63 protein-coding genes, 1 pseudogene and 1 other annotated feature (1 of these 65 cut by a window edge) are annotated in these 56568 nt (G+C 36.4%); of the genes and pseudogenes, 44 read left to right on the top strand and 20 right to left on the bottom strand.

The window, feature by feature from the left end:
• The 9 genes from AC1Q8M_RS15680 to AC1Q8M_RS15720 all read left to right on the top strand — a co-directional run.
• Nucleotides 1-1626: DNA translocase FtsK (locus AC1Q8M_RS15680; RefSeq protein ID WP_492334163.1), on the top strand; the 1626-nt coding region annotated here is incomplete at its 5' end.
• Between the two features lie 61 nt (nt 1627-1687).
• Complete coding sequence (locus AC1Q8M_RS15685) at nt 1688-2806, top strand: nicotinate phosphoribosyltransferase (protein WP_016080041.1); 1119 nt, start codon at nt 1688-1690, stop codon at nt 2804-2806.
• 252 nt (nt 2807-3058) lie between these two features.
• Nucleotides 3059-4369 carry a UDP-N-acetylmuramate--L-alanine ligase gene (murC, locus tag AC1Q8M_RS15690; RefSeq protein WP_000219468.1) on the top strand — a complete coding sequence of 437 codons (1311 nt, stop codon included), beginning with the start codon at nt 3059-3061 and terminating at the stop codon, nt 4367-4369.
• A gap of 120 nt (nt 4370-4489) precedes the next feature.
• Entirely contained in the window at nt 4490-4903 is a 414-nt protein-coding gene (locus tag AC1Q8M_RS15695) for a MerR family transcriptional regulator (RefSeq protein ID WP_000276604.1), read from the top strand.
• A complete protein-coding gene (locus tag AC1Q8M_RS15700; protein WP_000792469.1) occupies nt 4893-5798 on the top strand; it encodes a DMT family transporter in 906 nt (301 codons plus the stop codon). Before AC1Q8M_RS15695 ends, AC1Q8M_RS15700 begins: the two co-directional genes overlap by 11 nt.
• A 57-nt stretch (nt 5799-5855) precedes the next feature.
• Nucleotides 5856-6404, top strand: a complete 549-nt coding sequence (locus tag AC1Q8M_RS15705; protein WP_492334164.1) for a GNAT family N-acetyltransferase — start codon at nt 5856-5858, stop codon at nt 6402-6404.
• The gene (locus tag AC1Q8M_RS15710; RefSeq protein WP_098366067.1) at nt 6401-6904 is read left to right on the top strand and encodes a GNAT family N-acetyltransferase; all 504 of its coding nucleotides are present in this window, start codon (nt 6401-6403) and stop codon (nt 6902-6904) included. Before AC1Q8M_RS15705 ends, AC1Q8M_RS15710 begins: the two co-directional genes overlap by 4 nt.
• 64 nt (nt 6905-6968) lie before the next feature.
• Nucleotides 6969-7373, top strand: coding sequence for a PH domain-containing protein (locus tag AC1Q8M_RS15715; RefSeq protein ID WP_098366066.1), 405 nt, complete (start codon nt 6969-6971; stop codon nt 7371-7373).
• Nucleotides 7370-7552 (top strand): hypothetical protein, encoded by a 183-nt coding sequence (locus tag AC1Q8M_RS15720; protein ID WP_023523191.1) that lies wholly within the window; start codon nt 7370-7372, stop codon nt 7550-7552. Before AC1Q8M_RS15715 ends, AC1Q8M_RS15720 begins: the two co-directional genes overlap by 4 nt.
• A gap of 48 nt (nt 7553-7600) precedes the next feature.
• On the opposite strand, the gene AC1Q8M_RS15725 is transcribed toward AC1Q8M_RS15720, so the two are convergent.
• A complete protein-coding gene (locus tag AC1Q8M_RS15725; RefSeq protein ID WP_000654729.1) occupies nt 7601-8716 on the bottom strand; it encodes an aminopeptidase in 1116 nt (371 codons plus the stop codon).
• Nucleotides 8717-8903: 187 nt separating this feature from the next.
• On the opposite strand from AC1Q8M_RS15725, the gene AC1Q8M_RS15730 reads away from it, so the two are divergent.
• The 7 genes and pseudogenes from AC1Q8M_RS15730 (at nt 8904) to ccpA (ending at nt 13484) form a co-directional block, all read left to right on the top strand.
• The gene (locus AC1Q8M_RS15730; RefSeq protein ID WP_492334165.1) at nt 8904-9416 is read left to right on the top strand and encodes a DUF948 domain-containing protein; all 513 of its coding nucleotides are present in this window, start codon (nt 8904-8906) and stop codon (nt 9414-9416) included.
• On the top strand, nt 9416-9742 hold the full coding sequence (gene ytxJ, locus AC1Q8M_RS15735; protein ID WP_001057469.1) for a bacillithiol system redox-active protein YtxJ: 327 nt from the start codon (nt 9416-9418) through the stop codon (nt 9740-9742). The genes AC1Q8M_RS15730 and ytxJ overlap by 1 nt, the downstream gene beginning before the upstream one ends.
• A 117-nt stretch (nt 9743-9859) precedes the next feature.
• Nucleotides 9860-10882, top strand: coding sequence for a CamS family sex pheromone protein (locus AC1Q8M_RS15740; protein WP_000738029.1), 1023 nt, complete (start codon nt 9860-9862; stop codon nt 10880-10882).
• Between the two features lie 165 nt (nt 10883-11047).
• Entirely contained in the window at nt 11048-11170 is a 123-nt protein-coding gene (locus AC1Q8M_RS15745; RefSeq protein WP_000168213.1) for a chorismate mutase, read from the top strand.
• A 3-nt stretch (nt 11171-11173) separates the two neighbouring features.
• Nucleotides 11174-11353 (top strand): 3-deoxy-7-phosphoheptulonate synthase, encoded by a 180-nt coding sequence (locus AC1Q8M_RS15750; RefSeq protein WP_098361442.1) that lies wholly within the window; start codon nt 11174-11176, stop codon nt 11351-11353.
• Nucleotides 11354-11374: 21 nt separating this feature from the next.
• Nucleotides 11375-12003, top strand: a pseudogene (locus AC1Q8M_RS15755) (bifunctional 3-deoxy-7-phosphoheptulonate synthase/chorismate mutase).
• 482 nt (nt 12004-12485) lie between these two features.
• A complete protein-coding gene (ccpA, locus tag AC1Q8M_RS15760) occupies nt 12486-13484 on the top strand; it encodes a catabolite control protein A (RefSeq protein WP_001103303.1) in 999 nt (332 codons plus the stop codon).
• 34 nt (nt 13485-13518) lie between these two features.
• On the opposite strand, the gene AC1Q8M_RS15765 is transcribed toward ccpA, so the two are convergent.
• Together AC1Q8M_RS15765 and AC1Q8M_RS15770 are read right to left on the bottom strand one after the other, a co-directional pair.
• Nucleotides 13519-13881, bottom strand: a complete 363-nt coding sequence (locus AC1Q8M_RS15765; RefSeq protein ID WP_003271799.1) for a DUF4288 domain-containing protein — start codon at nt 13879-13881, stop codon at nt 13519-13521.
• Between the two features lies 1 nt (nt 13882).
• Complete coding sequence (locus AC1Q8M_RS15770) at nt 13883-14119, bottom strand: DUF3949 domain-containing protein (protein WP_000637898.1); 237 nt, start codon at nt 14117-14119, stop codon at nt 13883-13885.
• 453 nt (nt 14120-14572) lie between these two features.
• Here AC1Q8M_RS15770 and AC1Q8M_RS15775 point away from each other — a divergent pair, with 453 nt between their 5' ends.
• Nucleotides 14573-14845, top strand: coding sequence for a DUF3917 domain-containing protein (locus AC1Q8M_RS15775; RefSeq protein WP_000636585.1), 273 nt, complete (start codon nt 14573-14575; stop codon nt 14843-14845).
• 48 nt (nt 14846-14893) lie between these two features.
• Here the strand turns inward: AC1Q8M_RS15775 and mscL are convergent, their stop codons facing one another.
• The 3 genes from mscL to AC1Q8M_RS15790 all read right to left on the bottom strand — a co-directional run bounded on the left by mscL (nt 14894) and on the right by AC1Q8M_RS15790 (nt 17107).
• On the bottom strand, nt 14894-15292 hold the full coding sequence (gene mscL / locus AC1Q8M_RS15780) for a large-conductance mechanosensitive channel protein MscL (RefSeq protein ID WP_000267003.1): 399 nt from the start codon (nt 15290-15292) through the stop codon (nt 14894-14896).
• Nucleotides 15293-15420: 128 nt separating this feature from the next.
• The gene (locus tag AC1Q8M_RS15785) at nt 15421-16347 is read right to left on the bottom strand and encodes a Gfo/Idh/MocA family protein (RefSeq protein WP_001039712.1); all 927 of its coding nucleotides are present in this window, start codon (nt 16345-16347) and stop codon (nt 15421-15423) included.
• A 79-nt stretch (nt 16348-16426) separates the two neighbouring features.
• Nucleotides 16427-17107: an ankyrin repeat domain-containing protein gene (locus tag AC1Q8M_RS15790; protein WP_098361443.1), complete on the bottom strand. Its 681-nt coding sequence runs from the start codon at nt 17105-17107 to the stop codon at nt 16427-16429.
• A 149-nt stretch (nt 17108-17256) separates the two neighbouring features.
• On the opposite strand from AC1Q8M_RS15790, the gene AC1Q8M_RS15795 reads away from it, so the two are divergent.
• The 3 genes from AC1Q8M_RS15795 to AC1Q8M_RS15805 all read left to right on the top strand — a co-directional run bounded on the left by AC1Q8M_RS15795 (nt 17257) and on the right by AC1Q8M_RS15805 (nt 19811).
• The gene (locus tag AC1Q8M_RS15795; protein ID WP_098855687.1) at nt 17257-18711 is read left to right on the top strand and encodes a HAMP domain-containing sensor histidine kinase; all 1455 of its coding nucleotides are present in this window, start codon (nt 17257-17259) and stop codon (nt 18709-18711) included.
• A gap of 1 nt (nt 18712) precedes the next feature.
• Nucleotides 18713-19402 (top strand): response regulator transcription factor, encoded by a 690-nt coding sequence (locus AC1Q8M_RS15800; RefSeq protein ID WP_001986686.1) that lies wholly within the window; start codon nt 18713-18715, stop codon nt 19400-19402.
• 121 nt (nt 19403-19523) lie between these two features.
• Nucleotides 19524-19811: a hypothetical protein gene (locus AC1Q8M_RS15805; protein ID WP_098855686.1), complete on the top strand. Its 288-nt coding sequence runs from the start codon at nt 19524-19526 to the stop codon at nt 19809-19811.
• Nucleotides 19812-19877: 66 nt separating this feature from the next.
• On the opposite strand, the gene AC1Q8M_RS15810 is transcribed toward AC1Q8M_RS15805, so the two are convergent.
• The 4 genes from AC1Q8M_RS15810 to acuA form a co-directional block, all read right to left on the bottom strand.
• A complete protein-coding gene (locus AC1Q8M_RS15810; RefSeq protein ID WP_140158987.1) occupies nt 19878-20753 on the bottom strand; it encodes an alpha/beta fold hydrolase in 876 nt (291 codons plus the stop codon).
• Nucleotides 20754-20874: 121 nt separating this feature from the next.
• Complete coding sequence (acuC, locus tag AC1Q8M_RS15815) at nt 20875-22041, bottom strand: acetoin utilization protein AcuC (RefSeq protein ID WP_082187973.1); 1167 nt, start codon at nt 22039-22041, stop codon at nt 20875-20877.
• On the bottom strand, nt 22038-22682 hold the full coding sequence (locus AC1Q8M_RS15820) for an acetoin utilization AcuB family protein (RefSeq protein ID WP_000634583.1): 645 nt from the start codon (nt 22680-22682) through the stop codon (nt 22038-22040). Before AC1Q8M_RS15820 ends, acuC begins: the two co-directional genes overlap by 4 nt.
• A 17-nt stretch (nt 22683-22699) precedes the next feature.
• Complete coding sequence (acuA, locus tag AC1Q8M_RS15825; protein ID WP_000581393.1) at nt 22700-23332, bottom strand: acetoin utilization protein acetyltransferase AcuA; 633 nt, start codon at nt 23330-23332, stop codon at nt 22700-22702.
• Nucleotides 23333-23508: 176 nt separating this feature from the next.
• On the opposite strand from acuA, the gene acsA reads away from it, so the two are divergent.
• The 4 genes from acsA to AC1Q8M_RS15845 all read left to right on the top strand — a co-directional run bounded on the left by acsA (nt 23509) and on the right by AC1Q8M_RS15845 (nt 27855).
• Nucleotides 23509-25227, top strand: a complete 1719-nt coding sequence (gene acsA, locus AC1Q8M_RS15830; protein WP_016512241.1) for an acetate--CoA ligase — start codon at nt 23509-23511, stop codon at nt 25225-25227.
• Nucleotides 25228-25307: 80 nt separating this feature from the next.
• Nucleotides 25308-25868, top strand: a complete 561-nt coding sequence (locus AC1Q8M_RS15835; RefSeq protein WP_098361445.1) for a maltose acetyltransferase domain-containing protein — start codon at nt 25308-25310, stop codon at nt 25866-25868.
• Between the two features lie 176 nt (nt 25869-26044).
• Nucleotides 26045-26272, top strand: a binding site (T-box leader).
• Between the two features lie 70 nt (nt 26273-26342).
• Nucleotides 26343-27599: a tyrosine--tRNA ligase gene (tyrS, locus tag AC1Q8M_RS15840; protein ID WP_000512081.1), complete on the top strand. Its 1257-nt coding sequence runs from the start codon at nt 26343-26345 to the stop codon at nt 27597-27599.
• A 127-nt stretch (nt 27600-27726) separates the two neighbouring features.
• Complete coding sequence (locus tag AC1Q8M_RS15845) at nt 27727-27855, top strand: hypothetical protein (protein ID WP_000050940.1); 129 nt, start codon at nt 27727-27729, stop codon at nt 27853-27855.
• An 87-nt stretch (nt 27856-27942) separates the two neighbouring features.
• Here AC1Q8M_RS15845 and AC1Q8M_RS15850 read toward each other — a convergent pair whose 3' ends face one another.
• Both AC1Q8M_RS15850 and rpsD read right to left on the bottom strand, forming a co-directional pair.
• Nucleotides 27943-29091: a type I restriction endonuclease gene (locus tag AC1Q8M_RS15850; protein WP_098684202.1), complete on the bottom strand. Its 1149-nt coding sequence runs from the start codon at nt 29089-29091 to the stop codon at nt 27943-27945.
• Nucleotides 29092-29303: 212 nt separating this feature from the next.
• Nucleotides 29304-29906 carry a 30S ribosomal protein S4 gene (gene rpsD / locus AC1Q8M_RS15855; RefSeq protein WP_000135315.1) on the bottom strand — a complete coding sequence of 201 codons (603 nt, stop codon included), beginning with the start codon at nt 29904-29906 and terminating at the stop codon, nt 29304-29306.
• Nucleotides 29907-30306: 400 nt separating this feature from the next.
• Here rpsD and megL point away from each other — a divergent pair, with 400 nt between their 5' ends.
• Complete coding sequence (gene megL / locus AC1Q8M_RS15860) at nt 30307-31482, top strand: methionine gamma-lyase (protein WP_000726576.1); 1176 nt, start codon at nt 30307-30309, stop codon at nt 31480-31482.
• A gap of 62 nt (nt 31483-31544) precedes the next feature.
• On the opposite strand, the gene AC1Q8M_RS15865 is transcribed toward megL, so the two are convergent.
• Nucleotides 31545-32024 (bottom strand): GAF domain-containing protein, encoded by a 480-nt coding sequence (locus AC1Q8M_RS15865; RefSeq protein ID WP_000494340.1) that lies wholly within the window; start codon nt 32022-32024, stop codon nt 31545-31547.
• Between the two features lie 147 nt (nt 32025-32171).
• On the opposite strand from AC1Q8M_RS15865, the gene refZ reads away from it, so the two are divergent.
• Complete coding sequence (refZ, locus tag AC1Q8M_RS15870; protein WP_000814914.1) at nt 32172-32810, top strand: forespore capture DNA-binding protein RefZ; 639 nt, start codon at nt 32172-32174, stop codon at nt 32808-32810.
• An 11-nt stretch (nt 32811-32821) separates the two neighbouring features.
• Here refZ and AC1Q8M_RS15875 read toward each other — a convergent pair whose 3' ends face one another.
• Nucleotides 32822-33766, bottom strand: a complete 945-nt coding sequence (locus AC1Q8M_RS15875; RefSeq protein ID WP_001036051.1) for a DMT family transporter — start codon at nt 33764-33766, stop codon at nt 32822-32824.
• 124 nt (nt 33767-33890) lie between these two features.
• Between AC1Q8M_RS15875 and AC1Q8M_RS15880 the strand changes: the two genes are divergently transcribed.
• The 8 genes from AC1Q8M_RS15880 to AC1Q8M_RS15915 all read left to right on the top strand — a co-directional run bounded on the left by AC1Q8M_RS15880 (nt 33891) and on the right by AC1Q8M_RS15915 (nt 43463).
• Nucleotides 33891-34730 carry a LysR family transcriptional regulator gene (locus AC1Q8M_RS15880; RefSeq protein ID WP_097913328.1) on the top strand — a complete coding sequence of 280 codons (840 nt, stop codon included), beginning with the start codon at nt 33891-33893 and terminating at the stop codon, nt 34728-34730.
• Between the two features lie 210 nt (nt 34731-34940).
• The gene (gene ezrA / locus AC1Q8M_RS15885) at nt 34941-36653 is read left to right on the top strand and encodes a septation ring formation regulator EzrA (protein ID WP_000377315.1); all 1713 of its coding nucleotides are present in this window, start codon (nt 34941-34943) and stop codon (nt 36651-36653) included.
• Nucleotides 36654-36883: 230 nt separating this feature from the next.
• Nucleotides 36884-38026 (top strand): cysteine desulfurase family protein, encoded by a 1143-nt coding sequence (locus AC1Q8M_RS15890; RefSeq protein WP_098855685.1) that lies wholly within the window; start codon nt 36884-36886, stop codon nt 38024-38026.
• A 6-nt stretch (nt 38027-38032) separates the two neighbouring features.
• Nucleotides 38033-39247, top strand: a complete 1215-nt coding sequence (gene thiI, locus AC1Q8M_RS15895; RefSeq protein WP_000989274.1) for a tRNA uracil 4-sulfurtransferase ThiI — start codon at nt 38033-38035, stop codon at nt 39245-39247.
• 80 nt (nt 39248-39327) lie between these two features.
• Nucleotides 39328-39525 (top strand): alpha/beta-type small acid-soluble spore protein, encoded by a 198-nt coding sequence (locus tag AC1Q8M_RS15900; RefSeq protein ID WP_000091640.1) that lies wholly within the window; start codon nt 39328-39330, stop codon nt 39523-39525.
• 173 nt (nt 39526-39698) lie between these two features.
• Nucleotides 39699-41285: an acyl-CoA synthetase MbcS gene (mbcS, locus tag AC1Q8M_RS15905; RefSeq protein WP_065229434.1), complete on the top strand. Its 1587-nt coding sequence runs from the start codon at nt 39699-39701 to the stop codon at nt 41283-41285.
• Nucleotides 41286-41387: 102 nt separating this feature from the next.
• Entirely contained in the window at nt 41388-41819 is a 432-nt protein-coding gene (locus tag AC1Q8M_RS15910) for a VOC family protein (protein WP_000600352.1), read from the top strand.
• A gap of 69 nt (nt 41820-41888) precedes the next feature.
• Nucleotides 41889-43463 carry an amidohydrolase gene (locus AC1Q8M_RS15915; protein ID WP_098361449.1) on the top strand — a complete coding sequence of 525 codons (1575 nt, stop codon included), beginning with the start codon at nt 41889-41891 and terminating at the stop codon, nt 43461-43463.
• 193 nt (nt 43464-43656) lie between these two features.
• On the opposite strand, the gene AC1Q8M_RS15920 is transcribed toward AC1Q8M_RS15915, so the two are convergent.
• Entirely contained in the window at nt 43657-44460 is an 804-nt protein-coding gene (locus AC1Q8M_RS15920) for an NAD kinase (protein ID WP_000785186.1), read from the bottom strand.
• A 205-nt stretch (nt 44461-44665) separates the two neighbouring features.
• Between AC1Q8M_RS15920 and AC1Q8M_RS15925 the strand changes: the two genes are divergently transcribed.
• The 5 genes from AC1Q8M_RS15925 to ackA all read left to right on the top strand — a co-directional run bounded on the left by AC1Q8M_RS15925 (nt 44666) and on the right by ackA (nt 49026).
• Entirely contained in the window at nt 44666-45304 is a 639-nt protein-coding gene (locus AC1Q8M_RS15925) for a DUF2953 domain-containing protein (RefSeq protein WP_002094156.1), read from the top strand.
• 12 nt (nt 45305-45316) lie between these two features.
• On the top strand, nt 45317-45712 hold the full coding sequence (ytfJ, locus tag AC1Q8M_RS15930) for a GerW family sporulation protein (RefSeq protein WP_000350007.1): 396 nt from the start codon (nt 45317-45319) through the stop codon (nt 45710-45712).
• 134 nt (nt 45713-45846) lie between these two features.
• Complete coding sequence (gene tpx / locus AC1Q8M_RS15935; RefSeq protein ID WP_000024527.1) at nt 45847-46347, top strand: thiol peroxidase; 501 nt, start codon at nt 45847-45849, stop codon at nt 46345-46347.
• 199 nt (nt 46348-46546) lie between these two features.
• Nucleotides 46547-47533 (top strand): class I SAM-dependent methyltransferase, encoded by a 987-nt coding sequence (locus tag AC1Q8M_RS15940; protein ID WP_000084363.1) that lies wholly within the window; start codon nt 46547-46549, stop codon nt 47531-47533.
• A 299-nt stretch (nt 47534-47832) separates the two neighbouring features.
• Complete coding sequence (ackA, locus tag AC1Q8M_RS15945) at nt 47833-49026, top strand: acetate kinase (RefSeq protein WP_000034575.1); 1194 nt, start codon at nt 47833-47835, stop codon at nt 49024-49026.
• A gap of 23 nt (nt 49027-49049) precedes the next feature.
• Here ackA and AC1Q8M_RS15950 read toward each other — a convergent pair whose 3' ends face one another.
• Together AC1Q8M_RS15950 and AC1Q8M_RS15955 are read right to left on the bottom strand one after the other, a co-directional pair.
• Nucleotides 49050-49484, bottom strand: a complete 435-nt coding sequence (locus AC1Q8M_RS15950; protein WP_016512247.1) for an NUDIX hydrolase — start codon at nt 49482-49484, stop codon at nt 49050-49052.
• A gap of 70 nt (nt 49485-49554) precedes the next feature.
• Nucleotides 49555-50190, bottom strand: a complete 636-nt coding sequence (locus AC1Q8M_RS15955; protein ID WP_001054296.1) for a DUF1796 family putative cysteine peptidase — start codon at nt 50188-50190, stop codon at nt 49555-49557.
• A 137-nt stretch (nt 50191-50327) separates the two neighbouring features.
• On the opposite strand from AC1Q8M_RS15955, the gene AC1Q8M_RS15960 reads away from it, so the two are divergent.
• On the top strand, nt 50328-51161 hold the full coding sequence (locus AC1Q8M_RS15960) for an EcsC family protein (protein ID WP_001256853.1): 834 nt from the start codon (nt 50328-50330) through the stop codon (nt 51159-51161).
• A gap of 33 nt (nt 51162-51194) precedes the next feature.
• Here the strand turns inward: AC1Q8M_RS15960 and AC1Q8M_RS15965 are convergent, their stop codons facing one another.
• A complete protein-coding gene (locus AC1Q8M_RS15965) occupies nt 51195-51857 on the bottom strand; it encodes a YitT family protein (RefSeq protein ID WP_001244515.1) in 663 nt (220 codons plus the stop codon).
• A gap of 854 nt (nt 51858-52711) precedes the next feature.
• On the opposite strand from AC1Q8M_RS15965, the gene AC1Q8M_RS15970 reads away from it, so the two are divergent.
• Complete coding sequence (locus AC1Q8M_RS15970) at nt 52712-52906, top strand: hypothetical protein (protein WP_000910278.1); 195 nt, start codon at nt 52712-52714, stop codon at nt 52904-52906.
• A 28-nt stretch (nt 52907-52934) separates the two neighbouring features.
• On the opposite strand, the gene AC1Q8M_RS15975 is transcribed toward AC1Q8M_RS15970, so the two are convergent.
• Nucleotides 52935-53252 (bottom strand): radical SAM protein, encoded by a 318-nt coding sequence (locus tag AC1Q8M_RS15975; RefSeq protein ID WP_065229431.1) that lies wholly within the window; start codon nt 53250-53252, stop codon nt 52935-52937.
• A 166-nt stretch (nt 53253-53418) separates the two neighbouring features.
• Between AC1Q8M_RS15975 and AC1Q8M_RS15980 the strand changes: the two genes are divergently transcribed.
• Both AC1Q8M_RS15980 and argH read left to right on the top strand, forming a co-directional pair.
• On the top strand, nt 53419-54624 hold the full coding sequence (locus AC1Q8M_RS15980) for an argininosuccinate synthase (protein ID WP_000412317.1): 1206 nt from the start codon (nt 53419-53421) through the stop codon (nt 54622-54624).
• On the top strand, nt 54621-56009 hold the full coding sequence (argH, locus tag AC1Q8M_RS15985) for an argininosuccinate lyase (RefSeq protein WP_065229430.1): 1389 nt from the start codon (nt 54621-54623) through the stop codon (nt 56007-56009). Before AC1Q8M_RS15980 ends, argH begins: the two co-directional genes overlap by 4 nt.
• A 73-nt stretch (nt 56010-56082) precedes the next feature.
• On the opposite strand, the gene AC1Q8M_RS15990 is transcribed toward argH, so the two are convergent.
• On the bottom strand, nt 56083-56262 hold the full coding sequence (locus AC1Q8M_RS15990; RefSeq protein ID WP_000342760.1) for a hypothetical protein: 180 nt from the start codon (nt 56260-56262) through the stop codon (nt 56083-56085).
• A gap of 95 nt (nt 56263-56357) precedes the next feature.
• Here AC1Q8M_RS15990 and AC1Q8M_RS15995 point away from each other — a divergent pair, with 95 nt between their 5' ends.
• Nucleotides 56358-56568: the 5' end (the start) of a hypothetical protein gene (locus tag AC1Q8M_RS15995; protein ID WP_098015315.1), read on the top strand. 485 nt of this gene lie beyond the right edge of the window; 211 of the gene's 696 nt are visible here — the first part of the coding sequence; it begins with the start codon at nt 56358-56360; its stop codon lies beyond the right edge, outside the window.

Here is a 56568-nt window from a genome sequence, read left to right on the forward strand (position 1 = left end):
CTGCAGCAAGTAGTAGCAGAACCACAAGTGGAAGAACAACCAATGCAGCAAGTAGTAGCAGAACCACAAGTGGAAGAACAACCAATGCAGCAAGTAGTGGTAGAGCAAGTACAAAAGCCAATTTCAAGTACGGAAGTAAAAGAGAAGGCATATGTTGTAAATCAAAGAGAGAACGATATGCGAAATGTATTGCACACACCACCGACATATACTGTTCCACCATTAGCGTTGTTGTCAATTCCACAGCAATCAACACTAGATAATACAGAGTGGTTAGATGAGCAAAAAGAATTATTAGATACAACGTTTAATAATTTTCATGTTGGAGCACATGTTATTAATGTATCGCAAGGGCCAGCAGTAACTCGTTTTGAAGTACAACCAGACCCAGGCGTGAAAGTAAATAAAATTACAAATTTAAGTGATGATATTAAGTTAAGTTTAGCTGCGAAAGATATTCGTATTGAAGCGCCGATTCCAGGAAAGAGTGCGATTGGAATTGAAGTTCCAAATAAAGAAAGTAAGCCGGTATTTCTTCGTGAGATTTTAAGAAGTCCTGTATTCACAAAGAGTGAATCGCCACTTACTGTTGCGCTTGGACTTGATATTTCAGGTGATCCAATTGTAACGGATATTCGGAAAATGCCGCACGGACTTATTGCGGGTGCAACGGGTTCAGGTAAAAGTGTGTGTATTAACGCGATTTTAACGAGTATTTTATATAAAGCGAAACCACATGAAGTAAAGTTAATGTTAATTGATCCGAAGATGGTTGAGCTTGCGCCATACAATTCTGTTCCGCATCTTGTAGCACCTGTTATTACGGATGTAAAAGCAGCGACAGCTGCGTTAAAGTGGGCAGTTGATGAAATGGAGCGTCGTTATGAATTGTTTGCTCATGCTGGTGCTCGTGATTTAACTCGCTATAATACAATTGTAAGCGAGCGAGATATTCCAGGTGAGACATTACCTTATATCGTTATCGTTATTGATGAGTTAGCCGATTTAATGATGGTAGCACCGGGTGATGTTGAGGAAGCGATTTGTCGTATTGCGCAAAAAGCACGTGCTTGTGGCATTCATTTATTAGTTGCGACGCAGCGTCCATCTGTAGATGTTATTACAGGTTTAATTAAATCAAATATTCCAACGCGTATTGCGTTTACTGTATCATCTCAAGTTGATTCACGTACGATTATCGATATTGGGGGCGCGGAAAAATTACTTGGCCGTGGTGATATGTTATTTTTAGGGAACGGCACATCTAAGCCAGTTCGTGTACAAGGTGTATATGTATCGGATGATGAGATTGAAAAAACAGTTGATCATGTGAGAAAGCAAATGAAGCCGAATTACTTATTTAAGCAAGAGGATTTATTAGCGAAAACAGAACAGGCTGAGTCGGAAGATGAGCTGTTCTTTGATGCATGTCAATTTGTTGTAGAACAAGGGGGAGCGTCCACATCTTCTGTACAGCGAAAATTCCGTATTGGTTATAATCGCGCAGCACGTCTCATTGAAGAGATGGAATCGCAAGGGATTATTTCTGAAGCGAGAGGAACTAAGCCGAGAGATGTCCTTATTTCTGAGGATGAATTTGCTGCTATGCAGGAAACGAATGTATAGTCCACGGTTTTGCTGTATACTAATAGAAAATGTTGGATAGTAAAGTAGGGAGTAAAGCGACATGAAAGAAATTGAATTAAAATTAAAAGGTGAAATAAATCGACTAACAAATAAAACATTTAAATTTGACGAACGCGTTGGGGAAGGTTGGTTCTCCGCCGTTTACTTTTTAAAAACTAGAGAAATTATTGAAGAATTTCGCCCGAAAAGTGTTGTAACGATGCAATTTTTCCAAAAAGAAAATGCAGTCCTTTGCGGAACGGATGAAGTGATTGCATTGCTGCAAACATTCGCTAAAAATCCTGAGGAACTTGAGATTCACTCTTTAAAAGATGGCGATAAAATTAGTCCATTTGAAACAGTGTTAACAATTCATGGTCCTTATGAGAATTTCGGATTTTTAGAAGGTGTAATTGATGGGATTTTAGCTCGTCGTACATCGGTTGCAACAAACGTATATAATGTTGTCCAAGCTGCACGTAGTGTAGATAAAGAAAAACCAGTTATTTTCATGGGAGATCGTGACGATCATTATACACAACAAGCTGGTGATGGTTATGCAGCATACATCGGAGGTATGAGCGCACAAGCGACGCATGCGATGAATGAATGGTGGGGCAGAAGTGGTATGGGGACAATGCCTCACGCATTAATTCAAATGTTTAATGGTGATGTTGTAGAAGCGGCAAAAGCATATCATAAGAAATTCCCAGAAGATGAATTAGTTGTACTCATTGATTACAATAATGATGTTATTACAGATGCACTTCGTGTAGCGCGTGAATTTGGATCAACATTAAAAGGTGTGCGTGTAGATACGTCTCGCACAATGATTGATCAATACTTTATTCGCCACCCAGAAGTACTTGGAACATTTGATCCACGTGGTGTAAACCCATCGCTTGTATTTGCACTTCGCAAGGCGCTTGATGAAGAAGGATTCCAGCATGTAGACATCGTTGTAACTGGTGGATTTGATGAAAAGCGTATTCGTGAATTTGAAGCTCAAAAGGTACCTGTTGACATATACGGGGTAGGAAGTAGCTTGTTAAAAATGAATATTGGCTTTACTGGTGATAATGTAGAGTTAAATGGGAAACCAGAAGCAAAAGCTGGTCGTAAATATCGTCCAAACCCGCGTTTAGAGCGTGTTCAATTAGAAAAAAGAGAAGATATGTAAAAGAGAGAAAAACTGATAGGTGATTGACCCTATCAGTTTTTCTGTTATCATAGTATAGCGGCTTCTTTTTTGCTATAATGGACTTGTTATGGACATATAAAGAAGTACGTACGAGTTTATCCTGATAAGTGAAGGGAAAGAATAACTTCACTACATCAAAAATGTATGATGATTACCAAAATAAGAAAAGATTCATATACTGTCTTATAGATAGGCCGTTGTATTAGTTCGAAATGTTGGAGGTTCTTTAAGATGACAGTTTACCATTTTGTAGGAATTAAAGGAACAGGAATGAGTTCATTAGCGCAAATTCTTCATGATATGAAGCATACTGTTCAAGGGTCTGATTATGAAAAGCGTTTCTTTACACAAACAGCGTTGGAAAAGCGTAGTATCTCGATCCTTCCTTTTGATAAGAATAATGTAGAAGAAGGACAAGTGATTATTGCAGGAAATGCATTTCCTGATACGCATGAAGAAATCGTAGCAGCAAAAGAATTAAACATCCCAGTCCATCGTTACCATCACTTCTTAGGTGACCTGATGAGCCAATACACAAGTGTTGCTGTAACTGGTGCACACGGAAAAACATCAACAACAGGTTTGTTAGCCCATGTAATGCAAGGTGCACACCCGACATCTTACCTTATTGGAGATGGAACAGGGCATGGGGTAGAAAATAGTAAGTATTTTGTATTTGAAGCTTGTGAGTATCGTCGTCATTTCTTGTCTTACAATCCAGACTATGCAATTATGACGAATATTGATTTTGATCATCCAGATTATTTTGCAGACATCAATGATGTATTCAGTGCATTCCAAGAGATGGCATTGCAAGTGAAAAAAGGCATTATTGCATGTGGAGATGATGAAGAACTTCAAAAAATTCAAGCGAAAGTACCTGTTATTTTCTATGGATTTGGAGAAGATAATGATTTCCAAGCACGTAACATTCAAAAGAGAACAGATGGCACGATATTCGATGTATTCGTTCGTAATACGTACTATGACACGTTCAAAATTACAGGATACGGCAACCATAGCGTATTAAATGCATTAGCAGTAATCGCGCTTTGTCATTATGAAAACGTTGATGTAGAAGCAGTAAAACATCAATTAACAACTTTTGAAGGCGTAAAACGTCGCTTTAATGAAAAGCCGATGGGAGAGCAAGTAATCATCGATGACTACGCACACCATCCGACAGAAATTAATGCAACGATTGAAGCTGCTCGTCAAAAACATCCAGAGCGTGAAATTGTCGCTGTATTCCAGCCACATACATTCTCACGTACAGAAAAGTTCTTAGATGAGTTCGCAGAAAGCCTAAGCAAAGCTGACCAAGTATACTTATGTGATATTTTCGGATCAGCACGTGAAAACAAAGGTGAATTAACAATCGAAGATCTGCAAAAGCGTATTGACGGTGCAGAATTAATTACAGATACAACAACGGATGTATTAAAGAAACATAAAAACGGCGTTCTAATTTTCATGGGCGCAGGTGACATCCAAAAATTCGAAGCGGCTTACGTAAAAGAAGTTCAAGTTGCAGAGAAATAATAGAAAAGACGCATAGCTTGGCTGTGCGTCTTTTTTGTTGTGTTCAACTTTTATTTATGTATTGACCTAGAGCTAACTCTAGGTTGTAAGATGAAAATGTAAAAACAAGGGGGAGAGAACATGTATAAAATCGGTGAAGTAGCAGAATTAACAGGGATGGGCATTCACACTTTGCGCTACTATGAGAAATTAGGTTTATTACCACCACCAACGCGATATAGCGGTATTCGTCAATATACAGAAGGCGATGTACGTTTATTAAAATTTTTATATTCATTAAAACAAACTGGGATGTCATTAGAAGAGATGGCTGAGTTTGCAAGTGATGGGTGCATTATAGAGGAAATTAGGCAGAAGAAAGAGGAAGTACCAGCGAAAGTAAAAAAGAGAATTTCCATTTTAACAACGCACTTGGAGCGATTAAAAGAACAGCAGGAACAATTGCAAAAAGTTGTTCAGCTAACGGAGGAGAAGTTAGAAATTTATTACGGTTTTCTAGAAGATAAGGACTTGGAGGCCGGCAATGAAAAATAAAGTATATACGCAGTTATTAGGTTTTGCGATATTTACTGGTGGGACATTTAATGCGTCGAAATATGCGGTGCAGTATTTCGACGTAATTCATATAGCAGCATGGCGTTTTGGGATTGCTGCATTTGTGATGTTATGTTTGTTAAAAATACGAAAAGATTTTGATTTGAAAGTATGGATGCAGAATAGGACCTATTATCTTTTGCTAGGTATTGTTGGTGTATTCGGCTTTAATTTCTTTTTCTTTTTAGGAATGAAATATACAGAAGCTGTTAATGGTGCACTTATTATGGCGACAAATCCTCTCGTTACGACGCTGTTAGCAAGTGTCATTTTACGAGAGAAAATTGTGAAGCGCCAAGCTATTGGAATGTTACTTGCACTAATTGGCGTTGTTTTTGTACTTACACAAGGTTCGTTTACAATACTACAACATTTATCATTTTCAAAAGGGGATTTTTATATTTTATTAGGGAATATTTGCTGGGCGTTATACGGCGTGCTAGGCAGACGGTTTATTAAAACTGGTAATCCAATACAAACGACGACATATACGATGACTATTGGTGCACTTGCCTTTATTATCATATCTTCTACACAAAAAAGTATAGTACCAGTTTTAGAAATTCCTTTGTTGGCATGGGGAGCAATTCTCTTTATGGCAATTGGAATGAGTGTGCTTGGTTACTTATGGTGGAATAATGGAATTGCTCAAATTGGTGCAGCAAGGACATCATTATTTTTTAATCTAGTGCCTGTTGTTACAATACTTATTTCTTTTATTGAAGGAGTCAATATAACATCTGCACAATCTGTAGGAATGATATTAGTTATTACGGGAGTATCGTATTCTTCTGGTTTTATACAAAGAAAATCAAAAGAAAGTGTTAATATTTAACTTTTTACACCTAAAAATGTTAGAATAATAAGAAAACTAAAAAGGGGACTAAAAAGCATGTTCACACTCCGAGTAGATGACGAAATCGAACTACAATTACTAGAAAAACATCATAAAGAGGAATTATATCAATTATTAGATCAAAACCGTAATCATTTACGAAAATGGCTCCCTTGGATAGATGGGACAAAATCTGCTGATGCTTATGATGAGATTTTTCCGATGTGGTTAAAGAAATTTGCAGAGGGAGACGGTTTTAAAAGTGGTATACGTTACAAAGGAAAGCTCGTTGGGATGGTAGGTATTCATCCAGTGAGCTGGGGGAAGAAAGCCGCGAGTCTTGGGTATTACCTTGCAGAAGATACTGGAGGAAAAGGCGTTATGACGCGTAGCGTGAAGGCTGTGCTTCAATATGCATTTGAGAATTTAAAATTAAATAAAATGGAAATCCGATGCGGTGTTGAAAATGTGAAAAGTCGCGCTATTCCAGAGCGTTTAGGGTTTAAGTTAGATGGTATTTTACGAGATGAAGAATGGTTATATGATCATTTCCATGATGTCGCTGTATATAGTTTATTAGCTTCAGAGTGGAAAGAAATTCGATGAACGAGAAAATTCGTATTGTTCCGTATGAAAGTACGTTTCAAGAGGAAGTAGTAGATCTTATCGTTCATATTCAGCAAAAAGAGTATAATGTTCCCATTACGAAAGAAGAGCAACCTGATTTACTTGAAATAGAAACATTCTATCAAAAGGATCACGGAAACTTTTGGGTAGCAATTTATGATGGTAAAGTAGTTGGAACAGTAGCTTTATTAGATATTGAGAATCATCAAGTAGCGCTAAGAAAAATGTTCGTACAAAAAGAGTTTCGCGGAAAAGAATGGGGCGCATCACATATGTTGCTTCAAACAGCAATTTCATGGGCTGAGGATAAAAAATTGAAAGATATTTACTTAGGAACAACAATAAAATTTTTAGCGGCACATCGTTTTTATGAAAAGAATGGTTTTCAAAGTGTGAGTATAGATCAGTTGCCGAAAAATTTTCCAGTGTTACAGGTAGATAAGAGATTTTATAGGTACATTGTGAAAAAGGTCATTTAGAAATGGCCTTTTTCTATGAACTAAAATGGAAATAGTGGTATAATTTGGATTAGGGGGTGTAGGTATGAACTTTCCAATTCAAAGAAGTAAGTCAGTAGTCATTTTTGTTTGTCTTACGTTAGCTTTTATGTGTATATATCCAATTGTCATGCTTTTCACTAATAAAGCGCATTGGATATCGGCGTTGATTGGGATGGGTTTATGCTTCATTGTAAATGTACCACTTGTTTGGGAAGTATTTATTAAAAAACATAAAGTAGAAAATGGCTTATTAAAGTACGGTGTTTTAAATGACGATATTGTATTGAAAGAGATAAGAATAATTCGTCAAGTTGGGAAATCGCTTGAAATTACGACGAATGCATATAAAGTACATATAATTGCGATGCCGCAAAATATGAATGAATTTTTGGCGCTTATCGAGAAAGAAAATCCACATGTGAAAATAGAAATGGTAGGTAAGAAATGAAATATGTAAAACCTTTGTTTTGTTTGGAAATTTTGCTTGTGTTTGCTATTTGCACTAGAGTATATATGAAATGGGATCTGCCCTTATATGAACCGATATTAATAGGTACTATCGCAGTGGCGCTTTTATATTATTTTCATTTTCAGCAAACAAAAAGTAAGAACAGTAGATCAATATAGGGTGAGGATAATAAAAAAACGCTCGGATATAATTCCGAGCGTTTTTTATTATTTTAAGTTCTCTGGGTTTAAAGCTTCTAATTCAGGTACAACGAAGCGTCCGTCTTTACGGATTAGTACGTCGTCGAAGTAAATTTCACCGCCACCGTATTCAGGGCGTTGGATGCATACTAAGTCCCAATGGATGTTTGAGTTGTTACCATTCCATGCATCGTCGTAAGCTTGTCCAGGAGTGAAGTGGAAGCTGCCATCGATTTTTTCATCGAATAGGATGTCTCCCATTGGATGTAAGATGTATGGGTTTACGCCGATTGCGAATTCACCAACGTAGCGTGCGCCTTCGTCTGTATCGAAGATTTTATTAATGCGTTCTGAATCGTTTGCAGTTGCTTCAACGATTTGGCCGTTCTCGAACTTAAGTTGTACATTTTCAAATGTATAACCGTTGTAAGGAGATGGTGTGTTGTAAGAAACTGTACCGTTAACAGAGTCACGAACTGGTGCAGAGTATACTTCACCATCTGGAATGTTTAAATGACCTGAGCATTTAATTGCTGGAATGTCTTTAATAGAGAATGTTAAGTCAGTTCCAGGACCAGTTAAACGAACTTTATCTGTTTTATTCATTAATGTAACAAGGCTATCCATCGCCTTATCCATTTTACCGTAGTCTAAATTACATACTTCAAAGTAGAAGTCTTCGAAAGCTTCTGTACTCATTTTAGCAAGCTGTGCCATAGAAGCATTTGGGTAGCGAAGAACAACCCAGCGTGTTTTTGGAACGCGAATGTCTCTATGAACTTTTTTGCCAACTGTTTGGCCATGAACTTTCATACGCTCACTTGGAACGTCAGCTTGTTCATTAATATTATCGCCAGAGCGAAGACCGATATAAGCGTCCATGTCTTTCATTACGCTTGCTTCATATGCAGCGATTTGTTCGAAATGTTCTTCAGTAGCACCCATTAATAAAGAGCGATCTACTTGATGATCTTTTAAAGAGACGAATGGGAAACCACCAGCTGCATATGCTTCTTTTACAAGTGCAGTTACAAGTTCTTTTTGTAAGCCAAAGTTTTCAATTAATACTTTTTCACCTTTTTGTAAGCGGATAGAGTAGTTAATTAAATTGTATGCTAACTTTTCAATACGTGGATCTTTCATGTGTAAAGCCTCCCTACTAATTATGTATCCTCTCCTATTGTAACCTACTTAGTGGAATTTGTTGAATGATTTATGTTACAGTTAACGAATAAGTATGAAAATTCTAATGATGAGATAGGGATTAGAATGAAACGGAAAATGATTGTATAATAGGGGAAAGTATGAAAAAGATAAAGGAAGTGATGAAATGCAAGTTCTTTTATATGTAAGTGCGGCTATTATCGCGGTTGCTTTCGCAGTATTAGTAGTGTATGTATGCAGAACGTTGTTATCGGTTCAGAAGACGTTAGAAAACGTTGCAAGCACGTTAGAAGGTTTAGAAAAACAAATGCAAGGAATTAGCGTAGAGACAGAGCAATTATTACATAAAACGAATGCGTTAGCTGATGATATTCAACAGAAGTCACAGTCATTAAATAAAGTGGTAGCGGGTGTAGATGGGATTGGAACGACAATCCAATCCTTAAATACGAAGCTTCGTAATGTATCAGACTCTGTAACGGACGAAATTGAAAATAACGCTGATAAAGTAGCGCAAGTTGTACAGTGGAGCAGTGCGGCGATTGAAGTATACAATCATTACCGTGCGTCGAGACAAGAGAAGAAGGTTGAAAAAGAAGAGCGTAAATTAGAAAGAATTGAGAAAAACGCTGAAAAGAAAGAGCAGCGCTCTAGATTTCGTATGAGAGGTGAATCGTGATGAATATGACAAAGCTTGAAACAATTGAAGAGCTTGAGGTCTTAGTAGAAAAGAATGAGCCGTATGTTCTTTTTAAACATAGTACGACATGCCCGATTAGTCACGGTGCATACACAGAATTTCAAGCGTATTGCAGTGAAGAAAGAGAAGTGCCAGCGTATTACTTATACGTACAAGATGCAAGAGATGTGTCAAATCGTGTTGCAGAACAATACAGTATTAGACATGAATCCCCGCAAGTATTATACATAAAAGATGGTATGGTAGTATGGAATACATCTCATTGGAATATTAAAAAAGATGCTTTAGAAGAGAATATAAAGTAAAAAGAAGCAAGCTAAAGGTGCTTGCTTCTTTTTTTTGTTTTTGTTGAAATATATTTAATGGTACACTATTAATAGTTCAAACTAAATAACTAGATTGTTGAAAGTAGGTTTTAAGTAATGAAGAAAATGGCATTATCCTTCGCAGTCGTAAGTTTATTACTGGGAGCTTGTAGTAACAATAGTAATACGATTAGTAAGAAGGATGAAGTTATACAAAAAGATACAAAAGAAAAAAGTATGATTCCGAGAACTGCTGTTTCTAAAGATTATTATAGAACTGTTATTCCTTTAAAAGAACAAAAGGTTATTAATACAGCTAATATAAAAACAAATTCTAAATTAGATTTAGCAGAGTATGAAAATGGTTTAATAAATATTGCAACGCAGCAATTTGATACAGAGAGCCACGTACTGCAATTAAATCAGTATATTCCAGAGAAACTAGTTGATGAACTAGTTGCGAAAGTAGAAGCGCCAGTTTTGACGAATATTATAGAACAAGACTATTTCGGAAAACAGAATTCAAATGAATTAAGTTTATCTGGTGTTATGATTGGCTTAGCTATGTCTTCAAGTGTATCGAATGAAGAAGCTATGTCTAAAGGGTCTGAAGTTGCTAAACAACTTATTGAAGCTATTAACAAAAATGATAAATATAACAAATCTCCAATTACGTTTGCTATCTTTAAGCAAGAAAGTACAAGTTCTTTAAAAAATGGTACGTATATTGCTAGTGCTACTGTTCAAAAGAATGATACGAACCTTGGAAATTGGAGTACAATTGATGAAAAGTCGTATTCATATCCTTCTGATGAATTTACACAAGCACATGGAGAAGATAATACAAAAATAACTAACTTTGCTAAGGAAATAAAAGGTTTTTCTACTGGAGATTTTATTCCAGTCAACGCAAAAGTTTCTTATAAGAAAGATCAAATGGATACATTAAATATGAATATTGTTATTAAATATAACGGTAAAACAGAATTAATGGCTCTTACCCAATTGGCTGCGCAAGGTATGTTGGACAAATTGCCTAAAGATGCGAAAGTACAATTACAGATCAAGTCCGAGAGTAAAATTGAGGCCGTTATTATAAAAGAGAAAAACAGTGATAAACCGTTTGTTTCCTTCTTGTAAAAAAGACAGTATGTAAACTGTCTTTTTTTTATTTTAAATGAAAATATACAATGTTTTTTGATGATAATTCATTGCTGTATATCGTGTGACAATCGTATATGTATCAACTATAATAAGTTATCTTAAAAAAGTAATATATAGGAATTTGAAAGATGTGGCTTTTTTATGGCATCACAACAATTAGGTCGTTTACGTTCTGAAATTGATCAACTTAATTTACAAATATTAGAGTTATTAAACGAAAGAGGTCGTCTCGTACAAGAAGTTGGTACTTTAAAAGAAGTATAAGGTGTGAAACGTTTTGCTCCTGTACGTGAAAGAAATATGCTGGATTTAATTGTAGAGAATAATAATGGTCCATTTGAAACTTCGACTTTACAACATATTTTCAAACAAATTTTTCAAGTTGGCTTAGAGTTACAAGAAGAGGATCATCGTAAAGCACTACTTGTGTCTTGTAAGAAAAAATAGAAGATACGATTGTTGAAATTAATGCGTGGTGGTGCTTTCAAGCCACATACTTCACCGTATGATTTTCAAGGTCTTGGATTAGCAGGATTACAAATTTTACGCCAAGTAGCAGATAAATATGATTTGGCTGTTATTAGTGAAATTTTAAATCCAAATGATATTGAGATGTCATTAGATTACGTTGATGTTATTCAAATTGGCACTCACAATATGCAAAACTTTGATTTGCTAAGGGCAGCTGGTGCTGTAAATAAACCAGTATTATTAAAACGTGGTCTATCAGCAACGATTGAAGAATTCATTAATGCGGCAGAATATATTATGGCAAAGAGAAATGGGAACATTATTTTATGTGAACGAGGTATTCGCACGTATGAAAGAGTGACGCGTAAGACGCTTGATATTTCCGCTGTACCGATTTTAAAGAAAGAAACACATTACCTGTTGTTGTCGATGTAACGCATTCTACAGGGCGACGTGACCTTCTCTTATCAACTGCAAAAGCAGCGATGGCAATTGGTGCAGACGCAATTATGGCTGAAGTACATCCAAATCCCGCTGTAGCTTTATCAGATGAGGCGCAGCAAATGAATATTCCGCAGTTCAATGATTTTATGAATGAATTAAAATCATTTGGAAGTAAATTATAAAAACTTTTAATGAGCTGTTCCAATAAGGCGTTTTGGGGCATCTGTATAGAGACTGTCATTGTCGATTTTTGTTGGTAAGTTGATATATTTAAAAAATCGCTGATATAATTAGAGTTGTGGTAGATATATTTGGAAAATCGCTGATATATTTCGAGTTACGGTTCATATATTCGAAAAATCGTCGATATAAATTTCATTTACTATCGTACCGCTTAAAATAAGATTTCTACTTAGGAAACATCTATTTTTTTACAAAAAATGCTCTTTTTTCATAAAAAATACGAAAATACGAGAAAAGAAGCGAATTTTTTCGAAACTTTTGCGGGAAAATATTGTATGAGCCTGCGTTTTTATCGTATCATTAGTAAAAGGAAGAACTCGGGACGATTGGTGGCATCTGCAAATAGAGTTGATGTCTTTTTTTCATTCAAGTAACCGATACATAAAAATAGATAACAAAAATAGAAGGAGTGTGCGATGAGATGAACGTAACAATCTATGATGTAGCGCGCGAAGCGAACGTTTCAATGGCTACCGTATCACGCGTTGTGAACGGTAACCCAAATGTAAAGCCTACAACAAGAAAGAAAGTATTAGAAGCAATTGATCGTTTAGGGTACCGCCCAAATGCGGTAGCACGTGGACTAGCAAGTAAGAAGACAACTACAGTAGGTGTTATTATTCCTGATATCTCAAATACGTTTTATGCAGAACTTGCACGTGGAATTGAAGATATCGCAACAATGTACAAATATAACATCATTTTAAGTAACTCTGACCAAAACAAAGAGAAAGAGTTCCATTTATTAAATACGATGCTTGGAAAGCAAGTGGACGGAATTGTTTTCATGGGTGAAGATATTACAGACATTCACATTGAAGAATTTAAAAAATCTCCAGTACCAATTGTATTAGCAGCGTCATTCGATGAGCAAAATGAAACGCCATCAGTAAATATTGATTATACACAAGCAGCTTACGATGCAATGAAGCACTTTATTGAGCAAGGACATAAGCGTATCGGTTTCGTCTCTGGTCCATTCATTGATAAAGCGGGAAGCGCGAAGAAGTTACAAGGTTATAAAAAAGCTTTAGAAGAAGAAGGTATTTCATATGATGAAAATCTTGTAATCGATGGAGATTACACATATGACTCAGGTATCGAAGCATTTGAAAAGCTTTGGAGCAATGATGAAAAGCCAACAGCAATCTTCGTATCGTCTGATGAAATGGCACTAGGTGTAATCCACGCAGCACAAGACGCTGGATTAAACGTACCAACTGACGTAGAAGTACTTGGTTTCGATAATACACGCCTTGCATTAATGGTTCGTCCGCAACTTTCAACAGTTGTACAACCGATGTATGATATCGGTGCAGTAGCAATGCGTCTATTAACAAAGTATATGAACAAAGAAAAAGTGGAAGATCACACTGTCATCTTACCTCACCGTATCCAATTTAGAGATTCAACGAAGTAAGTATAAAAAAGCTCACAGCGATTGCTGTGAGCTTTTATTCATATTCAGGATAATATTTTTCAATTACTGTATCTACGGTTTCATTTTTCTTAACGTGTAAAAATCTTGCGTACAATTCTTTTCCAGTTTCAAATGGGGTATCGTCTAATTCAAACACATGTAACACTTTTCGGAACGTCCATGTGATTTGCTCATCATACATATTATCGTATGTGTGCTCCGATTGTATAGCTATATTTTCACCTAGTTCATGAGCTTCTTCTAAACTGTTTGCTTTAACAAGAATAATACTTTCTTCAAAAAGTGTATCGTGATTCTCTTCATAATGCTCATCAATTTTCGTAGGATCAGGCTCACCAGCATGAACAGACTCAAACAATAATTTTACAGCGTACACATTATGCTGCATGTTTCACTTTATAAATAATACTTGCGACAAGCGAAGCAGGTATTGTAAATAAGTTACTTTGATAATGGTAATGCACTTGGGATTCTTCATAAGACATGTTGTCATATAGTTCGTTTTGTGAGACATTCATTTTTTTCTGTTTTTCTTTGAGCATTTTAATGTAGTTGTACTGTATTGGGACGAGAATGATGAAATAAGCTAATACGATTAGTGAAATCCAAATCATTATGAACACTCCCTTACAAAGAATATTTGTATATGGTAATTATATCAATTTATATGAAAAATATCCATATTTTCCTAGTGGTCAATTTCTTTTCAAAAATGCAAAAAGTTCTTCAGCGCTTCGTAAATTATGTTCAAGGCATGTTTGGGCAGTGCGTTTTAAAACTTTGTATTAACTGTTCTAATCTAGAAGGATCATATTGTTTCACATGGCCAGTAATAATGGTTTCATCTTTGTCTAAGTCAATTGTAATTTAATCGAATCGCTCTACTTGTTTAAAATATCCTACAATATCATCTTCCAATTGAAATTCTCCCTAGTTTATAGCTTATTTAGAAGATTTCTCTATAAATTGTATGATTCCTTGTTATATGTCACATAAGTGCAAATTTACCTATTATAGGGCAATGTCATGTATAATAGAAAGAAAAGGCTTGTGAGGGGGGAGAAGAGATGATCGTTCTTTGGATAATTACGCTTTGTATGACTGCTATTTTTGCATATATGACGTTAAAACAAAATGGCTTAAAGCGATTTGCTCCAGGAAGTATTCTTGCAGGAATTGCCCTTATCACGTATGTAATTTCTATTTTTATTGAAAGTGTATCAGTAGATATGAGCACAAGTTTAATGTTTATTGGTATTACACTATTTGCAGGTAGCATTATGGTACTTATGGTTGCTGGTATTATTTTATTTATTCATATGAATTCGGAAACGTTATAGCATATAGAAAAGGCATGTCCCGAGGGACATGCCTTTTTATCCGTTCAATTATGCTCTATCTTTAGAAGAGTTTTGCTGTTTTAGTAAGTCGCGAATTTCGCCAAGAAGTTCTTCTTCTTTTGTTGGTTCTGGAAGTTCTTCCTCTTTTTCTTCTTCTCTTTTAGATGTTAGTTTGTTGAAAACTTTAACAAACATAAAGATAGCAGCTGCAATAATTAAGAAATCAAAAATAGTTTGGATGAAGTTACCATACATAATAGATGATTTACCGAATGTAATTTTTAAATCTGTAAAGTCAACGCCACCTAATACCATACCAAGTAATGGTGTGATGATATCTTTTACTAAAGAACTAACGATTTTACCGAATGCAGCACCGATTACAACCCCGACAGCTAAATCGATTACATTACCTTTGAATGCGAATTTTTTAAACTCGTTCCACATGTGTTAATCCCATCCTTTCCACGATTCAATATGAAATTTATAATTCCTATCAACATATTCTATAGAAATTTACGAGAGAAATAAAGAGGAAATGGGAATGAAAGTAAATTCTGAAAAATGTATCCGTTTTACATTTTGTTTACATCATCTAGTAAAGATTGTAGCATTTGCTGCGTTTTTAATCCTTCTAATCCATCTACAACAGGCTTTGTATCGCCTTGTACACACTCAATAAAATGATGAACAGCATCTTCAAAACCACGTTGTTTTAACGTCGTATCCCATGATGGGGAACCACTTTGTGAAACTGAGTTTTCCTGTTCAATTTCAAATGTATTCATATTTTTTACGCGAATGATTTTCCCTGGCGTTACAAGTTCAATTTGTTCTAAATTTGTACCGGCATGGCGATGCATTGCAGTAGAAAGTAACAGTCCACTTGGAGTTGTATATGTATGATGTCCGTAAAGAAGTTCATTCTTTTCATTGATTTGCATCATATTGTGAACGACGTTAAGGTCATTATTAGCTAACCAGCGAGCTGTATCTACAATGTGTAAATAATCATCTAACATAGTGAAATCGTACGTATATGGCCCGACTTTATTTGTGCGATGCTTTTCAATTCGAATCCATGAAATATCATTAGCCTGTTCTTTGGCAGCGACATACATAGGAACGAATCTGCGATTAAATCCGACCATTAATTTTCGGTTGTATTTCTCGCTCAACTCGACTAGTTGCTCAGCTTGTTCCACTGTAGCTGCTAGCGGCTTATCAACATAAACGTCGATCCCTTTTTTCAGAAGTTCAGAAACGATTTCATAATGTGATGCAGTTGAACTATGCACGAAGATTGCATCGCATTCCGAAGCTAACATTTCAATAGAATGAAAGTCTTGAATCCGGTATTGCTGGCAAACTTGTTTTCTTTTCTCCTCGTTAGGTGTAAACGCCCCTACAAAGTTCCAATCTGTTTCTTTTGTAAGTGTTGGAAGATAGGCCTTTTGCGCAATACTTCCAAGTCCAATCATCCCAATTTTAGGTTTGTTCATTTTTAATCCCACCCTATTAATATTAATGTAACGGCTTAAATGTAGCATAGGGTGGGGGAGGAAGGCAAAAATTAGCTTTTTACTTACGGCCTTCTAACAAAATCTTCTCTATCTCTTCAAAGTGATAAGTGCGAGCATGCTCTAACGGGGTAACACCATCATGGTCTGGAATATTTACATCTGCACCGTGCTCAATAAGAAGGCGAATGACTTGTTGCTGTGTTTCGTTTCCGTTATTTAGTACGATGGCTTCCATTAAAGCTGTCCATCCGAGGTTATTTACATGATTTACATCAATATTTGTTCGAGTGAGGAGTTCTTTTATAACTTCAATATAGCCATGTTCTGAGGCTGGGATAAGAGCTGTTCCACCGTAACGATTTGTAATCGTAGGATCTGCACCAGCATCAATTGTTAATTTTAAAATGTCTAAGTAACCTTCCGCACCGGCGTATAGAAAGGGATTGTTTTTCATGTCATCTTGGATATTTACATCAGCACCAGATTCGATAAGCGCTTTTGCGGTTTTTACATCATTTTTGTATGTAGCAATCATAAGCGGAGTGCGTCCTTGATTATCCGTCGCATTTATATTTGCGCCTTGTTTTAGTAAAGATATAACAGTATTCGTTTCATTTTTTTCAGTAGCTGCTAGTAGTGCAGTCTCCATGTTTGTCATCTCCTTTTTTACTTCTTGTTCTTGCGAGCATCCTTGTAAAAAAATTACGCAACATATCATACTGAATGTTTTTTTGAACATGGAATTTCAACCTCCTAATTTCAACTGTAAAATAGGAACATTAAATTTTTATAAACTGACGCTAAAATTACTATAAAATCGCTTGAGTATTTGAACATATATTTTTATGCTTATGAATATGAAGGATGGGTAAAGTGAGGATGTAAATGATGTCTATTAAAACAAGGTTTTTATTTTCTTATATTGCTGTAATTCTCGTTTCTATTACGCTCATATTAGTCGCGGGATTTTTAATTGTTTTTTCGATAACAGGTGACTTGGAAGCAGTGAAAAATTTCTATAAAAGTTCTTACATTCAAAAGCCGCTTACGCCAGAAGAAGAGAATGCCTATCTTGAATTAAAATTAGCGGCAAAGCAACATCAATCTCAATTATTAGATGAATCGTTCGTTTCATCAATTGAAAAAGAAGGCGTGAAAATAATTGTAAGAAAGGGAGAAAACATTTCTTATGCTACAAAGGGTTTTGAAAGTTCGACTTTAACAGAAGCCCTTCCGAAATTTGAAGAAGCAAATATTAATAGTCGTGGTACAACGGAACTAGGTGATACATTTTATCGATATGTAAAATTTGATTTTTATTTTGCAGAGAAAGAAGAAGGGAGTATATTTGTACTAAAAAAGCAAAGTTCATTTGTAGACCTTACACAAAAATTATTTCCAATCTTATTCGTATCGCTTTTACTATTAGCTATTTTACTTATTGGGTTATTAAGTTATCTCGTTTCAAGAAGTGTAATAAAACCAATTTTTGTATTGAAAGGCGCAACAGAGAAAATTAAAGAAGGAAATTTAGATTTTCAAATGCCAGTTACATCGCACGATGAAATAGGTCAATTAAATCAAGGATTTGAGGAAATGAGGAAGAAGTTAAAAGAATCGATTGAAGTACAAACGCAGTATGAAGAAAATCGAAAAGAACTTATTTCAAACATATCGCATGATTTAAAAACACCGATTACATCTATTATCGGATATGTAGAGGGAATAAAGGACGGGGTAGCAAATACGCCAGAAAAAATGGATAAGTATTTAACGACAATTCACACGAAGGCAAAACATATGGACACACTCATTGATGAACTCTTTTTGTTTTCGAAGCTCGATTTGAATCGAGTTCCATTCCAATTTGAGACAGTTGAATTAAATACGTTTATGCAAGAATTAATAGAAGAGATGCAGATGGATTTAAGTGAAGAAGGTATAGAAGTTAACTTACAATTATATTCATCGCCATTATATGTAACGGCTGATTGCGAAAAGATAAATAGAGTTATATCAAATTTAATTCATAATAGTGTGAAGTACATGGATAAAGAAGAGAAGAAAATTACTGTAACAGTATCGAGTGATAACAATAAAGTTATTGTGAAAGTGATGGACAATGGATCAGGTATAGAATCTGATACGCTACCGTATATCTTTGAACGTTTTTATCGTGCGGAACAATCGCGAAATTCTAGCACAGGTGGAAGTGGACTTGGTTTAGCGATAGCGAAGCAAATTGTTGAAGAACATGGCGGGGAAATTTGGGCGGAAAGCGAGCTTGGTAAAGGCACAAGCATTTTCTTCTCATTGGAAAAAGTAGAGGAATGTGGTGAGTAAATTGAAAAGAATTTTACTAATAGAAGATGAAGTAAGTATTGCAGAATTACAGCGAGATTATTTAGAAATTAATGATTTCCAAGTTGATGTAGAGCATTCAGGAGAAATAGGTTTACAAACAGCCTTGCAAGAAGACTATGATTTAATTATTTTAGATATTATGCTTCCGAAAATGAACGGATTCGAAATTTGTAAACAAATACGTGCTGTAAAAGATATTCCGATTCTACTTGTTTCAGCAAAAAAAGAAGATATAGATAAAATTCGCGGACTCGGATTAGGAGCGGATGATTATATAACGAAACCGTTTAGCCCAAGTGAATTAGTCGCAAGAGTAAAAGCACATATTGCCCGTTATGAAAGATTATTAGGAAATGTAAGTAAGCAACGTGATACGTTATATATTCACGGAATTTCTATCGATCAACGAGCGAGAAAAGTTTTTATAAACAATGAAGAAGTGGCGTTTACAACGAAGGAATTTGATTTATTAACATTCTTTGTCACACATCCAAACCAAGTATTAAATAAAGAACAGTTATTTGAACGCATTTGGGGATTAGATTCCGCTGGTGATTTAGCCACGGTTGTCGTCCACATTAGAAAGCTACGTGAAAAAATTGAAAGAGACCCTGCCCACCCGCAATATATTGAAACCGTGTGGGGAGCTGGTTATCGCTTTAACGTGTAATGTACCTGCCGAGTAATTGGCAGGTTTTTTATATATTATCCAAATGAAAGGAAAAAATAGGTAATTCGTGTTAGGATATAAAGAGATACACATAGGAGAGCATGAGAGGGCGTGCTACATATTGGGGGATACATTAAAAGATAATAAATCAAACAAGACTTTAAGAATCGGGATTAATATTATACTTGTTTTATTATTAATAGGTGCAATACAAATGTTTTATGATGAAGATTCTACGAATGATCATTTCGGTTGGTTATTTATGATGGTCTTTTTTGCAATTAAAATAATTTCTAGTTTTATGATAAGTTTAAAAGAAGGAGATAAAAAGTCAGTATTTATTGATTTAGGTTTAGTGATTTTCTCTGTTCTTTTTTTGGTTGTTACTAGTGTGAAATATTTCTTTTGAAAAAGCTCATAGCCTTATAGAGGCTGTGAGCTTTTTGTTGGAAAATTAGCTTGCGACCTTAACATACTATTTTAGAGTTCCTTGTTGCAATGATTTATAAAATGTTTGAGTAGTAGAAGTAAACTGAGTAGCCTCTTCTAAAAAAGGATAATGGTTGCTGTTTTCAAATGGAATGAAGATAGAATTACGTATCCCATCATGCATCTTGATAGAATACTGAATTGGGCACTGTACATCATATCTTCCGCATATAATAAGTGTCTTTGTTTGGATGGAAGGTAAATACTCTCTTAAATCAAATGAAGGATATTCATTGACGAAAGCATTCATCCGGCTAACGGACATTGTTTTTTTAATTGGTTTACAAAAATAAGAGTTGTAGTTTTCTGGTTTATACAATGATAATTTTGTTCTCTTAGTAGATAGTTTTTTCCGTCCTTCACTTGTAAGGTGAGGGCTTTTTAAGTTTTCGATGAGCTCTTGCATATAATGAAATTGTGAATGTTCGGGATGATAAATGCAAAATGGTGTTTCGGTATAGTTACTTGCTGCAGCTCCTGCTACGACTAATGATTGTAAGGAATTTGTATATGTAATCGCATATAAAAGTCCAAGCATACCACCTGTTGAATGACCAGCGAAATGCCATGTTGGAAGTTGTAATGCTTCTCGTATTGCTTCTAAGTCGTGGATTGTTTCAATCATGCTTAATTCGTTTTCTGAATGGGCGGTTACAGAGCGACCAGTATCTCGTAAATTAATGAGAAATACACGATGCGTAGCAGTAAAAACATCCGCAAAGTAATCACCAGTTTCATTAAATTGTGAATAGTGATGTGTAATACAAAGTGATTCGCCATCTCCTTTTGTAAAGAGTTCAAATGTACCACGTTTCGTGTGGATCATTTGTCGTTTCCACATAATATCACTACCTTTTCTCATAAAAGTTGGGCCAGGCTGTTATGAAATGAAAATATATCAGCGATTATTAAAATATATTGACTTACCGACAGAAACCGACAATAAATAAAAGGAGGCTATTCAAAAACGAGCCTCCTTTTCGTTAGTATAAAGATTTTGTCATATTATTCCGAATAATTTCAAGGGATTTCGCTACAGTTAATGCGTTTTTTTCTTCAATTTCTGGTTTACGGGGGATAGGTTTATACATGTTGTCTGGATCTTCCCATGTGAGGGGAAGTTCTGTTTCTGCTTGTCCTTTCCAAGCTTCAATCCATTCTGGAGGGAGATAACCTGAGATGTTTTGGATGTTGTTCATTTCGAGCCAAATGAGCGCCCAAGCTCTTGGAACGACGCGCCAATGGTCATAGCCGCCACCACCGACAGCGATCCAGCGACCGTCGCAATATTCATTAGCAATTTCACGAGCGAGTTTCGGTATTTCGCGGTAAATATTCATGGTCGCACAAAGGTGTGTAAGTGGGTCATAATAATGTGCGTCAGCACCATTTTGCGTTAAAATAATATCCGGTTTAAAGTACGCTGCAACTTCTTTTACAACAGTTCGATATGATTCTAAGAACGATTCATCTTCTGTAAAAGCATCGAGTGGAACGTTAAAAGAATAACTATAACCATTACCTTGTCCACGTTCGTTTACAGCGCCAGTTCCAGGGAATAAATAGCGACCAGTTTCATGTAATGAAATGGTGCATACGTTAGGGTCATCATAAAATGACCACTGTACACCATCACCGTGATGAGCGTCTGTATCAATATATAGGACGCGTAAACCGTATTTCTTTTGAATATATTTCATTGCGATAGAACTGTCGTTATAAATACAAAAGCCAGATGCTTTGCCGCGAAAGCCGTGATGTAGGCCGCCACCTAAATTGAGAGCGTGTTTTACTTTCCCAGAAAGAACAGCATCGACAGCTGTTAATGTACCGCCAACGAGCAATGCGCTTGCTTCGTGCATATTTGGGAACATCGGTGTATCTTCTGTTCCGAGTCCGTAGGTCATTGCAATTGATTTTTCTAACTTTCCTTCTCCAGCACGTTTTACCGCATTTATGTACTCCTCTGTATGAACGTAGGCAATCTCTTCATCTGTAGCCATCCGTGGTGAGATGATTTGGGAAGAAGAGATGAAACCGCCCTTTTGTAATAAATCATACGTAAGTGTGACGCGCAGTTGGTTAAAAGGATGATCAGGGCTAAATGAATAGCCCCGAAAGTCATCCGAATAAATAAACGCGCTACTCATGCTTGCATCCCCATGATGTTTGGCCATAATACGCGGTAGCCTTCTGCTTCAAGTGCATCAATCACTTTTAGAGGATTCATCGTTTGAATGCGGAAAACAAGTACTTTATCATTCTCATCTTTTGCTGGATAGACGAGAACGCTCACGATATTTATTTGTAAATCACTAAAAATAGCAACGACTTTTCCAAGAATACCAGGTTCGTTTTTTACTTGAATTTCAATTTGTGAACTCGGTTGATGTGCCCCTGTTAATTTCACTAACGTGTGCAGTACTGTAGATTCTGAGATGATACCAACTAACTTACCAGCCTTTGTAACAGGAAGGCAGCCAATTTTATTTTCAAAAAATAAAGTAGCAATTTCCTCAACGAAATCGAGAGGGTGGCAAGTCATTACAGGATGTTTCATAATAAGTTCAAGCGGTTGCTGTAGCATATCGAGTGAAACTTGTTCATCTAGAATAGACGGACTTGCATCTCTTACATCCCGATCAGAAATAATGCCTACGACGTGATTATTTTGATCGACAATTGGAATGTGCCGAATGCCTTTCGTGCGAATCGTTCGGATTGCTGTTTCGATTGTATCGTTTGGATGTAGTGTAACTACATTTTGATTCATAATTTCTTCTACAATCATTCCAGTTGCCCCCTTTATTAATACATAAAACGATTGTGAAAACGTAGACGATCAAAAGCTTGAATAGAATCCGTATCAACGCGTTTACCGATGCGGACCATTAAACAGTTGGCGGGATGTGAACAAATTTCAGGATCGTCTGTAGCCATCCATTGTAACCCGCCGGCATTCATCATCTTTTCCATTACTTTTCGGTATTCCCACACATTCAATCCTGTTTGTTTCAAATCCCAGTGCCAATAATATTCAGTCGTCAATATAATGTAATCTTCCATATAATCGTCCATCATAGAAACCTCTAGTAAGTTCTTTCCGACAGAACTCCCGCGGAAGGCTGGGACTACTTCAATTGCCCCGAGCTCAATTAAGTTTTCCATTTTTCCTTCTGACCATCGTTCAAGTGGATCAGGATATAAATATGTAACATATCCAACAATCATTTGGTCATGTCTAGCAATAATGAGTCGAGCTTCTGGTAATTTAGAAATTTCGACAATTGCTTTATATTGCTGTTCAGCAGGACGAAACGCAACTAAATCTGGATGAAATTCATACATTTCGAGATTATGTGTAGAGACAGGGCCTTCAATAATTAAAGTGCCTTTCGCTGTTTTTAAGTTTCTAGCATTGTATATTTTTTTATGAATCAATGTATTGCTCACCACCTTGAGGGTTTGTGAATCTATTAATATCGTACTTTATAATATATGCGATGTGAATCGAATTTTGTCATTAAAAATTTGTCTAAAAATCAACAAATATACTGAAAATTTTAAATAATATCATTATAATAGATAATAGAATACATAGGAGGGGGATGTAAAGTATGAAAGTAGAAACGCTTCCTGTCATTAAAGGAGAAAATAATTTGCCGAATTATGATGAGGCATACGCGAATTTTAACTGGGAAGAGGTTAATAAAAACTTTACTTGGAATGAAACAGGCCGAGTAAATATGGCGTATGAGGCAATTGATAAGCATGCGAAATCCAATCGAAAGAATAAAGTAGCCCTTTATTATCAAGATGGATCGCGAAAAGAGAAATATACATTTAAGGAAATGAAGGATTTTTCTAATAAAGCAGGAAACGTCCTGAAAAATTATGGCGATGTAGAAAAAGGCGATCGCGTTTTTATTTTTATGCCACGTTCTCCAGAGTTATATTTCGCACTTTTAGGTGCAGTGAAATTAGGAGCAATTGTTGGACCGCTATTTGAAGCATTTATGGAAGGCGCAGTTCGCGATCGTTTAGAAGATAGCGAAGCAAAGGTGTTAATTACAACGCCTGAATTGTTAGAGCGCGTACCATTAAATGATTTACCTGCTTTAAAAACAGTTTTCCTTGTTGGGGATAATGTAGAAGAAGGCGGTAAAACGGTAGCGTTCAATCCTTTATTTGAACAAGCTTCAAAAGAATTACATATCGAATGGTTAGGCCGTGAAGACGGTTTAATTCTTCACTATACGTCTGGTTCTACTGGTAAGCCAAAAGGTGTGCTTCATGCGCAAAACGCAATGGTTCAGCACTATCAAACGGCGAAATGGGTATTAGATTTAAAAGAAGATGACGTGTATTGGTGCACAGCTGACCCAGGCTGGGTAACGGGAACTGCTTACGGCATTTTCGCACCGTGGTTAGTCGGAGCATCAAATGTTATTTTAGGTGGACGCTTTAGTCCAGAAGCTTGGTATGAAGCACTGCAAGATTACGGTGTGACGGTTTGGTACAGCGCACCAACAGCGTTCCGTATGTTAATGGGAGCTGGACAAGACGCAATTAAAAAATATGACTTATCACAAGTTCGTCACGTATTAAGCGTTGGTGAACCGTTAAATCCAGAAGTAATTCGCTGGGGTATGAATGCATTTGGACTTCGTATTCATGATACGTGGTGGATGACAGAAACAGGTGGACAAGTTATTTGTAACTACCCTTGTATGGAAATCCGTCCAGGTTCAATGGGTAAACCAATTCCAGGTGTAAAAGCAGCGATTGTTGATAATGAAGGAAATGAAGTGCCTCCATACACAATGGGTAACTTAGCGATTGCGAAAGGTTGGCCATCTATGATGCGTGCAATCTGGAATAACCAGCAAAAGTATGAATCTTATTTCATGCCGGGAGATTGGTACGTATCAGGTGACTCTGCATATATGGATGAAGATGGATACTTCTGGTTCCAAGGACGTATTGATGATGTAATTATGACGTCAGGTGAGCGCGTTGGTCCGTTTGAAGTAGAAAGTAAATTAATCGAGCATGCTGCTGTTGCAGAAGCAGGTGTAATTGGTATTCCTGATCCAGTGCGCGGCGAAATTATTAAAGCATTTATCGCACTTCGAGCAGGATACGAACCATCTGATGAATTAAAAGAAGAAATTCGTCAATTTGTAAAGAAAGGTCTAGCAGCTCATGCGGCGCCACGACAAATTGAATTTAGAGATAAATTACCGAAAACGAGAAGTGGTAAAATTATGCGCCGCGTATTAAAAGCGTGGGAATTAAACTTACCAACAGGTGACTTATCAACGATGGAAGATTAAGAGAGAAAGGTCTGAACGAAAAATGTTCAGACCTTTTTTATGTTATTATTAACTTATATATATAAGTTAAAGGGGGGAGTATGATGAAAACAGAAAAAGAAAAGATGATACTAGGAGAAATGTACATACCGGCTGATCCAGTTTTAGTACAAGAAAGAGAGCAAGCACGTATATTAACGAGAAAATTAAATGATACGCCAGAAGAGCAATTAAAAGAGCGTAGCGAAATCGTAAAAGAATTATTTGGAACGACTGGAGATAACATTCATCTTGAATCTTCTTTTAGATGTGATTACGGCTATAACATTCATGTCGGTGAAAATTTTTACGCGAACTTTGACTGTACGATTTTAGACGTATGCCCGGTAACAATCGGAGTGAACTGTATGTTAGCTCCAGGTGTTCACATTTATACAGCAACGCACCCGCTTGATCCAGTAGAGCGTATAAGCGGATCAGAATACGGAAAACCAGTTACAATTGGCGATAACGTATGGATTGGCGGAAAAGCAATTATTAATCCAGGTGTAACAATTGGAGACAATGCGGTGATCGCATCTGGTGCTGTCGTAACGAAAGATGTGCCTAATAATGTAGTAGTTGGCGGGAATCCCGCAAAGATTATAAAAAAATTAAAATAATATTTGAACGAAGTGTCTTCCTCGTCTGTATACATTTATGAAAGAATAGATGAGGGAGGCTTTTATATGTCTAATAAATTACTTCTTGCGACGTTGTAAAGGATTGACAAGAAGAGAAACCGGACCTCTATTTGACACGCCTATATAAATGATGGTATAAAGAAAAGTATATGAATAATTGAGCGTGGAAAGGGAGAAGTAGTGATCATTTCCCTGTTTTAGAGAGCTGATGGTCGGTGGAAATCAGCACATAGATGATCGCGAATTACGCCCCTAGAGCATCTTTTTTCGATTGAATTGTATTCAAAAGGGAAAAGACGGTGCTAAGCCGTTATGTAAATAAGGTGGTAGGCTTTTTGGCCTGCAACTAGGGTGGTAACGCGATAATCAAAATCGTCCCTTATTTGAAGGGGCGATTTTTTTATGTTTTCAACCTTCACGCCAGTAATGAACTTAAAGGAGAGTATGTAGGATATGGGTATTTTACAAGATCTTGAATTTCGCGGTCTAATTAATCAGCAAACAGATGCTGAGGGCCTTGAGCAATTATTAGAAAAAGAAAGCGTTAAATTATACTGTGGTTTCGATCCGACAGCAGATAGCTTACACATCGGTCATATGTTACCAGTATTAATGTTACGTCGTTTCCAATTAGCTGGTCACCAACCAATCGCACTTGTTGGTGGTGGTACTGGTATGATTGGTGACCCAAGTGGTAAAAAAGCAGAGCGTACATTAAATACGAAAGATACAGTTGCTTACTACACAGAAAGCATTAAAAACCAACTTTCAAACTTCTTAGAGTTCGAAAACGTGGACAACCCAGCAACAATGGCTAACAACTATGACTGGCTTGGTAACTTAGATGTAATTTCATTCTTACGCGATATCGGTAAAAACTTCGGTTTAAACTATATGTTAGCAAAAGATACAGTAGCATCTCGTTTAGAAACTGGTATTTCATTCACTGAGTTCAGTTACATGATTTTACAATCATACGACTTCTTAAACTTATACCAACACCATAATTGCCGTCTGCAAATCGGTGGTAGTGACCAATGGGGTAACATTACAGCTGGTCTTGAATTAATCCGTAAATCAGAGGAAGATGCGAAAGCATTCGGTTTAACAATTCCACTTGTTACTAAATCTGACGGTACGAAGTTTGGTAAAACAGAAGGTGGCGCAATTTGGTTAGACCCAGAGAAAACAACTCCTTACGAGTTCTACCAATTCTGGATTAACACAGATGACCGCGATGTTGTTAAATACTTAAAATACTTCACATTCTTATCTCATGAAGAAATTCTTGAGCTTGAAAAGCAAGTAGCTGAAGCGCCAGAAAAACGTGCAGCACAAAAAGCATTAGGTTCTGAAATGACAAAACTTGTTCACGGCGAAGAAGCATTAGAGCAAGCAATCAAAATTTCAGCTGCACTATTCAGCGGTTCTGTAGCAGAACTAACTGCAAGCGAAATTGAACAAGGATTCAAAGACGTACCATCTGTAGAACGTACTGCAGAAGATACAGTATTAATCGACTTACTTGTAGAAAGCAAAATCTCTCCATCAAAACGTCAAGCACGTGAAGATGTAACGAACGGCGCAATCTACGTAAACGGTGAGCGTACACAAGCGTTAGACTACGTTGTAACAGAAAACGACCGCATCGAAGGTAAATTTACAATCATTCGCCGCGGTAAGAAGAAATATTTCTTAATTCGTTACTAATAAATAAAAAGCTTTGGGGAAATTCCTCAAAGCTTTTTTGTTTTAATCTCCTTTTCGAGTTCATACGGAAATCACATGTAAGCGGTATGATAAATGTATAACAACTAGAAAGGAGTGGTAAAACAAAATGTCACTAGAAGCGCTCATTATTTTTTCTTTGCTAAATGCGGGTCAGCTTGCAGAGAATTCGAAGGTTGATATACATAAAGAGCAGAAAGATGCTTATGTATATGTTCAAAAAGAGGAAAATAAATAACTTTATTTTATATATAAACTTCAAAAGCCAATCCATTGGATTGGCTTTTTGTCAGGTTGTTGGAAAAAGAGCGTACATTTTTCTCTTTTAAACATTAGCTAAAATTTGATCATAGCACGAAGTAATAAGTGCTTCCAGATCTTTTAAGTCATTAACGTTATCAATAAAAATTCTACTCACTCCCTGTGATTTTGGGGCTTGTTCAACCACAAAATTAGGGCATAGCTGTTTAGTAGCTTCTAAATCGAGTCTTACAACTAAGGATTTTGCATCGCCATCAAGGAAGAGACGTATAAACCATTTTGTGATTACACGATTCATGATACAAAAATAACTAATGGTATCTTTATATTTGAGGTTACTGATATCTCTTTGATGCTCAGTTAAAATCTCTTTAACAATGTTAAATGCGGTTAGTTCATTTTCTGTAGTGAAAACTCTATCTGTTTTGTCTTCTTTGTTAATGTCTTCAATTATTTCAGTAGAAGCAGCTGCAACTAGGCTTGTTTCTATTTTCTCCGATGTTTTTGTTTCTTTTGGTGTTAAACCATCACTGATTATTTCTAATAGTGTTCGATTAATTGCTTTTTTAACGATTGGTCGGAATCGCTCTAAAACGTTATTTGTAATTCTAGTTGAGCTAAAGTCTCTAATTAGAAAACGAAGGAAGTCATCTGAAGGATTTTTAAATAGTTCTTTAATTGTAGAGTTTAAATTGGTCATATAAATAAGCTCTTCAGCATATTTTACGATTTCTTCAGCTTCAAAATTTTCTTTTGTAAAAGTTTCAATCGTTTCAATATCTAAATTGGTTAAATTATCCATGCTGAATGTGAAGAAAGGTTTTTCATCCATCACATTGTCATTTGTTAAATCAGTATAAAACTTGTATTCTAGACCATTAGTTAGTACCCCTACTTTGACATCAGGTAAGGCATTGAAATATCTAGATAGTTGCGCATCGTGTTTAAGGAGATTTTCTGTTACAGATTTTGCCTCGATTAAAATAATTGGAACCCCATTTTTAAAAACCGCATAATCGACTTTTTCTCCCTTCTTAGTTCCGAAGTCTGCAACATACTCAGGTCTAACTTCTAAAGGATTAAAAACGTCATAACCTAGTTTTTGAAGAAAAGGAATAATTAATGATTGCTTGGTCATTTCTTCATTAGTTATGTACTCTGTTCGTTCTAAAATTTGGTTAGCTATTTTGTTTATGTCATTTCTGAATTCCATATCAATGTCTCCTCGTTATAAAGTTTAAAAATCTTTAATATTATTGTTATTCCGTGAAAATTCATAATATAACAGAGTTCTTTATGGAAACAGGGAGGTTATTCTTTTTGTTTTAGATGGGAGTATAGGGTATTGGGATTTTTATGTTATGTAGGATATAAAAATAATGGGGGAATTGAAAAAAGCCAATCCACAGGATTGGCTTTTTGTCATTAACGAGAGTAGAACTCTACGATTAATGCTTCGTTGATTTCAGCTGGTAACTCAGCACGCTCAGCGTGACGAGTGTAAGTAGCTTCTAATTTGTCAGCATCGAAAGTTAAGTATTCTGGTACGAAGTTGTTAACTTCGATCGCTTCTTTAACAACAACAAGGCTGTTAGATTTTTCGCGAACGCTGATAGTTTGACCAGGTTTTACACGGTAAGATGGGATATCTACGCGAGCGCCATCAACCATGATGTGACCGTGGTTTACTAATTGGCGAGCTGCACGACGAGTGCGAGCTAAGCCCATACGGTAAACTAAGTTGTCAAGACGAGCTTCAAGAAGGATCATGAAGTTTTCGCCGTGCTTACCAGGCATTTTACCTGCTTGGTCAAATGTGCGACGGAATTGACGCTCAGTCATGCCGTACATGTGACGAAGTTTTTGTTTCTCTTGTAATTGTAAACCGTATTCTGAAAGTTTCTTACGTTGGTTAGGACCGTGAGGACCTGGTGCGTAAGGGCGTTTTTCTAATTCTTTTCCTGTGCCGCTTAGAGAGATTCCAAGACGACGAGACAGTTTCCAAGCTGGACCTGTATAACGAGCCATAGTTGACTCCTCCTTTAAAAATGTTTTTATTTACGTAAAATAAAAACAGACGTAATCGATATTTACGGGCATTTTGTTTTCATGTACCTTCGCTCCAGCAGCAGGGAGTTACGAGATACACCTCCGTAGAGGAACAAAATACAAACGATAAACTCACATTACAAGGCTGCCTTTTTATTTTACACAAACGCTATTATATCTTTTACCCAGAGTTTCGTCAAGCGAGTACGTTTTTGTTTTATGCATATAAATTTTGGAAATTAATATAAGAAGGAATTTAAAACAATATAAAAGAAGAGATAGAAACACAAATAAAACGCTTACATAAAATGTAGTAAAAACGTTCATCAGTTTTTTACTGGTGAATATGCGGTAATAAAAACATAAAGGGGATGTTTTTATGAAAAAGAAGCATATGGAGACAGCGTTAATTCATCACGGTTATACACCTGAGGAACATAAAGGAAGTTTAACACCACCTTTATTTCAAACCTCTACGTTTACATTTGAGACTGCGCAGCAAGGAGAGGCGAGTTTTGCGGGAGTGGATCCATCTTATATTTACTCAAGGCTTGGAAATCCGACTGTGAAATTATTTGAAGAACGTATGGCGGTGTTAGAAGGAGGAGAAGAAGCACTTGCCTTCGGATCTGGTATGGCAGCTATTTCAGCAACTTTAATCGGTTTTTTAAAGGCTGGGGATCATATTATTTGTTCAAATGGATTATATGGGTGTACGTACGGTTTTTTAGAAGTGTTAGAAGAAAAATTTATGATTACGCATTCGTTTTGTGAGATGGAGACAGAGGTTGATATTGAAAATAAAATTCGTCCAAATACAAAGCTTATTTTCGTTGAAACACCGATTAATCCAACAATGAAATTAATCGATTTAAAACAAGTTATTCAGGTTGCGAAGCAAAATGGTTTACTTGTCATTGTTGATAATACGTTTTGTTCACCTTATTTACAAAGACCGCTTGAGCTTGGCTGTGATGCTGTTGTGCATAGTGCGACAAAATATATTGGTGGCCATGGTGACGTTGTAGCGGGTGTAACAATTTGTAAAACGAAAGCGTTAGCTGAAAAGATTCGCCCGATGCGAAAAGATATCGGCGGCATTATGGCGCCGTTTGATGCGTGGTTATTATTACGCGGGTTAAAGACGTTAGCGGTAAGAATGGATCGTCATTGTGATAATGCAGAAAAAATTGTATCGTTCTTAAGAAAACATGATGCGGTAGAAGGTGTTTGGTATCCAGAAGGGGAATTAGCATCTCGTCAAATGAAGCGCGGGGGCGGTGTTATTTCTTTTTCAGTAAAAGGCGGAAAAGAAGAGACGCAAGCATTTATTAATGACCTCCACTTTATTACAATTGCGGTGAGTTTAGGAGATACAGAAACGTTAATTCAGCATCCAGCAACGATGACGCACGCTGCGATTCCAGCTGAACTAAGAAAAGAAATGGGCATTTTCGATAATTTAATACGCTTATCGGTTGGTTTAGAATCTTGGGAGGATATCGTTTCTGATTTAGAGCAAGCATTAAAGAAAATATCTACTGTTAATCAATAAAAAAAGAGTGAGCTATCGGTTTTGTACAGGACGTACTAAATCGATAACTCGCTCTTTTCTTTTTACATATGTTTTAGGAGTGTTTCCACAAACTTTTCTAAATAGCGCTGATCTACTTCATCAAAACGATTCTTTTCAGGACTATCAATGTCAAGTACACCAATGACAGCTCCTTCTTTCACAATCGGTACAACGATTTCTGAATTAGAAGCACTATCGCAAGCGATGTGACCTGGGAATTGGTGAACGTCCGCTACAAGCTGCGTTGTTTTCGTTTCAGCTGCTACGCCGCAAACGCCTCGTCCAAATGGAATGCGTACGCAAGCAGGCATTCCTTGGAACGGTCCAAGGACAAGCTGATTTCCTTCTGTTACGTAAAAGCCAACCCAATTAACGCGATCTAAAAATTGGTTTAATAATGCGGACGCATTTGATAAGTTTGCGACTACGTTTGATTCGCCAGTTAATAACGCATCCAGTTGTTTAATTACTGTCTCATATTGCTGCACGCGAGATCCTGCATAACTTTCTTTAGTAAACATGGAAACAGCTCCTTTTTTATCGAGATGTGTAAAATATTAGCAAAATACGATGTATTTCACATGACTTTGTCGATAGAAAATTAAAGGAATTTGTCTTAAAAGTCAAGAAATTTAAACTATAGCTGTTCATTGAGAGGAAGTGAGCGCATGAAGCAGACGAAACAAAAAGTAATTGATGCGGCAATATCGTTGTTTAATACGAAAGGTTATGATGGAACGTCGGTGCGAGACATTGCAAAGCGAGCGGATGTGAATGTAGCGAATATTTCATATTATTTTGCTGGGAAGCAAGGTTTATTAGAACAGCTTATTACTGATTTTTTAGAAGGGTATATTCATGTGATTGAAATTTCGTTTGAACAGAGAGAGTATTTGTCGGCTAAAGATGTGATGGTGCAAATGGTGCGTGGGATGTTACGATATCAATTTGAAAATAGAGAACTAACACGTTTCTTCTACCGAGAGCTTTCGCTTGATACGACATTAATTCGTGAAGTGATGACCGTTTATTTTTCTAAAGAAAGATATTATATAGAGCAAATTATTAGACAAGGACAAATGAAACAAGAATTTCAGAAAGTATCATTTACAATGTTTATGACGCAATTAAAAGGCATGATAAATATGCCGTTTTTATATCCACAATATATATCAGAAGTACTGCATTCTTTCCCGTCTGAGACATTTTTCATAGAAATGTACACGAAAGAGATTGAGCAATGGATGGAACAAGCATTATGTAAAGCGAATATGTACCATGAATGGCCAAGAGCTGTTCATATGTGAAGAATCCCCACCTAACGAACTGAGGTGGGGATTCTTATGTTTACTTTTCTTTGCCATAAATTGTTACATAATAGCGCGATAATTGTTAATGCAGCTCCAGCAATTTCGATTTTATCGACTGGATAACCTCGAAACATAGAACCAATCAGTGCAAGGATAGGAACTAAATTCATAAATAATATGCCGTTAATAGATGAAATATAGCGATTTCCCATATTCCAGCAAAATACAGCGATAACTCCTGCGATAATCGACATATAAAAGAGCTCAAAACGAACACTCACAACTGTACGCAGTGACGGCATAGTAACTATATTTGTATACGTTAAGAAAGTAACAATAACTATGAGTGAAATGGAGCCAAATAAACAAGTTAATGTCGTATATCGAAGTGGTGACCAAGATTGAAAACGAGCACCCCCGTTTGTATAAATGACCCAGCAAGTAACGCCGCATAGCATCAATATATTTGTCGATAAGTGGCTTGCAGCTCCAAATAATAAGTGAATATTTCCTTTTGAAATGACAAGCATAACACCGAGTAATGCAACGAACATACAAAGGAATGTGTAGTTTTGTGGGCGCTTGTTTTTTGTTATCCATTGTAATGATAAGGCAATTAGTGGCATGAGAGACTGAATCATCGCTGCATGGATTGCTCCAGAAGGCCCGGCAAGTTGTTGTCCGTAGAAAACGAGAAAACCATATCCTGCGAAACCGACTGTCCCGTAAAAGAACAGAGAAAGTGTTCTTTTTTCTAAGCGGAGTGAAGTCTTCCCTTCAGTAATTAATAGCAAAATAAGAAAAATAATAGCTGCTGATCCATAGCGAATCGTTGTGAAGAAGAACGGATCGATAAATTGCAGGGCATTTGCCATTACAGGAAACATAAATCCCCAGGCAGTTACGGCGAGTAAGCATAGAAAGGATCCGAGTAGCATTTGTTTTTTGTTCAAGAGTATCTTTCCCCTTTACATTTCGTTATAGTAAGTTGATGAAATAAGTATAAAGAGTAATTGTTTATAGGAGGAAATATCGATTTCTTATAACGGTTATAACTTTTTGTTAGAGGTGTGTACGATGGATTTGGAGGCAGTACGATCGTTTATCGAAGTGAAGCATACGCGAAGTTTATCAAAGGCAAGTAAGATTTTACATATATCTCAACCAGCGCTTAGTAAGCAAATTCAAAAGTTAGAAGCGGATTTAGAGGTTACTTTACTTAAGCGTTCTGCGCAAGGAGTGGAGTTAACGGAGGCAGGAGAGTTATTTATAAAAAGAATGCTACCGATTTTGGAACAAATAAATGAAGTGAAAACAGAAATGAGGGGGTATCAAGAGAACCGAAAGTTTTCAATTGGTATACTACCGAGTTTAGCAGAGCATTACATATTAGAGTGTAAAGATGTATTAGGTGATGAGTTCGAAGTAGAGTGGCAAATCGGACATACGGAAGTATTAAGAGATTTATTTAAAGCGCGGGAGATCGACGCGATGTTCATCGATTCAGTAGTAGAAGGTGCTACGTATATAAAAGAAGTGCAACAAGAGAAAATTGTTTGTGTCATTTCAAATAATCATCCGTATAAAGAGAAGAAAGTCATTCAAATAGAAGAGCTGCAAAATGAAAAATTAATTGTATATCCAAAAATATGCGATGTAAGGAAAATGATTATGAACATGTTTCATGAGATAGGTGTAAAACCAACTATAGCTGTGGAAACATCTTACGCAGAACCGATGCTTGCAATGGTAAAAGCTGGCCTTGGCATCACTTTACTTCCAGAAAGGGCAGTAGAGCAGTCTGTAAGGCAGGGAAATGTACATGGAATTTCTGTTGAACCACCACTCATGCGGAAAATTTATTTCGTATCTCATACGAAAGATTGTTTGTTATTACAATCATTTGAGGATAGGTAGTGAGGTAGGCGGAATATTGAGAAAGATTACAATCGCATTGAAAGAAACATGAAATTTTAAAAAAAACTAGGTCAAAAACAAGCCATTACATGGTATGATTAGTACATTGTTAGTTGTTAAATATAGGGGAATTCCCTTTTTATACATAATGCCTTCCATTTCATAAACGGAACGGACAAAAAAAGAGATATAACTAGGAGGCTTTTTTGCATGGATTCTATCCTGACGATCGTTATCATTGTAGTAAGCTCTATTCTAGTGCTGCTCATGATAGAGCTTGTGATAAGAAATCGTTCATATAAAGATATTGAAGCACTGGAGCAGTGGAAACAAGAGATAAAAGATAAACCTGTGGCAGATGAACTAAAACGGGTAAAAGATTTAAACATGACGGGTCAAACAGAAGAACTGTTTGGTAAATGGCGTGAAGAATGGGATGAAATTGTATCAACAACCCTTCCGAAAGCTGACAAAGATTTAGCGCAAGCGCGAAAATTCGCCTCGCAATTCTCCTTCCGAAAAGCAAAGCATGCGATGAACGAATCCATAAGTGGTTTAGATGACGCTGATAATCGTATTACAGGTGTTTTAAATGAATTACAGCAATTGTTAGAAAGCCATGAGAAAAATAGCTCGGAAATTGAAGGGTTACGTGATACATATCGTAGTATGAAAAAGAGTGTTCTTGCTCATAGACATATGTATGGGGCAGCAGAGCAGAAAATCGAAGAGATGCTAGACGCTGAATCTAATAAATTTAAAAGTTTTGAAGAAGCAACAGATAATGGTGACTACTTAAAAGCGAGAGAAATTGTTATTAGTTTAGAAGAAGGTTTAGCTGGTTTAGAAATCATTATTCACCAAATTCCAGATTTATTAGTAGAGTGTCAAGCGACGCTACCAGTTCAACTGGAAGATTTATTACAGGGTCATAATGATATGGTAAGACAAGGTTATGTATTAGAGTATTTGGAAGTCCCTAAAGAAGTTCGTGATATGACGACACAACTAAACACATGTTTAATGGATATACAGGAGCTTCATATAACAGAAGCGGCTGAAAAAGTGGAAGACTTAAAAACTCGTTTAGATGGTTTCTATGATCAACTTGAGCAAGAGGTGCATGCGAGACATTATGTGGAGCAAAAAACACTTTCTGTTTATGAAGACTTAGAAGAAATACGTATCGAAACGATTGAAACGAAAACAGAAACACAACTTGTGAAACAAAGCTATCAATTGCAAGATAAGGATATTGAATCTCAAAAAGTAATTGAAAAGCAAATGCACATTTTAACGAAACGTTTTGAAATGCTACAATTACGCGTTGCTGAACAAGATATTGCCTTCTCTATTATTCGTGAGGAACTAGAAGAGGTTTATGAGCAATGTGAAACGTTAAAAGTACTTCATGCAGAATATAAAGAAATGCTGCAAACGATGCGTAAAGAAGAATTTGAAGCGCGTGAGAAGTTACAAGAAATGCGAAATACTATTTTCGAAACGAAACGCTTTATGCAAAAGTCGAATTTGCCAGGTCTTCCAGAGAGTATTATGGAAGATTTAAAAAGAGGGCAAATGGCAATGCAAGCTGTATATGAACAATTAGAAGTGAAGCCGTTAAATATGAACGCTGTAAATAGCAGTTTAGAAGAAGCATACACAACTGTGAACGGTGTAGCTGAAATGACAGAAGAATTAATTGGACAAGCGTATTTAGTTGAAAAATTAATTCAATACGGTAACCGTTACCGCAGTCATGATGAAAGCCTTGCAGAAAGCTTAAATTATGCGGAGAAATTATTCCGTGAATATCAATACGATGCAGCTTTAGAACAAGCCGCTTCTGTACTAGAGCAACTTGAACCTGGTGTTGTTCAAAAAATAGCTGAATATGTAGACAATGAACAAACCCTTTCATAAAAGGGTTTGTTTTTTTGTGTAATTTTGCAGGCGATGTTGCTATAATGAATAGCGGAATACAGTAAGGTTATTCGTTTCAAAATAAAGTGAAACTGTAATCAGTGGGGGTATCTCACTAATTATTATTATTCACTAATCGGGATAAAACGGAACCTTTGCGTAGTCTTAGCGTAATGACACGTATTTATGATATGATTATATGATGTGATAGCGCTGAAAGGGGAAGAACGATGATCTATTTTGATAATAGTGCGACGACGAAGCCATATCCAGAAGCTCTTCAATCGTACGTGACGGTTGCTGGGAAATATTTTGGTAATCCTTCTTCTATTCATTCGCTTGGAGGAGAGGCAGAGCGTCTATTAACACAATCAAGAACGATTGCAGCGCAGCTTCTTCACGTTAAACCTTCTGAAATTATTTTCACATCAGGTGGAACGGAAGGGAACAACCTTGCGATTAAAGGGATAGCGATGAGGAATCGTTCGCGCGGCAAACATATCATTACAACAAATATTGAACACGCGTCTGTGTTTGAGGCATATAAGCAATTAGAAGAACTCGGATTTGATGTAACATATTTACCGGTTAACGAGCACGGTGTCGTATCGGTAGAGGATGTAAAACGAGCACTTCGTGAAGATACGATTCTTGTGTCAATTATTCATGTGAACAACGAAACTGGAGCAATTCAGCCCGTTGCTGAAATTGGAACGTTATTATCGAATCATCCGAAAATAAGATTCCATGTAGATCATGTACAAGGGATAGGAAAAGTACCGCTTGATTTATATGCTTCTCATATTGATCTTTGCTCAATATCTGGACATAAATTCCACAGTGTAAAAGGAACGGGTCTTCTTTATATACGTGATGGCGTAAGATTAGATCCGATTTTATCAGGTGGTCAACAAGAGCTTAAGTATCGCTCTGGTACAGAGAATTTACCTGGCATTGTAGCGATGGTGAAAGCACTTCGCATGACAATGGAACAAGTGAAAGAAAAGGTAGCTCATTTGCAAAGTTTACAAGTAGAGCTTGTCAGCTTCTTTAAAGAGATGGAAGATGTGACGATTAATACATCGCTTGCATATGCAGCACCGCACATTTTAAATGTATCATTTGTTGGTTTAAAACCAGAAGTAGTCGTTCATGCTTTAGAAGAGCACGGTGTATATGTATCGACGAAGTCTGCTTGTTCTTCAAAAGCAAATGAAGTGAGCAGAGTGTTAGTGTCAATGGGAGTGCCGCATGCAGCAGCTGCAAGCGCTATTCGTATTAGTTTGGCACCAGACAACACGATGGAAGAAGTAAAACAATTTGAAGGTATTGTAAAAGAGACGATGCCAAAATTATATGAAGTGATGAGGTAAAGAAATATGATGACATATGAATATATTTTAGTGCGTTACGGAGAAATGACGACAAAAGGTAAAAACCGTTCTAAATTTGTAAGCACATTAAAAGATAACGTGAAGTTCAAACTGAAAAAGTTCCCAAATATTAAAATTGATGCAACGCATGACCGTATGTACATCCAGTTAAACGGTGAAGATCATGAAGCAATCTCTGAAAGATTGAAAGACGTATTTGGTATTCATAAGTTTAACTTAGCGATGAAAGTACCATCAGAATTAGAAGACATTAAAAAAGGTGCATTAGCAGCGTTCTTACAAGTAAAAGATGATGTGAAAACATTTAAAATTACAGTGCACCGTTCTGATAAGCGCTTCCCAATGAAGACGATGGAGTTACTTCCAGAAATCGGTGGGCACATTTTAGAAAATACAGAGGATATCACAGTAGACGTCCATAATCCAGATGTGAATGTACGTGTAGAAATTCGCAGTGGTTACAGCTATATTATGTGTGGTGAGCACATGGGAGCTGGCGGTTTACCAGTTGGCGTTGGCGGAAAAGTAATGGTACTTCTTTCTGGTGGTATTGATAGCCCAGTAGCAGCGTACTTAACGATGAAACGCGGCGTATCTGTGGAAGCAGTTCACTTCCATAGCCCACCTTTCACAAGTGAGCGTGCAAAACAAAAAGTAATCGATTTAGCACAAGAGTTAACGAAATACTGTAAACGTGTAACGCTTCACCTTATTCCGTTTACAGAAGTGCAAAAAACGATTAATAAAGAAATCCCATCTAGCTATTCAATGACGGTTATGCGCCGTATGATGATGCGTATTACAGAGCAGATTGCTGAGGAGCGTAACGCACTTGCAATCACAACTGGTGAAAGTCTTGGACAAGTAGCAAGCCAAACATTAGATAGCATGCATACGATTAACGAAGTAACAAACTACCCAGTTATTCGTCCGCTTATTACGATGGATAAATTAGAAATTATTAAAATTGCTGAAGAAATCGGCACGTATGATATTTCAATTCGTCCATACGAAGATTGCTGTACAGTATTCACACCAGCTAGCCCGGCGACGAAGCCGAAGCGTGAAAAAGCAAATCGATTTGAAGCGAAATACGATTTCACACCGTTAATCGAAGAAGCTGTAGCGAACAAAGAAACAATGGTATTACAAACGGTTGAAGTAGTGGCGGAAGAAGAAAAATTTGAAGAACTTTTCTAAAACCATAAATTACCATATTTAAAACGTGTATGAAGTCATGTTATTTATCACACTCTATACTCACAAGGAGGTGATATAACATGTCACGTAGCACAAATAAATTAGCGGTTCCTGGTGCTGAATCAGCATTAGACCAAATGAAATACGAAATCGCTCAAGAGTTTGGTGTTCAACTTGGAGCTGATGCAACAGCTCGCGCTAACGGTTCTGTTGGTGGTGAAATCACTAAACGTCTAGTTTCACTAGCTGAGCAACAATTAGGCGGTTACCAAAAATAATCCCATATGATGGCTTAGAAAGAGCGGGTTCTCCCGCTCTTTCTTTTTGTTGTTCATATTAGTATAAATTCATTTCGACAAAAGCATAAAAAAATTGTCAAAAGAAGAGGGTTCAAAATTTACTGAAAATTCTTTATTATATAAGGGAGGCATAAAGAAAAAGGAGGATGTTTATGAAGAGAGAGGAATTGTTGGCACCACCATCTTATAATTTAGTTTCAGAAATAGAGAAATATACAGACGATAAAGAGAAGCTTGCTTTAATTTGGCAAGATGATAAAGGGAATAGACGAGAAGTTACATATTTTGAATTAATGCAAGGGGCAAATAAAATTGGAAACGCTTTTATAAAAAGTGGCTTACAAAAAGGGGACAAGCTCCTTATTATGATGCCGCGTTTAATTGAAGCGTACATGACGTATATCGCTGCGATTAAAGCGGGATTTGTCGTAATTCCAAGTTCGGAAATGTTGCGTAAAAAAGATATTGAATATCGAATTGGACATGGCGAAGTAAAAGCGATAGTAAGCTATGAGCCGTACATTGGACAGTTTGATGATATAGAAGCAATGGAATCCCTTCAAAAATTCGTCCTGAGCGAGCAGTCAGTAGACGGGTGGATCAATTTAAAAACAGCATTAGAAACAGAAAGTGACATGTTAGAAATGGAGAAAACAGATAAAGAAGATATGGTCTTTTTATCTTACACGTCTGGGACGACAGGAAACCCGAAAGGTGTTGTTCATACGCACGCGTGGGCATACGCTCATTTACGTACAAGCGCCCCGAATTGGCTCGGAATTGAAGAGAATGATGTTGTATGGGCAACGGCTAGTCCAGGGTGGCAAAAATGGATTTGGAGCCCGTTTTTAGCAACTCTCGGTTCAGGGGCAACAGGATTTGTGTACAACGGTAAGTTTGAACCGAAAACGTACTTAAATTTATTAGGCGATAATAAGGTGAATGTGCTTTGTTGTACACCGACTGAGTATAGATTAATGGCAAAGGTAGAAGATTTAAGTCAGTACAATTTAGAGGCGTTACATAGCGCTGTATCCGCAGGTGAGCCGTTAAATAGAGAAGTCATTGGAACGTTCCAAAAGCACTTTGATATTACAGTAAGAGACGGCTATGGGCAAACGGAAAATACACTACTTGTTGGTGTAATGAAAGGGATGGATATTAGACCAGGATCAATGGGGAAACCAACGCCAGGTAACCACGTCGATATCGTAAATGAGGAAGGTATTCCAGTTAAAGTAGGTGAAGTTGGTGATATTGCAGTTCACATTGAAACGCCGGCACTCTTTAAACAATATTATAAAGACGATGAGCGTACAGCGATGCAATTCCGCGGTGATTATTATATTACAGGTGATAAAGCGAAGAAAGATGAAGATGGCTACTTCTGGTTTGAAGGACGTGGTGATGATATCATTATTAGCTCTGGTTATACAATCGGGCCGTTTGAAGTAGAGGATGCGCTTGTAAAACATCCTTACGTAAGAGAATGTGCGGTTGTCGCAAGTCCTGATGAAATTCGCGGAAGTGTCGTGAAGGCATTTATCGTATTAAGAGAGAATATAGAAAAGAACGAAGAAACATTAATTCCAACACTCCAACAACACGTCAAAGAACTCACTGCACCATATAAATACCCTCGCAAAATTGAATTTGTAGATGAACTACCAAAAACGATTTCTGGAAAAATTCGCCGTATTGAACTTAGAAAACAAGAGATGGAGATTCCGTCAAAATAATTTTGAAAACAGTGAAGTAAATAGTTGAATGAAATGTAAAACAATGATAATATAAAAACGAACACAAGTTCGATTTTATAAACTTAAAAAAGAGGTGTCCGTATGATTTTAGGTATTAATCCGTACTTAGTTTTAGATGGTAGTGGGCAAGAAGCTGTACAGTTTTATAAAGAGGCTTTAGATGCAAAAGTAGAAGTCATGCAAACTTTTGGTGACATGCCTGAAAATCCAGAATACCCTATTCCAGCTGAAGCGAAAGAGCGCGTTTTACACGCTACTTTAAAAGTTGGTAATACGGATCTTATGATTTCTGATACATTCCCAGGTCAAGGACATGCAATCGGATCTCAAGTAACAATCGCAATTCAAATTAGTAATGCAGAAAAAGCAAAAGAAGTATTCGATAAGTTACAAGAAGGTGGAGAGGTTATGATGCCACTTCAAGAAACATTCTGGAGCCCAGCATACGGACAAGTAAAAGATAAATTTAATATTGAATGGCAAGTTACAACGTCTACTACTGAACAAAAGTAATTTTTAGAAAAGCACCATGTTTTGAAATGGTGCTTTTTTCTATACAATAAAGTAGAGGAGATGAAATATATGGGAGAAATTTGGTACGGCGGCACTATTTACACGATGAAGGAAGAAACTGAAACAGCGGATGCGATTTACGTTGAAAACGGCATAATCGTTGATATTGGGAGTAAAGAAGAGCTAGAAGCCCAATATTCGATGGGGAAATTGTATGATTTAGAAGGAAAAACAATGATCCCAGGTCTCGTTGATAGTCATATGCATCTTATTGGGCATGGAGAGAGATTACTCCGTCTAGATTTATCAAATTGTACATCTTATGGTGAAGTGCTTACTCTTGTTCAGAAGCGAGTGGAAGAAGCTCCAAAGGGCTCTTGGATTATTGGAGAAGGATGGAATGAAAATAACTTTACAGATACGAAAGATGTTCACGCGCGTGATTTAGATGAAATTTCGAAAGAACACCCCATTTTATTAAAGCGAGTTTGTCGTCACGTTACATGGGTGAATTCATACATATTGCAAGAAGCGAACATAACAGAAGCGACGCAAAATCCAAAAGGCGGGAAAATCGGTAGGGATTCATCAAATAAGTTAACGGGACTTTTATATGAACAAGGACAAGAATTAATTAAACATGTTCAGCCTGAAATTGATGAAGCGTATTTACAAAGAGCTTTGCAAACAGCGATTAAAGATTGCTGGAAATACGGACTTGTTGGCGGGCATACGGAAGATTTAAATTACTACGGTGGTTTTAGAAAAACATATAATGCGTTTTCTCACGTTATAAAAGAAATGCCATTTAAAGCACATTTGCTCGTTCACCATGAAGTAGCACATGAACGAAAAGAATATGAAAATGAACATGAACATTATATTGAATTTGGGGCAATGAAAATTTTTTCTGACGGTTCTTTTGGAGGAAGAACAGCATTATTAAGTGAACCGTATGAAGATGCGAAGGAAACAAATGGGGTTGCGATTTTCTCACGTGAAGAACTTGCGGAATTAGTGAAGAAAGCACGAGATTTACATATGCCAGTTGCGATTCATACTATCGGTGATTTATCGCTTGAATATGTCATTGATGCACTCGAATTATATCCACCAGCAAAAGGGTTACGTGACCGCATTATTCATTGTCAGCTTGCTCGTGAAGAGTTGATAGAAAGAATGAAAAACTTGCAAGCCATTATCGATATACAGCCAGTCTTTCTTTCATCAGATTTTCCGTCAGTCATTGAAAAACTGGGAGAACACCGTCTTCGTTATGCGTATGCTTGGAAGACATTACTGGAAGCAGGACTACATTGTAATGGTGGTTCAGATGCTCCTATTGAACAAGTAAATCCGTTTCTAGGCATATATAGCGCTGTTACACGTAGAAGTTTTATTGACGGTGTATGCTATATGCCTGAGGAGAGATTAACGGTTTATGAGGCTGTTTCTTTATTTACAACAGGAAGTGCCTATGCAATCGGAAAAGAAGCGAAACGTGGGCAAATTACAAAAGGATATGAAGCAGACTTTACAATATTAGACCGCAATATTTTTGAAATTGAGGCAGAAGAAATAAAAGAAGTACAAGCAGAAATGACCGTAATAGATGGCCGAGTTGTCTATAGAAAAGATGTGTAAAAATATATCAGCGATTTTCGGAATATATCGACCGTAACTCGAAATATATCAGCGATTATTAAAATATATCGACTTACCGACAAAAACTGACAAGAATAACGGCCGGATAGTAAGAGATTATTGTTCGCGTCAATCGGGGTAAATAAATAACCGCAGAATTATGGAATTCCATAATTCTGCGGTTATTTTAATCCTATAAAAACGTTCTCTGTACTTTTTCCCAGAACGAATTATTTTTTAATTTAACTGTTTTAATTTGTTTATCGCTTAAGCGTACAACAGCTTTTTCCACTTGTTTAATGCTAAGCGCTTCGTTATCCATGCCAATAACAGGATAATCGTTACCGTCTGGTCTTAGTTTTAAAGTTAATGTACGTTCGTGATTTAAAATGAACGGTGAACCGAGCGTACGGTAAGTGTTGTTGTTTAAAGATGCTAGTTCGCTTACTTGGAAACATGGAATAAGTGGGTCAACAACTGCACCATGCAATGATTTATTGTAAGCAGTACTTCCTGTTGGGGTAGAAACTACTAAACCGTCTCCTCTAAATGTTTCGAAATATAAATCATCAACGTGAACATCTACAACGAATGTTTTAATAATGCTAGAACGTAATGAGAACTCATTTAAACAATGGAAAGATGTACTGTGATCTACATCTACCTGAATTGTTGGATATTTTCGCACTTCAATTTCATTTTTTGTAATTTCTTGAAGGGCTGTATCAACGTGATCAATGTGGAAATCGCAGTAGAACGAAGTTTCATCTTTCGTAGAAATCCCTGCGTATAAGCAATCTTCTCTAAAACCAGTTTTACGAACGGCTTGTAAGAAGGTTGCATCATCTCCAACACTGACGATAGCGTTTGCATTTTTTGGATGATCTAATATGGTAAATCCATTCTCTTCTAAAATACGATAGATTGGTTTCATTTTTTCAACGAGCGTTGCTTTGTCATCACCATAAAAGAAAAATAAATTGCGACGATCTGCCATTATGTATCCCTCCACTGCAGTTAAATTTTCTGTTTTTCGTGCTACATATCATTAGAGTCCGTTCCCTGATGATATGTTCAAATAATATATTTCGATACAAATTGTCAAAATACCTTTTTATTTTTAGAAAAATTTTTATATTCAATCTTATGGAACTCTGTTTAATGATGAATAAAGTTGTCGATAATGGGTACGGAGTGAAAGGATGATACGTATGAAGTGGCTCGTAATTGGAATAATAATTCTTCTCCTTTTTATTTTGCTTATACTATTGTCGAAAATATCGCTTAAGGTGACATTTTTATATTCAGAAATGGAAAAGCAATGTTTATTTCAAGTGAAAATATGGATGATTCGATATACATTTGATGTATTGGAAAGAATTGAAAAACAGCAGAAAAAAACAGGACAGAAAATCGAAAAAGCTGAAGAGGACGGCGGACTAGATAATAAAATTATGGCGCAACTTGACAGTATTGGGGAACTGATAAAAAGGCTTCAAAAAGTTCATACTATCGTTAAAGATTTTCTCAAACGAGTGAAAATCAATGGTTGGAAATGGCATACGCAAATTGGAGCAGGCGACGCAGCTAGTACTGGAATTGTCACTGGATATGCATGGGGGACAAAAGGAATGGCTGCTGGAGTTGTCGGACAATATATGCATATTGTCGATGTACCAGAATTTGAAATTACTCCTGTTTTTCAAGGGAAAGGATTTGCATCGAGATGCGAGTTAACAGCATCTTTTCGTATATTTCGTACTATAAAAACAGCGGTGAAATTGCTCATATTTATGAGGCAGCAAAAATCTGGTATGACAGAAAAATCTGTTCAAGCATAGGGGGGATATAGAATGGACCATCCAATTCAAGGTTTAATGACAACCGCAATGCAGCATTTAAAACAAATGACTGATGTAAATACAATTGTTGGTGACCCAATTAAAGCGGCAGATGGAAGTGTAATTCTTACTGTTTCGAAAGTAAGTTTCGGATTTGCTGCTGGTGGAAGTGAATTTGGTAGGGTAGAACATTCAGGCCGTCATCCATTTGGCGGAGGAAGTGGAGGAGGAGTTTCTATTAATCCTGTTGCCTTTCTTGTTATAAATGGAGATGGTGTAAAAGTATTACATTTAGATAAGCAAACGCATGTCATCGATAAAATAATTGAATTAGCGCCACAAGCTGTTGATAAAGTGAAAGAAATGATGGATAAACGAAAAGAAGATGATCCTGAATTTCAAATTTAACGAATAAAGAAGCTAATCAATAGGTTAGCTTCTTTTATTTTTTTGTAAATAAAGCGATTTTATTTGCATTATCGATAGGGACAAACTATCATTTACATTGTACATATTTTGTTTAAATAAGGGAGGATTTTCAAGTGGCAAACGTAACTTTTAAAGGTAATCCAATGACTTTAGTTGGAACAGAAGTTAAAGTTGGCGATCAAGCGCCAAACTTCCAAGTATTAGCAAACGACTTATCTCCAGTAAGTTTAGAAACATACAAAGGCGAAGTAAAATTAATTAGTGTTGTACCTTCAATCGACACAGGTGTGTGTGATGCACAAACACGTCGTTTTAACCAAGATGCAGCAGGTATTGAAAACGCAAAAGTATTAACAATTAGCGCTGATTTACCATTCGCTCAAAAACGCTGGTGTGCAGCAAACGGTTTAGAAAATGTTGTAACACTTTCTGACCACCGTGACCTTTCATTCGGTGAAGCTTACGGCTTAGTAATGAAAGAACTTCGTTTACTTGCTCGTGCAGTATTCGTAGTAGATAGCAACGACAAAGTAGTTTACGTAGAATACGTAGGCGAAGGTACAAGCCATCCAAACTATGAAGCAGCATTAGAAGCAGCTAAATCTGCAAAGTAATGTGAAGGAAATGACCTCTTATAAAGAGGTCGTTTTTTCTCATATATCGCTGCGTAACGGTGCCGATATATGAGAAAAAACGTTATATCATATATAACTTGAGAGGGAGCTCTTTACAGGAGGTCGCTTTTTCTTTTTGGAAAAAATCACTTTGTGGTATGATATAAGTTATGTGTAAAAGAGAGAAGGAGGAATGTACGTGAGTCAGACAGTGGAAACATTATTTTCTATTTTTGATTCTTCTGCGGTAGTTTTACGTAAAGAATTAGATGTGACATATTTAGAGGCGCTTGTAGAAACAGGTGATAACTTGTTTGAGGGAGCGATTTTACAAGAGGAATTATCCGAATCAGCAATTGAAAGGCTGAATCGTGAATATAGTACGTTTAATGAAGAAACATATAAAGGTGAAGAAATTCGTAAAGCATTTCAGTTAGCCATCTTAAAAGGAATGAAAGAAGGCGTACAAGCCAATCATGAAATGACGCCTGATGCAGTTGGGATGTTCATGAGTTACTTATTCCATAAATTTATGCAAGGTCAAAACGAAATTACAGTTTTAGATCCTGCAATTGGAACAGGAAATTTAATGACTACAGTGTTTAATAGCGCCAAAGAAGGACTAACAATGAGTGGATTTGGTGTAGAAGTGGATGAAGTGCTAATTAAACTTGCTTTAGTAAATGCAAATTTACAAAAGCATGCAATCGAATTCTTCCATCAAGATGGACTAGCACCACTTTATATCGATCCAGTTGATGCAGTCGTTTCAGACTTACCGATTGGTTACTATCCAAACGAAATCGGTGCCAGTGAATATAAATTAAAAGCAGATGAAGGAATGTCGTATGCTCATCACTTATTTATTGAACAAAGTGTGAAACATACGAAAGAGGGCGGGTACTTATTCTTCTTAGTACCAAACTTCATTTTTGAAAGTGACCAGGCACCAAAATTACATGCATTTATTAAAGAAACATGCTTTATTCAAGGGTTATTACAGCTTCCTGTTTCCATGTTTAAAAACGAGAAAAATGCAAAAAGTATATTTGTTCTCCAAAAGAAAGGCGCTAATGTAACAATGCCAAAACAGGCGTTATTAGTGGAGTTGCCTAAATTCTCTAACATGAAGGCGATGGAGAACATTATGGATCAATTAAATACTTGGTTTGCAACACATAAATAAAGCTGGGTATATGTAACAGAGTTAGTGATTCATGTAGTACAGTTTTATATAATATGTCATATTTTTAAATATATACTAGATTTAACTGAATTTTTTTGAAATCTGTAATATATATTTTTTCTTGGTGTTACAATTTTTTCACTTGAAATATATGTCGGACGATGTTTAAATTAAAATCGTGAGTATAAAATTTGCTAATGATGAAACGTTTTCATATTTAGTGAATTTGATCAGATAAAATCGAGCGGTTTGTGGAAACATCCACACAACTACCAAGAGAAAAAGGGGCGAAAGACTAGATGTCAAAAATCATCGCGATTAACGCAGGAAGCTCTTCCTTAAAATTCCAATTATTTGAAATGCCAAGTGAAACAGTATTAACAAAAGGTTTAGTAGAACGTATCGGTTTAGAAGATAGTATCTTCACTATTACTGTAGATGGCGAAAAACAAAAAGAAATTACAAACATTCCAGATCACGCAGTAGCAGTTAATATGCTTCTTAAAAAGTTAACTGAAAACGGAATCGTTAAATCTCTAGATGAGATTGGCGGTATCGGTCACCGTGTTGTTCACGGCGGCGAAAAATTTGCTGACTCTGTTTTAATTACTGATGAAGTATTAGCTGATATCGAAGAATTAAGCGATTTAGCACCACTTCATAACCCAGCAAACGTTGTTGGTATTAAAGCATTCCAAGAAGTATTACCAAACGTACCAGCAGTAGCAGTATTCGATACAGCATTCCACCAAACAATGCCGGAATCTGCATTCCTATACAGCCTACCGTATGAGTACTATGAAAAATTCGGCATCCGTAAATACGGTTTCCACGGAACTTCTCATAAATATGTAACTGAGCGTGCGGCTGAATTATTAGGTCGTCCAATTGAAAGCTTAAGCTTACTTTCTTGTCACTTAGGTAACGGTGCAAGTATCGCAGCAGTAGAAGGCGGTAAATCTATCGATACTTCTATGGGCTTCACTCCACTTGCTGGTGTAACAATGGGTACACGTTCTGGTAACCTTGACCCTGCGTTAATTCCATACATCATGGAAAAAACAGGCCAAACAGTAGAAGAAGTAGTTAACGTATTAAACAAGAAGAGTGGTATGTTAGGTCTTACTGGTTACTCTAGTGACCTACGTGACATCATTGCGAAAGAAGAAGAAGGCGACCACCGTGCGAAAGTAGCACTTGATGTATTCGTAAGCCGTATCCACAAATACATCGGTTCTTACACTGCTCGTATGAAAGGTGTAGACGCAATCATCTTCACAGCTGGTGTAGGTGAAAACAGTGCGATTATTCGTGAGCGCGTATTAGAAGGCCTTGAGTACATGGGCGTATACTTTGATGCAAAACGTAATAACGTATTCGGTGAAGAAGCATTCATCAGCTTCCCACACTCTCCAGTAAAAATTATCGTAATTCCAACTGACGAAGAAGTTATGATTGCTCGTGACGTACTACGTCTTGGAGATATTGGTTAATATATGAAAAGAAAGACGAGATCCTATAGGATTTCGTCTTTTTTCTTTTGGATATATTTTAAAACTCCATCCGGATATAATATTTTTTCTTTCTGAATGAATGCCGTAATAGGAATCCATTTCGCATACGCTACTGTTTCCTCATCTTGTATATTTAATATTTTCATTTCATATAGTGACGTGTCTAATAAACGCAAAGAATATAGTTGAATAATTTCATGACCAATGCCCCCATCTAGATGAAAGACATTTTCTAAACAACCTAAATAATTGATGATTTCTATCTCCGTATGAAGCTCTTCTGTAAACTCCCGAATAACAGTATGTGCTGATTTTTCACCCAGTTCAATGGAACCGCCAAGAGGACGATAATATGTTTCGCCTTCTGTATGATATTCTTGTACGAGAAGGCGATCTTGATGTACAGCAAGACCGAAAGCTTTTGCACGTGGATACATATAGAATCACTCCTTATTTGTTTCGTATAAGGACGATTATAATGTATGGTGTGATAAAAGTATCGTGTATTTAAGTGTGTGGTCTAACTGTAATTCCATCAAATAAGTCTTTCCAAAATGCTTCATTGTATTGGTATACATCCATAATAGGACATTTCATAACGCAAGTACGTTGTAATCCCCAATCTTCTTGGGTGATAGTTGGTATATCGGCAGGAATTAGTAATAGGACAGAGAATGTATGTGTAACGATTTGAGATAAAATTTGTTCTAGGGAACATGCTTCTTCATATGTTCCTCCAGTTCGAATAAACAATATGGATTCTGCCGTTTCAATTGTAGTTAGAAAACGATTAATTCGATGTTCATAGTTTAACTTAATTTCTGTATAAGAAGGCCAATAATTTGGTGTGTTTACATCTGTTTTAAAGTCATGACAGGAGTCAATTTCATAAAGGTTGTCCCTTAATCTTAATTTGGCATCATCATCCCAAAATGAGATGAAGGATAGATTTTCGAAATTTAAAAAACGGTCAAATCGATTTTGTAATAATAAATTTACTTTCGTTAATGAAGGACTTAGCATAAAATCAATAACGCCAAAAAATGGTGATAATTCTAATTGATATAATGCCCAAGCAGGCCAACAGTTTTGTCCTAAGCTGAATACTGCGTTATAGTTTTGTTTTAGATTGGATAGATTCATGTGAAGTATCTCATCCTTTTTGCTATTATTTTATGTCACTCATAAAGGGTATGTGAAAAGAGATATACAAGCATATTTGTAAAGAATAAGCAGAAATATGTTACAATAGAAAAAAATCGAACGAGGTGGTTGTTACGATGCGATCGAAGCGAGAACAAGCCATTTTAGACAATATAAAAGAATGGGAAGCGCAATTAGTTGAGCAAGAAGCGACCGATTTTCAAAAAGTGTTTGATAAATGGTTACATACTACAGTTGCGAAATTACCTGAGAAAAAGCGAAAAGAATTCTTCACGAAAGCAGATGGATGGCTCTTTCATTTGCATGCATTTATTCAAAGTTCACAAGCACAGTTAGACGCACGTAATCGGATTTTAGGAACATCGAGATTATTTGATGAATCGATTGAACAGCTTGAAGATTTGAAAGCATTATCTATTGATCAGTTAACATACATAGCAGAGCAGCAAACAGCACGTCATCGTCTATATTCATTTGTGCAAGGCGGGGCGACAGGTGCTGGAGGTTTATTATTATTAACGGCGGATTTTCCGGTTATGATCGCGTTAAATGTGAAGGCAGTCCAACTTATTGCAACATCATTTGGACATGATGTGAACAAGCCATACGAAATGATGCTTGCGTTAAAGGTGTTTCACGCGTCATTACTACCAGGAAGACTTCAGCAATACGCATGGTACAATTTATTGCAAGAGCTGGAACAAGAAGATTCGTTCTTTTATGAAGGAGACGAAGCAGTGTTACAAACAGCTTCTACTGAAGTTGTGTTAAAACAAATTTTGAAGACATTTTCGATTTATGCTCTTCGTCGTAAATTATTCCAAGGTATTCCGGTAATTGGAATGGCAATTGGATCTACAGTGAATTATCGTTTAACAAGAAACGTTACTGAATTTGCAAATAGATTTTATCAAGTGCGCCATATAGTCGAGAAAGAAAAAAGAGCATAAAAAAAAAGCGAGAGGCCGAAGCCTTTCGCTTTTTTAATTTGTTGCATGTTTTTTGGACATTGGAACAGATACTGGCTGCTTTTCTGCTGTTTTTTCTGTTTTTGGATAATAAATTAAATCCAATGTTTTTGCCTGTACGGCAATCGAAAGAATAGTAAAAGCAATTTCTGTCCAATTTAAATAATATAATGAAAGCGCAAGAACAATCGCGTCAAAGACGAAGAAAATTTGCCCAATTGTAAAACGAGTTCGTTTACTTAATACAATTGTTAAAATATCGTCTCCACCGGTTGCACCGCCAAATCGCAATATAAAACCGAGTCCAATACCAGCTAACGCACCGCCAACTACTGCAGCTATAAATAAGTTATTTGATAAATCTACCGTAAATGGAGAATAATTTTCCATAAAGGAATAAAATACTCCGAATGAAATTGAACCTAAGAATGAATAGCCAACCATTTTTCTACCTAAAAATGAAGCACATAGTAAAATAATTGGGATATCCATTAATACAGTTGAAATAGATGGTGAAATATCATAAAAGTTTTGAATGAATAGTGCAATTCCTACAAAGCCACCTTCTGTTAAGTGGTTTTGGAAGTGAATGTGATATAGCGCTGCTGCTAAAATAAATGAACCGATTAAAACCATAAAAATTTCTTTAATAATTTGCCGACTTTGGATGTTCCTCATCGTTATTCCTTCTTTCCGTAGTTAGTAGTCCTTTTTGTGTTGTAAACTAACTACGAGCTCACATGTAGCTTTCAGTTAGTTTACGAAAAAACTAACTACGCTATATGTCGCTGAAGAAATAACGAATAATCCTCTCGTCCATCAATTCTCCCTACCTTCGTTTTAGTTTAAGTCTTAAAACGACTAAACAAAACGTGGAGTAGGATTCGTCATTTAGCAATCCTGCTCTTCTGTGTTTTGTTTAGTTAGTAACAATTAAGTCCTAAACAAAACGCTATGTGTAAGAAGAGTCTTTTTTTTGCCAAATTATCCTTCGGGCAATCATAATTTCCCCACTCTCGTATTTTTTTCGCTAGACTAAAGTATCTGAGCTAAAAAATACGCTACGTGTATGATTCGTCAATACGATGCCACATGCTCCTTCGAGCGATCATGATATCAAAATCCCTTCCTTCAAGATTTATACTATTATATCATACTTTTAAAAAATGTATGCGGATGGAAACCGACAATAAACGGAGGGAATCTACAAAAAATGTTATGTTTAAATATTTTTGTAGAAAAGCCTAAGTTATTTCGGAGGATTGGACAGTTTGTAACGGTTTGTCCAATAAGTAAGAAAAAAAGGGTTTTATTCAGTTGTATTCTTTTCATCACTTTTATCTTTAAAAAACGCATCCCAACTAATCACACTTAAAAAAGTTAAAGCGATAATAATGAAAGCACGCATAAGCTTTAGACCTCCTTTTGTACATAGTATATGAATCATTCGATTCGGAATGTGTCATTTTTTTACAAGTCTTAACTATTATGAGAGCATATTAATATAGATAGATGAAGGGGAGAGTGAAGACATGTTAAAAGATATGTTCAAAAGAAAAGAATTAATATGCGTTTCATGTCAGAAAAAAATTCAATATGAAGAAGAGCTTGTTGCTTTTGTAAAGTTGCCGAAAGAAAGAAGTATATTAGTTGGTCCATTCGATGTATGTTTGGCGAAAACAGCACAAGAAATATATTGTAAATCATGTTACGACAAAAAAGCATGACCCAAAGTAATTGAGGGGCATGCTTTTTTCATTGGTGTGCTTTTCCCTCAGATACATTTTGAGTGAGTCGATACCAAAGCCAAAGGTCATTAATGATGGAAGCAAGATCGGCAATTTCTGAATTTAGTTTACAAGAAACTTCGAAGTCTTCTTCGTTATTTAAATAATGTTGTTTTGTATTAATATAGTGCTCAAGTTCTTTTATACGATCAGGAATTTTCCCGCGAACTTGTTCCCATTTTAGTAAAATAGCATGTTGCATTTTTTTGGGGATTTCTTCCCAGTCTTCTTGTAAATGCGGAATTTCAATTCCTAGATGTTCATCGTATAAGAAATACTTTTCCATAAGTTCACCCCCGTTTTCCTGCTTATATTGTACAGAAAAACAGAAAGAAGTTCGACGAAATTGTTTGAAAAAATTTGAAAATGACTCTTGATACATTTTGTGAAAGGTGGTAAAGTATGAATTATTATAAAAGAAAATGAATATTTATTCTTTAGGGGGATGCAAAATGGAGAAGAAAAAAGTTGTATTAGCATATTCCGGAGGTCTTGATACTTCCGTTGCAATTAAATGGTTACAAGAGAAGAATTATGATATTATCGCGCTTTGTTTAGACTTAGGGGAAGGTAAAGATTTAGCATTTGTAAAAGAAAAGGCACTTTCAGTAGGTGCAATTAAATCATATATGATTGATGTTCAAGAAGAATTCGCGAATGAATATGCATTGATGGCGATGCAAGCACACACATTATACGAAGGGAAATACCCTCTTGTCTCTGCATTATCTCGTCCGCTTATTGCGAAGAAATTAGTGGAAATCGCAGAACAAGAAGGCGCAACTGCAGTTGCACACGGATGTACAGGGAAAGGAAATGACCAAGTTCGTTTTGAAGTTTCTATCCAAGCATTAAATCCTTACTTAGAAGTGATTGCGCCTGTACGTGAATGGAAATGGTCACGTGAAGAAGAAATTGCATATGCAAAAGAAAACGATGTACCAATTCCGATTAATTTAGATAGCCCGTTTTCAATCGATCAAAACTTATGGGGACGCAGCAACGAATGTGGAATTTTAGAAGATCCATGGGCAGCGCCGCCAGAAGATGCATATGAGATGACATTGGCATTAGAAGATACACCGAATAAACCAGAGTTTGTAGAAATCGGATTTGAAGCAGGCGTACCGACTACTTTAAATGGTACTGCATATTCACTTTCAGAATTAATTAAAACGTTAAATGCGCTTGCTGGAAAACACGGTGTTGGACGTATTGATCACGTAGAAAATCGTCTTGTCGGTATTAAATCTCGTGAAGTATACGAATGCCCAGCAGCAATGACGTTAATCACTGCGCATAAAGAGTTGGAAGATTTAACACACGTAAAAGAAGTAGCGCATTTTAAACCAGTGATTGAACAGAAAATAACAGAACTTATTTATAACGGTTTATGGTTCTCACCTTTAAAACAAGCGCTTCATGCATTTTTACAAGAAACGCAAAAGAATGTAACAGGTACAGTGCGTGTGAAATTATTTAAAGGTCATGCGATTGTAGAAGGACGTAAATCTGAATACTCTTTATACGATGAAAAATTAGCAACATATACTGCTCAAGATGAATTTAATCATGATGCAGCAGTTGGATTCATTTCATTATTCGGTTTACCGACGAAAGTATACAGCCAAGTGAATCAAAAGAAGGTGGAAGCGTGAGCAAACTTTGGGGCGGACGTTTTACAAAAGAAGCGGAAGCATGGGTTGAAGAGTTCGGAGCATCCATCTCCTTCGATCAACAATTAGTAAATCAAGATATAAAAGGAAGTATTGCGCACGTCACGATGCTAGCAAAGCAGGGCATCGTGACGAAAGAAGAAGCAGAGAAAATAAAGATAGGTCTTCAATATTTATTAGAAGAAGTGAAACAAAATAAATTACATTTTTCGGTTGAAGCTGAAGATATTCATTTAAATATTGAAAAGATGTTAATTGAAAAAATCGGTGAAGTAGGAGGGAAACTTCATACAGGCCGAAGTCGTAACGATCAAGTGGCGACAGATATGCATTTGTATTTAAAAGAAAAGGTAGAACATATTATAAAAGCTACAAAACAATTGCAAACTGTTCTTGTTCAACAAGCAGAAAATAATATTGAAACCATTATGCCGGGCTATACGCACTTGCAGCGTGCCCAGCCGATTTCATTTGCTCATCATATTCTTGCTTACTTTTGGATGTTAGAGCGTGATGTGAATCGTTATGAAGATTCATTAAAGCGTATTAATATCTCCCCATTAGGAGCAGGAGCGCTAGCTGGGACGACATTCCCGATCGACCGAGAATATAGTGCGGAACTTCTTGGGTTTAATGGAATCTATGAAAATAGTTTAGATGCAGTAAGTGATCGTGATTTCATACTGGAGTTTTTAAGTAACTCATCTATACTTATGATGCACTTATCACGCTTTTGTGAAGAACTTATTTTATGGAGTAGCCAAGAGTTTCAATTTATTGAAATGAGCGATCAATACGCGACAGGAAGTAGCATTATGCCGCAAAAGAAAAATCCGGATATGGCGGAACTAATCCGTGGTAAAACAGGCAGAGTATACGGTAATTTATTCAGTTTACTTACAGTAATGAAAGGATTACCACTCGCTTACAATAAAGACTTACAAGAAGATAAAGAAGGAATGTTTGATACAGTCAAAACAGTAGAAGGATGCCTTCATATTATGGCGGGCATGCTTGAAACGATGACTGTAAACAAAGAAAAAATGGGGCAAGCTGTGACGCAAGATTTCTCCAACGCAACAGAAATTGCCGACTACTTAGCAAACAAAGGACTACCATTCCGTCAAGCTCATGAAATTGTTGGGAAGTTAGTGCTACATTGCACACAAAAAGGAATTTATTTATTAGATGTCCCGCTTGAAACATATCAAGAAATGAGCTCTTTATTTGAAGAAGATTTGTATGAAGTTCTTTCACCATATGCGGCTGTAAAGCGTCGTAACAGTGCTGGTGGGACAGGGTTTGAACAAATCAAAAACGCTTTGGAGAAGGCGAAGGGGTTAGTTGGAGAGTTTGTTAGAAGTTGATTGATTTTATAGGGAAGAAGGTACGCTAATCTTGATGGAGAGAAGCTTACCTTCTTTTTTTTATAGCCCAAAATTAATCATACTTATGTCGATCTTCTGTAATTCGAATATACTCAATATCCATCAAATCACGAAGCAATGCACCATTACTTAGTTCAACGCCATGTTTCTCTTTAAAATGAGTGCGAATTGTATCTAGCATTTCAATTTCTTTTCCGTTCACGTCTAAAATAATGCGTTCAGAATCATCCATATAGCATCCTCCTTTTTTACACATATATATTTTGTCCGTCTATTTCTAAAAAATGTATGTTAACGTAATGTTAGGAAATAAGAAAGGGATGAAAAATGAGACGTATTTATTTTATAGGGCTAATCTTGTACACGCTAATTGTATTGCATGTTGCATTCCCAAATATCTTTTCATTTGAGGATTTAGAAACAGTACACGTTGCGATATTTATTTTTGCTCTATTTGTAGTAGATTGCTTTATTTCTATATGGCTTTCGAAAAGAAAAGATATACAAGGCAAAAAAGAAATGGAACGGAAAAAGAGAA

Source organism: Bacillus sp. GW823-FHT06A10, assembly GCF_058795375.1.

What these genes read in the sequence shown, in the direction of transcription:
- AC1Q8M_RS15685 (WP_016080041.1), top strand. Translation starts at nt 1,688, where the DNA reads ATGAAAGAAATTGAATTAAAATTAAAAGGTGAAATAAATCGACTAACA.
- murC (WP_000219468.1), top strand. Translation starts at nt 3,059, where the DNA reads ATGACAGTTTACCATTTTGTAGGAATTAAAGGAACAGGAATGAGTTCA.
- AC1Q8M_RS15695 (WP_000276604.1), top strand. Translation starts at nt 4,490, where the DNA reads ATGTATAAAATCGGTGAAGTAGCAGAATTAACAGGGATGGGCATTCAC.
- AC1Q8M_RS15700 (WP_000792469.1), top strand. Translation starts at nt 4,893, where the DNA reads ATGAAAAATAAAGTATATACGCAGTTATTAGGTTTTGCGATATTTACT.
- AC1Q8M_RS15705 (WP_492334164.1), top strand. Translation starts at nt 5,856, where the DNA reads ATGTTCACACTCCGAGTAGATGACGAAATCGAACTACAATTACTAGAA.
- AC1Q8M_RS15710 (WP_098366067.1), top strand. Translation starts at nt 6,401, where the DNA reads ATGAACGAGAAAATTCGTATTGTTCCGTATGAAAGTACGTTTCAAGAG.
- AC1Q8M_RS15715 (WP_098366066.1), top strand. Translation starts at nt 6,969, where the DNA reads ATGAACTTTCCAATTCAAAGAAGTAAGTCAGTAGTCATTTTTGTTTGT.
- AC1Q8M_RS15720 (WP_023523191.1), top strand. Translation starts at nt 7,370, where the DNA reads ATGAAATATGTAAAACCTTTGTTTTGTTTGGAAATTTTGCTTGTGTTT.
- AC1Q8M_RS15725 (WP_000654729.1), bottom strand. Translation starts at nt 8,716, where the DNA reads ATGAAAGATCCACGTATTGAAAAGTTAGCATACAATTTAATTAACTAC.
- AC1Q8M_RS15730 (WP_492334165.1), top strand. Translation starts at nt 8,904, where the DNA reads ATGCAAGTTCTTTTATATGTAAGTGCGGCTATTATCGCGGTTGCTTTC.
- ytxJ (WP_001057469.1), top strand. Translation starts at nt 9,416, where the DNA reads ATGAATATGACAAAGCTTGAAACAATTGAAGAGCTTGAGGTCTTAGTA.
- AC1Q8M_RS15740 (WP_000738029.1), top strand. Translation starts at nt 9,860, where the DNA reads ATGAAGAAAATGGCATTATCCTTCGCAGTCGTAAGTTTATTACTGGGA.
- AC1Q8M_RS15745 (WP_000168213.1), top strand. Translation starts at nt 11,048, where the DNA reads ATGGCATCACAACAATTAGGTCGTTTACGTTCTGAAATTGATCAACTT.
- ccpA (WP_001103303.1), top strand. Translation starts at nt 12,486, where the DNA reads ATGAACGTAACAATCTATGATGTAGCGCGCGAAGCGAACGTTTCAATG.
- AC1Q8M_RS15770 (WP_000637898.1), bottom strand. Translation starts at nt 14,119, where the DNA reads ATGATTTGGATTTCACTAATCGTATTAGCTTATTTCATCATTCTCGTC.
- AC1Q8M_RS15775 (WP_000636585.1), top strand. Translation starts at nt 14,573, where the DNA reads ATGATCGTTCTTTGGATAATTACGCTTTGTATGACTGCTATTTTTGCA.
- mscL (WP_000267003.1), bottom strand. Translation starts at nt 15,292, where the DNA reads ATGTGGAACGAGTTTAAAAAATTCGCATTCAAAGGTAATGTAATCGAT.
- AC1Q8M_RS15785 (WP_001039712.1), bottom strand. Translation starts at nt 16,347, where the DNA reads ATGAACAAACCTAAAATTGGGATGATTGGACTTGGAAGTATTGCGCAA.
- AC1Q8M_RS15790 (WP_098361443.1), bottom strand. Translation starts at nt 17,107, where the DNA reads ATGTTCAAAAAAACATTCAGTATGATATGTTGCGTAATTTTTTTACAA.
- AC1Q8M_RS15795 (WP_098855687.1), top strand. Translation starts at nt 17,257, where the DNA reads ATGTCTATTAAAACAAGGTTTTTATTTTCTTATATTGCTGTAATTCTC.
- AC1Q8M_RS15810 (WP_140158987.1), bottom strand. Translation starts at nt 20,753, where the DNA reads ATGAGAAAAGGTAGTGATATTATGTGGAAACGACAAATGATCCACACG.
- acuC (WP_082187973.1), bottom strand. Translation starts at nt 22,041, where the DNA reads ATGAGTAGCGCGTTTATTTATTCGGATGACTTTCGGGGCTATTCATTT.
- AC1Q8M_RS15820 (WP_000634583.1), bottom strand. Translation starts at nt 22,682, where the DNA reads ATGATTGTAGAAGAAATTATGAATCAAAATGTAGTTACACTACATCCA.
- acsA (WP_016512241.1), top strand. Translation starts at nt 23,509, where the DNA reads ATGAAAGTAGAAACGCTTCCTGTCATTAAAGGAGAAAATAATTTGCCG.
- AC1Q8M_RS15835 (WP_098361445.1), top strand. Translation starts at nt 25,308, where the DNA reads ATGATGAAAACAGAAAAAGAAAAGATGATACTAGGAGAAATGTACATA.
- tyrS (WP_000512081.1), top strand. Translation starts at nt 26,343, where the DNA reads ATGGGTATTTTACAAGATCTTGAATTTCGCGGTCTAATTAATCAGCAA.
- AC1Q8M_RS15845 (WP_000050940.1), top strand. Translation starts at nt 27,727, where the DNA reads ATGTCACTAGAAGCGCTCATTATTTTTTCTTTGCTAAATGCGGGTCAG.
- AC1Q8M_RS15850 (WP_098684202.1), bottom strand. Translation starts at nt 29,091, where the DNA reads ATGGAATTCAGAAATGACATAAACAAAATAGCTAACCAAATTTTAGAA.
- rpsD (WP_000135315.1), bottom strand. Translation starts at nt 29,906, where the DNA reads ATGGCTCGTTATACAGGTCCAGCTTGGAAACTGTCTCGTCGTCTTGGA.
- megL (WP_000726576.1), top strand. Translation starts at nt 30,307, where the DNA reads ATGAAAAAGAAGCATATGGAGACAGCGTTAATTCATCACGGTTATACA.
- AC1Q8M_RS15865 (WP_000494340.1), bottom strand. Translation starts at nt 32,024, where the DNA reads ATGTTTACTAAAGAAAGTTATGCAGGATCTCGCGTGCAGCAATATGAG.
- refZ (WP_000814914.1), top strand. Translation starts at nt 32,172, where the DNA reads ATGAAGCAGACGAAACAAAAAGTAATTGATGCGGCAATATCGTTGTTT.
- AC1Q8M_RS15880 (WP_097913328.1), top strand. Translation starts at nt 33,891, where the DNA reads ATGGATTTGGAGGCAGTACGATCGTTTATCGAAGTGAAGCATACGCGA.
- ezrA (WP_000377315.1), top strand. Translation starts at nt 34,941, where the DNA reads ATGGATTCTATCCTGACGATCGTTATCATTGTAGTAAGCTCTATTCTA.
- AC1Q8M_RS15890 (WP_098855685.1), top strand. Translation starts at nt 36,884, where the DNA reads ATGATCTATTTTGATAATAGTGCGACGACGAAGCCATATCCAGAAGCT.
- thiI (WP_000989274.1), top strand. Translation starts at nt 38,033, where the DNA reads ATGATGACATATGAATATATTTTAGTGCGTTACGGAGAAATGACGACA.
- AC1Q8M_RS15900 (WP_000091640.1), top strand. Translation starts at nt 39,328, where the DNA reads ATGTCACGTAGCACAAATAAATTAGCGGTTCCTGGTGCTGAATCAGCA.
- mbcS (WP_065229434.1), top strand. Translation starts at nt 39,699, where the DNA reads ATGAAGAGAGAGGAATTGTTGGCACCACCATCTTATAATTTAGTTTCA.
- AC1Q8M_RS15910 (WP_000600352.1), top strand. Translation starts at nt 41,388, where the DNA reads ATGATTTTAGGTATTAATCCGTACTTAGTTTTAGATGGTAGTGGGCAA.
- AC1Q8M_RS15915 (WP_098361449.1), top strand. Translation starts at nt 41,889, where the DNA reads ATGGGAGAAATTTGGTACGGCGGCACTATTTACACGATGAAGGAAGAA.
- AC1Q8M_RS15920 (WP_000785186.1), bottom strand. Translation starts at nt 44,460, where the DNA reads ATGGCAGATCGTCGCAATTTATTTTTCTTTTATGGTGATGACAAAGCA.
- AC1Q8M_RS15925 (WP_002094156.1), top strand. Translation starts at nt 44,666, where the DNA reads ATGATACGTATGAAGTGGCTCGTAATTGGAATAATAATTCTTCTCCTT.
- ytfJ (WP_000350007.1), top strand. Translation starts at nt 45,317, where the DNA reads ATGGACCATCCAATTCAAGGTTTAATGACAACCGCAATGCAGCATTTA.
- ackA (WP_000034575.1), top strand. Translation starts at nt 47,833, where the DNA reads ATGTCAAAAATCATCGCGATTAACGCAGGAAGCTCTTCCTTAAAATTC.
- AC1Q8M_RS15950 (WP_016512247.1), bottom strand. Translation starts at nt 49,484, where the DNA reads ATGTATCCACGTGCAAAAGCTTTCGGTCTTGCTGTACATCAAGATCGC.
- AC1Q8M_RS15955 (WP_001054296.1), bottom strand. Translation starts at nt 50,190, where the DNA reads ATGAATCTATCCAATCTAAAACAAAACTATAACGCAGTATTCAGCTTA.
- AC1Q8M_RS15960 (WP_001256853.1), top strand. Translation starts at nt 50,328, where the DNA reads ATGCGATCGAAGCGAGAACAAGCCATTTTAGACAATATAAAAGAATGG.
- AC1Q8M_RS15965 (WP_001244515.1), bottom strand. Translation starts at nt 51,857, where the DNA reads ATGAGGAACATCCAAAGTCGGCAAATTATTAAAGAAATTTTTATGGTT.
- AC1Q8M_RS15970 (WP_000910278.1), top strand. Translation starts at nt 52,712, where the DNA reads ATGTTAAAAGATATGTTCAAAAGAAAAGAATTAATATGCGTTTCATGT.
- AC1Q8M_RS15975 (WP_065229431.1), bottom strand. Translation starts at nt 53,252, where the DNA reads ATGGAAAAGTATTTCTTATACGATGAACATCTAGGAATTGAAATTCCG.
- AC1Q8M_RS15980 (WP_000412317.1), top strand. Translation starts at nt 53,419, where the DNA reads ATGGAGAAGAAAAAAGTTGTATTAGCATATTCCGGAGGTCTTGATACT.
- AC1Q8M_RS15990 (WP_000342760.1), bottom strand. Translation starts at nt 56,262, where the DNA reads ATGGATGATTCTGAACGCATTATTTTAGACGTGAACGGAAAAGAAATT.